General features: G+C 67.2%; 45 protein-coding genes and 1 riboswitch (1 of these 46 running past the window's edge). Of the genes, 28 read left to right on the top strand and 17 right to left on the bottom strand.

All coding sequences use genetic code 11. The annotated features are described in order from the left end of the window. Positions 1-158: 158 nt before the first annotated feature. Genes BW38_RS07720 through BW38_RS07710 form a run of 3 tightly spaced genes read right to left on the bottom strand, consistent with a single transcriptional unit; the run spans position 159 to position 3,675 of the window. On the bottom strand, positions 159-1,070 hold the full coding sequence (locus BW38_RS07720; RefSeq protein WP_025878765.1) for a BPSS1780 family membrane protein: 912 nt from the start codon (positions 1,068-1,070) through the stop codon (positions 159-161). A 51-nt stretch (positions 1,071-1,121) separates the two neighbouring features. Further along, positions 1,122-1,868: a glutamine amidotransferase gene (locus BW38_RS07715; protein WP_025878766.1), complete on the bottom strand. Its 747-nt coding sequence runs from the start codon at positions 1,866-1,868 to the stop codon at positions 1,122-1,124. Further along, positions 1,840-3,675 (bottom strand): GspE/PulE family protein, encoded by a 1,836-nt coding sequence (locus tag BW38_RS07710; protein ID WP_032976767.1) that lies wholly within the window; start codon positions 3,673-3,675, stop codon positions 1,840-1,842. The genes BW38_RS07715 and BW38_RS07710 overlap by 29 nt, the downstream gene beginning before the upstream one ends. Before the next feature lie 83 nt (positions 3,676-3,758). Here BW38_RS07710 and glyQ point away from each other — a divergent pair, with 83 nt between their 5' ends. From glyQ to BW38_RS07690, 4 genes are all read left to right on the top strand, one after another. Then, a complete protein-coding gene (glyQ, locus tag BW38_RS07705) occupies positions 3,759-4,670 on the top strand; it encodes a glycine--tRNA ligase subunit alpha (RefSeq protein ID WP_025878768.1) in 912 nt (303 codons plus the stop codon). Positions 4,671-4,758: 88 nt separating this feature from the next. Next, the gene (gene glyS / locus BW38_RS07700) at positions 4,759-6,834 is read left to right on the top strand and encodes a glycine--tRNA ligase subunit beta (protein ID WP_032976768.1); all 2,076 of its coding nucleotides are present in this window, start codon (positions 4,759-4,761) and stop codon (positions 6,832-6,834) included. Between the two features lie 253 nt (positions 6,835-7,087). Continuing rightward, the gene (locus BW38_RS07695; protein ID WP_081794577.1) at positions 7,088-8,884 is read left to right on the top strand and encodes an autotransporter assembly complex family protein; all 1,797 of its coding nucleotides are present in this window, start codon (positions 7,088-7,090) and stop codon (positions 8,882-8,884) included. Beyond that, on the top strand, positions 8,881-12,747 hold the full coding sequence (locus BW38_RS07690; RefSeq protein WP_032976769.1) for a translocation/assembly module TamB domain-containing protein: 3,867 nt from the start codon (positions 8,881-8,883) through the stop codon (positions 12,745-12,747). The genes BW38_RS07695 and BW38_RS07690 overlap by 4 nt, the downstream gene beginning before the upstream one ends. A 245-nt stretch (positions 12,748-12,992) precedes the next feature. Here the strand turns inward: BW38_RS07690 and BW38_RS07685 are convergent, their stop codons facing one another. Further along, entirely contained in the window at positions 12,993-13,748 is a 756-nt protein-coding gene (locus BW38_RS07685; protein ID WP_032976770.1) for a hypothetical protein, read from the bottom strand. A 264-nt stretch (positions 13,749-14,012) separates the two neighbouring features. On the opposite strand from BW38_RS07685, the gene BW38_RS07680 reads away from it, so the two are divergent. Together BW38_RS07680 and BW38_RS07675 are read left to right on the top strand one after the other, a co-directional pair. Continuing rightward, a complete protein-coding gene (locus tag BW38_RS07680; protein ID WP_032976771.1) occupies positions 14,013-16,160 on the top strand; it encodes a S46 family peptidase in 2,148 nt (715 codons plus the stop codon). Positions 16,161-16,419: 259 nt separating this feature from the next. Beyond that, positions 16,420-19,863, top strand: coding sequence for a PAS domain-containing hybrid sensor histidine kinase/response regulator (locus BW38_RS07675; RefSeq protein WP_032976772.1), 3,444 nt, complete (start codon positions 16,420-16,422; stop codon positions 19,861-19,863). Positions 19,864-19,902: 39 nt separating this feature from the next. Here BW38_RS07675 and BW38_RS07670 read toward each other — a convergent pair whose 3' ends face one another. The 3 genes from BW38_RS07670 to acs form a co-directional block, all read right to left on the bottom strand. After that, positions 19,903-20,478: a manganese efflux pump MntP family protein gene (locus BW38_RS07670; RefSeq protein ID WP_032976929.1), complete on the bottom strand. Its 576-nt coding sequence runs from the start codon at positions 20,476-20,478 to the stop codon at positions 19,903-19,905. An 89-nt stretch (positions 20,479-20,567) separates the two neighbouring features. Beyond that, positions 20,568-20,657, bottom strand: a riboswitch (yybP-ykoY riboswitch). Positions 20,658-20,945: 288 nt separating this feature from the next. Then, positions 20,946-21,611 (bottom strand): response regulator transcription factor, encoded by a 666-nt coding sequence (locus tag BW38_RS07665; RefSeq protein WP_006477308.1) that lies wholly within the window; start codon positions 21,609-21,611, stop codon positions 20,946-20,948. Positions 21,612-21,692: 81 nt separating this feature from the next. Next, a complete protein-coding gene (gene acs / locus BW38_RS07660; RefSeq protein ID WP_025878776.1) occupies positions 21,693-23,636 on the bottom strand; it encodes an acetate--CoA ligase in 1,944 nt (647 codons plus the stop codon). 245 nt (positions 23,637-23,881) lie between these two features. Here acs and BW38_RS07655 point away from each other — a divergent pair, with 245 nt between their 5' ends. From BW38_RS07655 to xth, 4 genes are all read left to right on the top strand, one after another. Beyond that, positions 23,882-25,303, top strand: a complete 1,422-nt coding sequence (locus BW38_RS07655) for a DcaP family trimeric outer membrane transporter (protein WP_025878777.1) — start codon at positions 23,882-23,884, stop codon at positions 25,301-25,303. A gap of 113 nt (positions 25,304-25,416) precedes the next feature. Further along, positions 25,417-27,072, top strand: a complete 1,656-nt coding sequence (locus tag BW38_RS07650; RefSeq protein ID WP_025878778.1) for an MFS transporter — start codon at positions 25,417-25,419, stop codon at positions 27,070-27,072. Positions 27,073-27,270: 198 nt separating this feature from the next. Next, the gene (locus tag BW38_RS07645) at positions 27,271-28,680 is read left to right on the top strand and encodes a coniferyl aldehyde dehydrogenase (protein ID WP_032976773.1); all 1,410 of its coding nucleotides are present in this window, start codon (positions 27,271-27,273) and stop codon (positions 28,678-28,680) included. A 268-nt stretch (positions 28,681-28,948) separates the two neighbouring features. Then, positions 28,949-29,716: an exodeoxyribonuclease III gene (gene xth / locus BW38_RS07640; RefSeq protein WP_032976774.1), complete on the top strand. Its 768-nt coding sequence runs from the start codon at positions 28,949-28,951 to the stop codon at positions 29,714-29,716. A gap of 72 nt (positions 29,717-29,788) precedes the next feature. Here xth and BW38_RS07635 read toward each other — a convergent pair whose 3' ends face one another. After that, positions 29,789-30,040, bottom strand: a complete 252-nt coding sequence (locus tag BW38_RS07635; RefSeq protein WP_025878785.1) for a GlsB/YeaQ/YmgE family stress response membrane protein — start codon at positions 30,038-30,040, stop codon at positions 29,789-29,791. An 84-nt stretch (positions 30,041-30,124) separates the two neighbouring features. Here BW38_RS07635 and BW38_RS07630 point away from each other — a divergent pair, with 84 nt between their 5' ends. From BW38_RS07630 to BW38_RS07590, 9 genes are all read left to right on the top strand, one after another. Next, positions 30,125-30,724 carry a 4'-phosphopantetheinyl transferase superfamily protein gene (locus BW38_RS07630; protein WP_032976775.1) on the top strand — a complete coding sequence of 200 codons (600 nt, stop codon included), beginning with the start codon at positions 30,125-30,127 and terminating at the stop codon, positions 30,722-30,724. Between the two features lie 39 nt (positions 30,725-30,763). Then, positions 30,764-31,402: a 16S rRNA (guanine(527)-N(7))-methyltransferase RsmG gene (gene rsmG, locus BW38_RS07625; protein WP_025878787.1), complete on the top strand. Its 639-nt coding sequence runs from the start codon at positions 30,764-30,766 to the stop codon at positions 31,400-31,402. Between the two features lie 112 nt (positions 31,403-31,514). Beyond that, positions 31,515-32,312: a ParA family protein gene (locus tag BW38_RS07620; RefSeq protein WP_032976776.1), complete on the top strand. Its 798-nt coding sequence runs from the start codon at positions 31,515-31,517 to the stop codon at positions 32,310-32,312. Beyond that, positions 32,312-33,235, top strand: a complete 924-nt coding sequence (locus BW38_RS07615) for a ParB/RepB/Spo0J family partition protein (protein ID WP_025878789.1) — start codon at positions 32,312-32,314, stop codon at positions 33,233-33,235. The genes BW38_RS07620 and BW38_RS07615 overlap by 1 nt, the downstream gene beginning before the upstream one ends. Before the next feature lie 142 nt (positions 33,236-33,377). Next, on the top strand, positions 33,378-34,103 hold the full coding sequence (locus BW38_RS07610) for a suppressor of fused domain protein (protein ID WP_032976777.1): 726 nt from the start codon (positions 33,378-33,380) through the stop codon (positions 34,101-34,103). A 64-nt stretch (positions 34,104-34,167) separates the two neighbouring features. Continuing rightward, positions 34,168-35,133 (top strand): NAD-dependent epimerase/dehydratase family protein, encoded by a 966-nt coding sequence (locus BW38_RS07605; RefSeq protein WP_025878791.1) that lies wholly within the window; start codon positions 34,168-34,170, stop codon positions 35,131-35,133. Positions 35,134-35,223: 90 nt separating this feature from the next. Next, positions 35,224-35,946 carry a glycosyltransferase family 2 protein gene (locus tag BW38_RS07600; RefSeq protein WP_025878792.1) on the top strand — a complete coding sequence of 241 codons (723 nt, stop codon included), beginning with the start codon at positions 35,224-35,226 and terminating at the stop codon, positions 35,944-35,946. Then, complete coding sequence (locus BW38_RS07595) at positions 35,946-36,293, top strand: lipid-A-disaccharide synthase N-terminal domain-containing protein (protein ID WP_025878793.1); 348 nt, start codon at positions 35,946-35,948, stop codon at positions 36,291-36,293. Before BW38_RS07600 ends, BW38_RS07595 begins: the two co-directional genes overlap by 1 nt. 245 nt (positions 36,294-36,538) lie before the next feature. Then, positions 36,539-38,311 carry a DUF885 family protein gene (locus tag BW38_RS07590; RefSeq protein ID WP_032976778.1) on the top strand — a complete coding sequence of 591 codons (1,773 nt, stop codon included), beginning with the start codon at positions 36,539-36,541 and terminating at the stop codon, positions 38,309-38,311. Positions 38,312-38,433: 122 nt separating this feature from the next. On the opposite strand, the gene BW38_RS07585 is transcribed toward BW38_RS07590, so the two are convergent. The 5 genes from BW38_RS07585 to BW38_RS07565 all read right to left on the bottom strand — a co-directional run bounded on the left by BW38_RS07585 (position 38,434) and on the right by BW38_RS07565 (position 45,144). Then, entirely contained in the window at positions 38,434-41,643 is a 3,210-nt protein-coding gene (locus BW38_RS07585; protein WP_032976779.1) for a CusA/CzcA family heavy metal efflux RND transporter, read from the bottom strand. A 9-nt stretch (positions 41,644-41,652) separates the two neighbouring features. Next, positions 41,653-42,852: an efflux RND transporter periplasmic adaptor subunit gene (locus tag BW38_RS07580; RefSeq protein WP_032976780.1), complete on the bottom strand. Its 1,200-nt coding sequence runs from the start codon at positions 42,850-42,852 to the stop codon at positions 41,653-41,655. Continuing rightward, on the bottom strand, positions 42,849-44,102 hold the full coding sequence (locus BW38_RS07575; protein WP_025878070.1) for a TolC family protein: 1,254 nt from the start codon (positions 44,100-44,102) through the stop codon (positions 42,849-42,851). Before BW38_RS07575 ends, BW38_RS07580 begins: the two co-directional genes overlap by 4 nt. A gap of 56 nt (positions 44,103-44,158) precedes the next feature. After that, complete coding sequence (locus tag BW38_RS07570; protein ID WP_032976781.1) at positions 44,159-44,503, bottom strand: hypothetical protein; 345 nt, start codon at positions 44,501-44,503, stop codon at positions 44,159-44,161. Positions 44,504-44,745: 242 nt separating this feature from the next. After that, positions 44,746-45,144 carry a RidA family protein gene (locus BW38_RS07565; RefSeq protein ID WP_032976782.1) on the bottom strand — a complete coding sequence of 133 codons (399 nt, stop codon included), beginning with the start codon at positions 45,142-45,144 and terminating at the stop codon, positions 44,746-44,748. 109 nt (positions 45,145-45,253) lie between these two features. Between BW38_RS07565 and BW38_RS07560 the strand changes: the two genes are divergently transcribed. Then, positions 45,254-46,147: a LysR family transcriptional regulator gene (locus BW38_RS07560; protein ID WP_032976783.1), complete on the top strand. Its 894-nt coding sequence runs from the start codon at positions 45,254-45,256 to the stop codon at positions 46,145-46,147. Here the strand turns inward: BW38_RS07560 and BW38_RS07555 are convergent. Next, positions 46,116-47,348, bottom strand: coding sequence for a glycosyltransferase (locus tag BW38_RS07555; RefSeq protein ID WP_032976784.1), 1,233 nt, complete (start codon positions 47,346-47,348; stop codon positions 46,116-46,118). The two genes, BW38_RS07560 and BW38_RS07555, sit on opposite strands and share 32 nt — an antisense overlap. 203 nt (positions 47,349-47,551) lie before the next feature. Between BW38_RS07555 and dnaQ the strand changes: the two genes are divergently transcribed. The 7 genes from dnaQ to BW38_RS07520 all read left to right on the top strand — a co-directional run bounded on the left by dnaQ (position 47,552) and on the right by BW38_RS07520 (position 54,413). Continuing rightward, positions 47,552-48,061: a DNA polymerase III subunit epsilon gene (gene dnaQ / locus BW38_RS07550; protein ID WP_025878062.1), complete on the top strand. Its 510-nt coding sequence runs from the start codon at positions 47,552-47,554 to the stop codon at positions 48,059-48,061. A 240-nt stretch (positions 48,062-48,301) separates the two neighbouring features. Next, positions 48,302-48,538: a 50S ribosomal protein L28 gene (rpmB, locus tag BW38_RS07545; protein ID WP_005411638.1), complete on the top strand. Its 237-nt coding sequence runs from the start codon at positions 48,302-48,304 to the stop codon at positions 48,536-48,538. 10 nt (positions 48,539-48,548) lie between these two features. Next, the gene (rpmG, locus tag BW38_RS07540) at positions 48,549-48,716 is read left to right on the top strand and encodes a 50S ribosomal protein L33 (RefSeq protein WP_170272460.1); all 168 of its coding nucleotides are present in this window, start codon (positions 48,549-48,551) and stop codon (positions 48,714-48,716) included. Positions 48,717-48,922: 206 nt separating this feature from the next. Then, positions 48,923-50,341, top strand: a complete 1,419-nt coding sequence (gene cls / locus BW38_RS07535; RefSeq protein WP_032976786.1) for a cardiolipin synthase — start codon at positions 48,923-48,925, stop codon at positions 50,339-50,341. Positions 50,342-50,365: 24 nt separating this feature from the next. Continuing rightward, positions 50,366-51,787, top strand: a complete 1,422-nt coding sequence (locus tag BW38_RS07530; protein ID WP_032976787.1) for an FAD/NAD(P)-binding protein — start codon at positions 50,366-50,368, stop codon at positions 51,785-51,787. Between the two features lie 9 nt (positions 51,788-51,796). Beyond that, a complete protein-coding gene (gene uvrD, locus BW38_RS07525; protein ID WP_032976788.1) occupies positions 51,797-53,989 on the top strand; it encodes a DNA helicase II in 2,193 nt (730 codons plus the stop codon). Between the two features lie 97 nt (positions 53,990-54,086). Beyond that, complete coding sequence (locus tag BW38_RS07520; RefSeq protein WP_032976789.1) at positions 54,087-54,413, top strand: low molecular weight protein tyrosine phosphatase family protein; 327 nt, start codon at positions 54,087-54,089, stop codon at positions 54,411-54,413. A 91-nt stretch (positions 54,414-54,504) separates the two neighbouring features. On the opposite strand, the gene BW38_RS07515 is transcribed toward BW38_RS07520, so the two are convergent. Next, the gene (locus BW38_RS07515) at positions 54,505-55,134 is read right to left on the bottom strand and encodes a hypothetical protein (RefSeq protein ID WP_032976790.1); all 630 of its coding nucleotides are present in this window, start codon (positions 55,132-55,134) and stop codon (positions 54,505-54,507) included. Positions 55,135-55,275: 141 nt separating this feature from the next. Between BW38_RS07515 and BW38_RS07510 the strand changes: the two genes are divergently transcribed. Beyond that, the gene (locus BW38_RS07510) at positions 55,276-55,830 is read left to right on the top strand and encodes a hypothetical protein (RefSeq protein ID WP_025878052.1); all 555 of its coding nucleotides are present in this window, start codon (positions 55,276-55,278) and stop codon (positions 55,828-55,830) included. A gap of 89 nt (positions 55,831-55,919) precedes the next feature. Here the strand turns inward: BW38_RS07510 and BW38_RS22025 are convergent, their stop codons facing one another. Both BW38_RS22025 and rtcR read right to left on the bottom strand, forming a co-directional pair. Then, positions 55,920-56,078: a hypothetical protein gene (locus BW38_RS22025; protein WP_200867510.1), complete on the bottom strand. Its 159-nt coding sequence runs from the start codon at positions 56,076-56,078 to the stop codon at positions 55,920-55,922. A 78-nt stretch (positions 56,079-56,156) separates the two neighbouring features. Next, a protein-coding gene (rtcR, locus tag BW38_RS07505; protein ID WP_025878051.1) for an RNA repair transcriptional activator RtcR crosses the window boundary here: on the bottom strand, positions 56,157-57,671 show its 3' portion. 78 nt of this gene lie beyond the right edge of the window; the window shows 1,515 of its 1,593 coding nt (coding positions 79-1,593); the start codon falls outside the window, past its right edge — the gene reads right to left on this strand; the stop codon is at positions 56,157-56,159.

Raw genomic sequence — 57,671 nt, forward strand, 5'->3', positions numbered from 1 at the left:
GTACGAACTGGGCATCCACGCCGCGCGCTGGCTGGTGCCGTCTTCGGTGGTCAAGAAGCCTGCGGCCTGATCCCCGGTAGCGCCGGGCCATGCCCGGCGTTCGTGGGGAGGTGACATCCATCCGCCGGGCATGGCCCGGCGCTACCGTTGAGCGCCGCTCAAGCGTGGAAGACGTCGTTGGCAGGCGGCGACTGCGGCACCGGCGGTGCGCCGCGGCTGCCGCGATGCACGAACATCTGCTTCCAGGCCGCATAGACCGCGCCGACATACAGCGGCATCAGCACCGTGGTGAACACCAACTGCGCGATGAAGGCCGCCGCCAGCGGGCCGCCCAGCAGCATGCCGAGCTGGACCACGATCACGAACAGCACATAGACGCAGAACGCGGCGATCAGGCCGAGCACGGTGAACACGGCGGTGGCGCCGATGTTCTCGATGCAGCCCTGCAGGCTCAGGCGCAGCGCGTGCATGCCGCTCTGGCGGTCGAACACCACCAGTGCCGGCTGGGTGAACATCGCCAGGGTCAGCGCCACGGCGGTGCAGAACACCAGCAGCATCCACAGCGCGATGCGCTGCGCGGGCAGGTTGGCGACCAGTTCGGCGGCGGTTTCAGGACTGATCTGCTGCCCGCTGCGGCCGAGTTCCTGCATCTTGGTCATGGTGTCGCTGAAGGCGGTGAAGCCCTCGCGGCCGATCATCAGGTACAGCAGCGCGCCCAGCAGCAGCACGGCCAGCACCTGGATCGCCAGCGGCACCAGCAGGTGGCTGACACGACGGTCGCGGATCGGCTGCAGCAGATGGGTGGCCAGGCCGGGACGACCCTGGTCGATCTCACCCATGGCGTACAGCATGCCGCCGAACATCACCGGTGAAATCACCAGCGTCATCATCTGCAGGGCCAGGCCGGCGGTACCGGGCAGCATCGTTCCCAGCAGGGTGACCACCCAGTTCACCAGCAGCCAGGTCAGGCCGATCCGGGCCAGCTGCAGCGGCGCACGCCGATACAGCGAGAACGTATCCAGCAACCACTGGGCGCCCGCCGAGGCTGGCAGCTTGCGAATCTCTTTCATGGACATCCGGGGAGGGACAGGAGGGGCCGGGCGGTGTGCCCGTGCCGCCGATTATCCCTGTTTTGCCACCGGCTGGGCTGAAGACAGCCGGGCCTGGCGGACAAAGCGCCGCAACAGCTGGCGCGCCAGCGGCGCGGCGCTGACCGCGCGCTCGATGCTGCGCGCGCAACCGCCATGACGGCCGATGCAGTCGGCGCGTGCGCGCACGTAGCCACGCATGTGGTGGGTGGCGAATTCCGGATGGAACTGCACGCCCCAGGCCTGGCGGCCCCAGCGGAAGGCATGGCAGCCATCCAGCGGCGAGCGCGCCAGCACGGCGGCGCCTTCGGGTACGCGCAGCACGGTCTGCAGATGGGTGGCGTGGGCCGCGAAGTGGCTCGGCAGGCCCTGGAACAACGGGTCCTGCGCGGCCTGCGGGTCCAGTGCCAGCTCAATCGTTCCCGATTCGCGCCCGGCGGGGTTGTAGGCCACTTCGCCGCCCAGCGCGTGGGCCAGCAGCTGGTGGCCGTAGCAGATGCCGAACACCGGCACGTCGTCATGCGCGGTCTGCCGCAGCCAGGCGGCACTGCGTTCGCTCCATTCGGCGTGGTCGGTGACGAAGGCGGCCGAGCCGGTTACCAGCACGCCGGCGAACTGGCGTGGATCGGGCAGGTCGGCGCCGTGCTCGACGTCGACCACGACGGTCTCGTGTTCTTCCAGGCCGGCGGCGACCCGGATCCAGTGCGGAAAGCGCCCGTAGCGGCGCAACGACGGCACGGGGCGGCCGGTTTCAAGGATCAGGAAGGGCGCTGGATTCATCCGGGGGAGGTAGTACGGACAGGACTTCCTCGATTGTAGTCAGCCCCTGTGCCACCTTTTCAAGCCCGGCCTGGCGCAGGGTTCGCACTCCTTCAGCACGCGCGGCACGGTTGAAACCGGCCAGATCCATGTCCGCACGGATCAGCCCGCGCAGGCGCGAGCCCAATGGCAGCAGCTCATACAGCCCGATGCGGCCGAGGAATCCGGTGCGCCGGCACTCCAGGCAACCGACCGGCCGACAGGGCGTGGCGGCATCTGGATATGCAGCTTCGCTATCAGCCAGCACTGCCCAATCGGCCCGGCCGAGGGTGTGCGGCTGCTTGCAGTGCGGGCACAGGGTGCGCACCAGGCGCTGGGCGAGGATGCCGTTGACGGTGGATGACAGCAGGTAATGCGGTACGCCCAGATCGAGCAGGCGGGTGATGGCCGAGGGCGCGTCGTTGGTGTGCAGGGTGGACAGCACCAGGTGGCCGGTCAGCGAGGCCTGCACCGCCATCTGCGCGGTTTCCAGGTCGCGGATTTCGCCGATCATGATGATGTCCGGGTCCTGCCGCAGCAGGGTGCGCACACCGCTGGCGAAATCCAGGTCGATGTTGGTCTGCACCTGCATCTGGTTGAATTCCGGCGCGATCATCTCGATCGGGTCTTCCACCGTGCATACGTTGACGTCCGGCGTGGCCAGCCGCTTCAGGGTGGAATACAGGGTGGTGGTCTTGCCCGAACCGGTCGGGCCGGTGACCAGCACGATGCCGTGCGGGCGCTCGACCAGGGCGGTCCAGCCGGCCGCTTCCTGCGGGCTGAAGCCGAGCTGGTCGATGCTCTTGAAGGCCGCTTCCGGGTCGAAGATGCGCATCACGCATTTCTCGCCGAAGGCGGTCGGCATGGTCGACAGGCGCATTTCCACTTCACGGCCGCCGGGCGAGCGGGTCTTGATGCGACCATCCTGCGGGCGCCGGCGCTCGGCCAGGTCCATGCGTCCGAGCACCTTGATACGGCTGACCACGGCGGTCATCACCGCCGGTGGCACTTCGAACACCTTGTGCAGCACGCCGTCGATGCGGAAGCGCATGCGGCCCATTTCGCGGCGGGGCTCCAGGTGGATGTCCGAGGCGCGCTGCTCGTAGGCGTACTGCAGCAGCCAGTCGACGATGTGCACGATGTGCTGGTCGTCGGCATTGACGTCGCCGGTGCGGCCCAGTTCCACCAGCTGCTCGAAGCTGGGCAGGGTGGTGTTGGCCTCACCCCGTACGTCGCCACGGGCACCGCGCACCGAGCGGGTGACGCCGAAGAACTCCATGGTGTAGCGGTGCAGGTCCAGCGGATTGACCACCGCCAGTTCGATGCGCAGGCGGGTCAGGTGCTGCAGGTCGCGCAGCCATTCCTGTGCCAGCGGCTCGCTGGTGGCCACCAGTACGCGTTCGCCATCCACCGCCAGCGGCAGGAAGCGATGGCGGCGCGCGTAGGCGTGCGATGCCACGGCCGTGACCGAGGCGACGTCGACCCGGGTCGGATCGATGCGCAGGTAGCGGCTGCCGGTGCGCTGGGCCAGCCACTCGGTGAGGCGTTCCAGATTGAGGTCGCCGCCGTCGCTGGCGGCCAGCTTGAGGTTGGACAGCAGCACCAGTGGATGCACTTCACTGGCATTGCGGGCGCCCTGTGCGGAAAAACGGATGCGCTCGCGCTCGTGCGCAGCCACCACGCCGTCGGCCAGCAGGGCCGCCGCAACCTGTTCGAACTGCAGGCGACCGGGCGGCAACGGTGCCGCGCCAGGCTCGCCGGGCGTGCCCGTGGGCAGCCGATGTTCCATCCACCTGCTCCTTCCGGGTACGGAATGCCCCGCAGGTCGGCCGTTATACTAGCGCACCCCTTTGCCGGCCAAGACTCGTCCGCATGTCCGCGACCCCGACCGTTCCGATCACCTTCCAGGGCCTGATCCAGACCCTGAACCAGTTCTGGGCCCAGCAGGGCTGCGTGCTCATCCAGCCGCTCGACCTGGAGGTGGGCGCCGGTACCTTCCACCCGGCCACCTTCCTGCGTGCGATCGGTCCGGAAACCTGGAACGCGGCCTACGTGCAGCCGTCGCGGCGCCCGACCGATGGCCGCTACGGCGAGAACCCGAACCGCCTGCAGCGCTACTACCAGTACCAGGTGGCGATGAAGCCGGCACCGGATAACATCCAGCAGCTGTACCTGGATTCGCTGAAGGCGGTGGGCATCGATCCGCTGGTGCACGACCTGCGTTTTGTCGAGGACAACTGGGAATCGCCGACCCTGGGCGCCTGGGGCCTGGGCTGGGAAGTCTGGCTCAACGGCATGGAGGTGACCCAGTTCACCTACTTCCAGCAGGCCGGTGGCCTGGAGTGCCGGCCGGTGCTGGGCGAGATCACCTACGGTCTCGAGCGCCTGTGCATGTACCTGCAGAACTGCGACAACGTCTACGACCTGGTCTGGACCTACGGCCCGGATGGGCAGCCGGTGACCTACGGCGACGTCTACCACCAGAATGAGGTGGAGCAGAGCACCTACAACTTCGAATACGCCGACGTGGAAGAAATGTTCCACCGCTTCGATGCCTGCGAGCGCGAAGCGCAGAAGCTGGTGGAAGTGAACCTGCCGCTGCCGGCCTACGAACAGGTGATGAAGGCCAGCCACACCTTCAACCTGCTCGATGCGCGCCGCGCGATCAGCGTGACCGAACGCCAGCGCTACATCCTGCGCGTGCGCGCGCTGGCCCAGGCGGTGGCCAAGGCCTACTACGAGCAGCGCGAGAAGCTGGGCTTCCCGGGCGCGAAGAAGGCCTGACGGCCCGTTCTCCCATCACGCGTTTCACCTACTACCCCAGGGGCGCCGGCCGCGTCGCGCGCTGCGCCCCCACCACAGGATCGAACCGATGAGCCACTTGTCTCCCCTGCTGATTGAACTGGGCACCGAAGAGCTGCCGGTCAAGGCACTGCCGGGCCTGGCCCAGGCCTTCTTCGACGGTGTTGTCGACGGCCTGCGCAAGCGCGGTGTGGAACTGGAGCTGGGCGATGCACGCCCGCTGTCGACCCCGCGCCGCCTGGCCGTGCTGCTGCCGGGCGTTGGCCTGGAGCAGCCGGAACAGCACAGCGAAGTGCTGGGCCCGTACCTGAACATCGCGCTGGACGCCGAAGGCCAGCCGACCAAGGCGCTGCAGGGGTTCGCGGCCAAGGCCGGGATCGACTGGACCGCGCTGGAAAAGACCACCGACAACAAGGGTGAGCGCTTCGTGCACCGTGCGGTGACCCCGGGCGCGCGCACTGCTGCGCTGCTGCCGGAGATCCTGCGCGAGGCCATCGCCGGCATGCCCATTCCCAAGCCGATGCGCTGGGGCGGCCACAGCTGGGGCTTCGCGCGCCCGGTGCACTGGCTGGTGCTGCTGCACGGCGGTGACGTGGTCGAGGCCGAACTGTTCGGCCTGAAGGCCGACCGCATGAGCCGCGGCCACCGCTTCCTGCACGACAAGACCGTGTGGCTGACCCAGCCGCAGGACTATGTGGAATCGCTGCGCGCCGCCTTCGTGCTGGTTGACCCGGCAGAGCGCCGCCAGCGCATCGTCGCCGAGGTGGAAGCCGCTGCAGCCACCGCCGGTGGCAGCGCACGCATCACCGAGGACAACCTGGAGCAGGTGGTGAACCTGGTCGAGTGGCCGTCGGCGGTGCTGTGCAGCTTCGAGCGCGCGTTCCTGGCGGTGCCGCAGGAAGCGCTGATCGAGACGATGGAGATCAACCAGAAGTTCTTCCCGGTGCTGGATGACGGCGGCAAGCTGACCGAGAAGTTCATCGGCATCGCCAACATCGAGTCCAAGGACGTGGCCGAAGTGGCCAAGGGCTACGAGCGGGTGATCCGTCCGCGCTTCGCCGATGCCAAGTTCTTCTTCGACGAAGACCTGAAGCAGGGCCTGCAGGCGATGGGCGAGGGCCTGAAGACGGTGACCTACCAGGCCAAGCTGGGCAGCGTGGCCGACAAGGTCGCGCGCGTGGTGGCGCTGGCCGAGGTGATTGCGCCGCAGGTCGGCGCCGATCCGCTGCTGGCCAAGCGAGCCGCGCAGTTGGCCAAGAACGACCTGCAGTCGCGCATGGTCAATGAGTTCCCGGAACTGCAGGGCATCGCCGGCCGCCACTACGCGGCGGCCGGTGGCGAATCGCCGGAGGTGGCGCTGGCCATCGACGAGGCCTACCAGCCGCGCTTCGGTGGTGATGACATCGCGCTGTCGCCGCTGGGCAAGGTGCTGGCGATCGCCGAGCGCGTGGATACCCTGGCCGGTGGTTTCGCTGCGGGCCTGAAGCCGACCGGCAACAAGGACCCGTTCGCCCTGCGCCGCAACGCGCTGGGCTTGGCCCGCACGATCATCGAAAGCGGCTTCGAGCTGGACCTGCGCGCGCTGCTGGCCAGCGCCAACGCCGGGCTGGCCGCGCGCAACGTGCAGGCCGACGTGGCTGAGCTGTACGACTTCATCCTCGACCGCCTGAAGGGCTATTACAGCGACAAGGGCGTGCCGGCCAGCCACTTCAACGCGGTGGCCGAGCTGAAGCCGGCCTCGCTGTACGACTTCGACCGCCGCCTGGACGCAATCGGGATCTTCGCGGCGCTGCCGGAAGCCGAGGCGCTGGCCGCGGCCAACAAGCGCATCCGCAACATCCTGCGCAAGGCCGAAGGCGATATTCCGGGCCAGATCGATGCGGCCCTGCTGCAGGAAGATGCCGAGCGCGCGCTGGCCGAAGCCGTGACTGCCGCCATCGACGATACCGGCGCCAGCCTGCACCAGAAGGACTATGTGGCCGTGTTGGCGCGCCTGGCCCGCCTGCGTCCGCAGGTCGATGCGTTCTTCGACGGGGTGATGGTCAATGCCGAGGATCCGGCACTGCGCGGCAACCGCCTGGCGCTGCTGACGATGCTGGGCGAGCGCCTGGGCAAGGTCGCGGCGATCGAGCACCTGTCCAGCTGATCGCCCACGATGGGTAGCGCCGGGCCATGCCCGGCGGCTTTTCTGCAGGCCGCGCTGCGCGCTCGCCATGAATCAGACCGTATCCACGCATGGCGTGGATCTACTGGGTAGCCGGCCGCTGGCCGGCAGCGACGCGATGCCGATATTTCCGCATGCGGCCGCGATGATCGCCACAAAGGCGCGTATTTTGACCGCCACTTAACAACCGATCCGGATTGACGTGATGCATTTCGCATCGTCACCTCCGGTCGGTATGCTGTGCCGCATGCAGCCAACGAAATACGCCCTGCCGCTGATGGTCCTCTCGCTTTGCGCCACTTCCGTGGCCCATGCGCGCGGCACCATCGACAAGGTGGACATCAAGGGATTGGACAAGGGCGACGACGCCGCGATCATCGAGAACATCCAGGAATCGCTGTCGTTGTTCGACACGATCGGCAAGGAGCAGGGCGAGTCGCGCCTGGAATACCTGCTGTCACAGGCCGAGCGGCAGACCCGCCAGGCGCTGGAACCGTTCGGGTACTACAACCCGGTGATCAAGGTCGAGGCGCCACGCCAGGACGAGCACGTCACCGTGCTGATCCATGTCGACAAGGGCCAGCCGGTGCTGGTGCGCCGCGAGCATATCGACATCACCGGTCCGGCGATGTACGACCAGTACCTGCAGGACGACCTGGCCGCGTTCAAGCCGCGCAAGGGCCAGCGCTTCGAACACACCCAGTACGAAGCCAGCAAGATCACCGTGACCCGGCGCCTGGCCGAGCGCGGCTACTTCGACGCCGACTACACCCAGCGCCAGGTGCAGATCACCCGCGCGGACAACGCTGCCGACATCGACCTGACCTGGGACAGCGGCCGCCGCTACAACATGGGCCCGGTGACCTTCGAGCAGAACTATTTCGACGACAAGCTGTTCGACCCGCTGGTGTACTGGGACCAGGGCAGCTACTTCCACGAAGGCAAGCTGGACCGCCTGCGCGAGTCGCTGACCAAGCTCGATTACTTCAGCGTGATCGACATCCAGCCGCGCCCGGACCAGGCCGATGAGAACGGCGAGGTGCCGGTTGATGTGAAGCTGACGCGGGCCAAGCGCAGCATCTATTCCTACGGCCTGAGCTACGGCAGCGAAAGTGGCGCCGGTGTGCGTGGTGGCCTTGAACGGCGCTACCTGAACAGCCGCGGCCACAAGATGAACACCCAGCTGGACTATGCGCAGAAGCGCAAGAGCCTGATCACCAGCTACCGCATTCCGGCGTTCAACTGGCTGGATGGCTGGTACACCTTCGCCGCCAGTGCCTATGACGAGCAGACCGACTACATCGATCTGCGCAACTTCAAGCTGATCGCCAGCCGCAGCGGCGAGATCAACGAGAACTGGACCGCCATCGCCTCGATCAACGCGCTGCGCGAGCGCTGGCGCTATGCCTCGGGCACCGAGTTCACCGATGCGGTCTACAACACGTCCACGCTGGTCTACCCGCAGATCGTGGCCGACTACGTGAAGGTGGACGACGAGCTGTTCCCGCGCAGCGGCATCAGTGGCACCGCGACGGTGCGTGCCGGCGTCGAAGGCGTCGGATCGGACACCAGCTTCGTGCAGGCCAATGCCGTGCTGCGCTGGTACATCCCGGTGGGGCCGACCAATCGCCTGATCCTGCGCGGCGAAGGCGGCACCACCTGGACCAGCGACCTGGTGGCGATGCCGCCCAGCCTGCGCTACTTCGCCGGTGGCGACCGCAGCATCCGCGGCTATGCCTACCGTGAGGTCGGCCCGCGCACGCCGAAGCCGGACAAGTACGCGCTTGGTGCCAAGCACCTGGTGGTCGGCTCGGCCGAGTACGAGCATTACTTCAATGGCGGTCCGTGGGGTGCAGCGGTGTTCGTCGACACCGGCAGCGCCTTCGATACCAACATCGACCTGCACACCGGCGTCGGCTTCGGCGTGCGCTGGAAATCGCCGGTGGGCCCGGTGCGGGTCGATATCGCTCACGGTCTGAACAACCCTGATTCGCAGTTCCAGCTGTACCTCAACATCGGAGCGGACCTGTGAGCACGCCCGCACCGACTCCGTCGCCGAACACGCCGCCGCGGCGCGTGCGCTTCTACCGTCGTCGCCGCTTCTGGGCATGGTCCGGCGCGGGCGTGGTCGGCCTGGTGCTGGTCGCCCTGTTGGCCGTGTACTGGCTGCTGCAGACGGTGGCCGGCCGCGATGTGCTGCTGGCGCAGGTGGTGGCGCGCCTGCCGGTGGGTGCCAGCTTTACCTGGGACAAGGTCGATGGCCCGGTGGCCGGACCGCTGACCCTGTACAACGTCGACTTCCGTTACGACGACATCCATTTCCACGCCGAGCGCGCGCACCTGGAGCCGGACCTGCGCCCGCTGCTGGGCCGCAAGCTGCTGCTGGACAAGCTGGAGCTGACCAACGCTACGCTCAACCTGGCCAAGAGCGATGAGCCGTTCAAGCTGCCGTCGTGGCCCGATTCGCTGCCGCAGATCGAAATGCCGCTGGCGATCCAGGCCGATGTGATCGCCATCGACAGTTTCCGCATCAGCCAGGCCAACGAGCCGGTGATCGACATCAGCCGCGTGCGCGGTGGCATCGAGATCGCCAATGGCGAGTTCCAGGCGCGCAAGCTGGTGGTGGACAGCGACATGGGCAATTTCACTGCCCAGGGCCGCTACATCCCGGCCAAGGACTACGACACCGACGTCACCGTCACTGCCGTGCTGCCGGCACCGCGCGGGCGTACCGCGGCCACGGTCGGCCTGGTCGCGCGCGGTGACCTGGCGCATATGGAAGTGGCGCTGGCCGGCCGCGCGCCGAAGCCGCTGCACGCGATGCTGGTGTTCGATGGCCGCACCGATCCGACCTGGAACGCGACCGTACGCAGCGACGAGCTGGACCTGGCGCTGTTGTCGCCGGCATTGGCCAGCTCGGCCATCGCGCCGCTGGCATTGGACTTCACCGCCTCCGGCAAGGGCGGCAACGCCAACCTGCATGGCCGGGTGAAGCAGGGTGAGCAGGAACTGGAGCTGGCGCCCTCGGTGGTTTCGCTGCAGGACCAGGTGCTGAAGGTCTCGCCGCTGGTGGTCAAGGGCCTGGGCGGCGAAGCACGCCTGGAAGGTACCGCCGATTTCAGCCAGGAAGACCAGCAGAAGCTGAACTTCTCGGTGATCGCGCATGACCTGACCTGGGTGCCGGCACCGGACCCGAACACCGCCGGCAGTTCGCCGGTGCCGGTGACGCTGAAGGAAGCGCGCTTTGGACTGGCCGGTACCTTGAAGGCGTGGGCGGCGATCGGCCGTGCCGATGTCGAGCGCGAAAAGCAGAAGGCGCAGCTGCGCTTCGATGTGCGTGGCAACGATCAGGCTGCGGAGATCCGCGAACTGCAGGCGCAGACCCCGGGTGGCCAGCTGCAGGTGGAAGGCAAGGTGGCCTGGGCACCGCAGCTGGACTGGGATGCCAAGGCCACGCTGAAGGATTTCGACCCGGGTTACTTCGCACCGGGCTGGGATGGCCGTCTGTCCGGCAATCTCGCGTCCAAGGGACGCCAGTTGCCGCCGCCGGCCAACGCGCCGCCGGGCACTGCGGGCACGCTGGAGGCCACGGTGGACCTGCCGTCGCTGAAGGGCATCCTGCGCCAGCGCAATGTGGATGCCCAAGGCAAGTTCGCCCTGCAGGGTGAACAGGGCCAGGGTGAATTGAAACTGGCCGTCGGCAGCAGCCGGGTGACCGCCTCGGGCAAGGTCGGCGACCGCCTGGACATCGATGCGCGCTTCGAGCCGCTGCAGCTGAGCGATCTGCTGCCCGGCGCCGATGGTGGCCTGCGTGGCCAGGTGCAGGTGAAAGGCCCGCGCGATGCACCGGACATCACCGCCGATCTGGTCGGCAACAATCTCAACTGGGACGGTTACGGCGCTGAAAGCCTGAGCATCAAGGGCCGCCTGCCGTGGCGTGGCGACAGTGGCACGCTGGCGATACAGGGCCAGCAGGTCAATGCCGGCATGCTGCTGGAACGCTTGAACATCGATGCGCAGGGCAGTGTCTCCAACCTGCGCCTGGCCGCACAGACACGCAACGAACTGGGCGCGATCGAGCTGCAGGGCAGCGTGCGCCAGCAAGGTGAACAATGGCGTGGCGAACTGGCCACGCTGCGCATCGCACCGGTGAAGGGCGATGCGTGGGCACTGCGTGCGCCCGCGGCATTCGCCATCAACGGCAGCAACTACACGCTGGGCGAAACCTGCCTGAGCGCTGCGACCGGTGGCGCCCTGTGCGCACATGCCAACTGGCCGCGCGAAGGCCTGGTGGTGCGCGGCGATGCGTTGCCGCTGGCGCTGGTGCAGCCGTGGTTGCCGCCACAGTCCGGTCGGCGCATCTACCTGCGTGGTGAACTCAACCTGGACGCGCAGATCCGTCCGCGTGGCAACGCATGGGAAGGGCATGTGGAAGTGCGTTCGGCCGAAGGTGGCGTACGCCTGGGCGAGAACCGCAACACCGGCGTCGGCGATGCCAACCGTGGCGAGCTGGTGCGTTATGACCAGTTCTCGCTGAAGCTGGACATGACCCCGGCCAGCATCAAGGGCTACCTGGGCATGGGCTTCCAGGGCAACGGCTTCGTCGATGCGAAGATGCAGACCGGTTGGGAACCGAGTGCGCCGCTCAACGGCGAGCTCTACCTCAACATGTCGCGCCTGTACTGGCTGGAACTGTTCTCGCCGGATGTGGTGCGCCCGACCGGCCTGATCGAAGGCCACGTGAGCCTGCGTGGCACGCGCGGCCAACCGTCGCTGGGCGGTGATGCACAGCTGAGCAACTTCAAGGGCGAGTTCCCGGCGCTGGGCCTGACCTTCGACCAGGGCAAGGGCAGCTTCGTCGCCCAGCCCGATGGGTCGGCCAAGATCACCGCGCAGGCCAATTCGGGCAAGGGCACGCTGTATGTCGACGGCGGCCTGTCCTGGTTCGGCGATGCACAGCCGCTGCAGCTGAAGATCCACGGCGAGAATGTGCTGCTGTCCAACACCAGCGAGCTGCGCATCATCGCCAATCCCAACCTGGACTTCACCCTGGCCAAGGCCGCGATGGAGCTGCGCGGAACGGTGCACGTGCCCGAGGCCGACATCGATCTGGAGCGCCTGGACCGTGGCACCTCGGTGTCCGAGGACGTGGTGGTGCTGGACCCGGCCGATCCGGAAGAGTCGCGCACCTCGCCGCTGGATATGGAGCTGGCCGTCAGCCTGGGCGACAAGGTCAAGATGAGCGGTTTCGGCCTGAAGGGCGCGCTGACCGGCAAGATGCAGGTCTGGGCCAAGCCCGGCCGCGAGATGACCGCCAACGGTGGCCTGGAAGTCAGTGGCCGCTACAAGGCCTATGGCCAGGACCTGACCATCACCCGCGGCAACCTCAACTGGAACTACAACGCGGTGTCCGACCCGCGCATCAATATCCGCGCCGAGCGCCGGATCGGTGATGTCACCGCCGGCATCGACGTGACCGGGCGCGCGCAGCAACCGCGCGCCGATGTCTGGTCCGATCCGGCGATGTCGCAGTCCGAAGCACTGGGTTACCTGGTGCTGGGGCGCAGCCTGACCGGTGCCAGCAGCGACCAGACCCAGCAGGTGAACGCCGCATCGGCCGCGCTGTCGGCGGGCAGCGGGCTGCTGGCTTCGCAGCTGGGTGCCAAGCTGGGCCTGGACGATGCCGGCGTCAGCCAGTCGCGCGCGCTGGGCGGCTCGGTGATCGGTGTGGGCAAGTACATTTCGCCCAAGCTGTACGTGGGCTACGGCGTATCGCTGGTCGGTGCCGGTTCGGTGATCACGCTGAAGTACCTGCTGCGCCGCGGCTTCGACGTGGAAGTGGAATCGAGCACGGTGGAAAACCGTGGCTCGTTGAACTGGCGGCGGGAGAAGTAGAGCCACGCCATGCGTGGCTGCGGTGGCGCCGAGCCCGGCGCTGCCGTAATCCACGGTTGGGCCAGCGCGGACGGCCGCACTGGACATGCAGGCTTTTCATCCAGCAGGCCTGCACCAGTGCCTGCGCGATCATAGCGACTGCGTCCACCAGCCCCGGTCTTGGTGCGTCCTGCCTCATCGGAGCGAAGCGTTGCAAGAAGCACTGGTGGATGATGCCGAGTACAGTGCCGCTGTCGATCAATCGCTCACGTACTGGCGGGTGCCTGCAATACCAAGCGATCTCCCCTTGTATCGCTGGGGCTGGTGATAGAAGCCCTGTGGGCTATCGCCAAGGCGCCCAGCAGAGTGCACGCCAACAGCAGCGCCACGACAACACGCTGCCACAGGGGCAGTCGGCGGCGCGGCGCTGAATGCAGCCGATTACCGGCCGCTGCCGCCCAGAACAGGACTTGCTTGCGCTGCAACGGCGGCGGCGGAACCACGAACCACATGATCGGCTCGCCGACCAGGTAGTGCAGAGTGTCGCGCATCTCGCGTCGCGTGTGCGCTGACCGCGCCTGCCACCGTGCACGTAGTGGTCGCCAGCGCCCACTCAACCGAGCCACGCGCACGCGGGCCTGTGCTACGGAAACCGGTGCATCATCGCGATGCATGTAGCGCGCAAGAGCAACCTCGTTACCTCGCAACAGCAACCAGCGCACGTGCATGCTGTGGCCAAGGGCGGCCATGTCGTAGCACTCGCGGATATTGCCCCGGTCATACCACTGGAAGCGGTCGGCCAGCTGCTCGAAGTTCGCCTGCGGAAACGGCGTGGTGCCATTCATCAGCCGCTGCCAGGTTGCCAGCTTCACTGCGCTGGCATCCGCGGGTGCCTGCAGTTCCGGGGACTGCTGCAGCCAGGCTGCGAAATCTGCCGGATCGTGCTGCTGCCCGTGGCGGACGATGCGGTCGGCAAGCGCTTCGGCGGCAGATGGCCCCGTCACTGCGGCTTCATCATTCATGCGTCGTGATTTCCTTGCGGCTTGCCACGCAGTATTTCCGCTGCCGAGCTGTGCGTAGCGGGCCTGTTCACAGAACTGCCCCATCGGCGCGTTTCACGCCGATCAGCGAATGCGTGGTGCCCAGATCGATTCCTGCGATCATCGGTCCTTCCCTAGTATCCGTGCCTGATTCTAGCCAGCATCGGTGCCCCCAACCATCGGCCGTTGCCCCATCCGGCCCCAGCAGCTATGGTCCCGGGCTGTTCTGTCGTACCGGATTGCCTCATGTCGCCACGCAAAGCCCTCCCCACCGCCCTGGCCCTGGGCCTGACCCTCGCCGCTGGCGCCCACGCCGATGAAGGCATGTGGATGCCGACCCAGCTGCCGGAGCTGGCCAAGCCGCTGCAGGCGGCTGGCTTCAAGGGCAACCCGGCCGATCTGGCCAACGTGACCGCGCCGCCGCTGAGTGCGGTCGTGCGTGCCGGCGGTGGCACCGGTTCGTTCGTGTCGGCCGATGGCCTGCTGCTGACCAACCACCACGTGGCGATGGGCGTGATCCAGTACAACAGCTCGCCCGAGCACAACTTCATCAACGATGGCTTCATCGCCAAGGGTCGCGCCGACGAGCGTCCGGCCAATCCGGACTTCCGCGTGCTGGTGACCGTCGGCTTCGACAAGGTGACCGACCAGGTGCTGGCACAGGCCAAGGGCAAGACCGGCCGCGCGTACTTCGACGCGGTGGATGCAGCCAGCAAGCAGATCGTGGCCGAGTGCGAGAAGGACGGCAGCGTGCGCTGCTCGGTGGCCAACATGTATTACGGCACCGACTTCTACCGCATCGCCCAGCTTGAGCTGAGCGATGTGCGCCTGGTCTATGCGCCGCCGCGCGCGATCGGCAACTACGGCGATGAGATCGACAACTTCATGTGGCCGCGCCACACCGGCGACTTCACCCTGCTGCGTGCCTACGTGGGCAAGGACGGCAAGCCGGCCGCCTACAGCAAGGACAACGTGCCCTACCAGGCACCGGCGCACCTGCAGATGTCGGTGGAAGGCCCGAAGGAGGGCGACTACGCGATGCTGGCCGGTTACCCGGGCATCACCTACCGCCATCGCACCGCCGCCGAGTTCGCTGGCCAGATCGATACCGTGCTGCCGCGCCGGGTGTCGGTGTTCCAGCAGATGATCGACACCATCGAAGCGGCCAGTGCCAAGGATGCGCAGGCACGTACCCGTTATGCCTCGCAGCTGCAGTCGCTGAAGAACAACCGCAAGCGTGCTGCCGGTGAGCTGGAAGGGCTGCTGCGCAGCGATGCCAAGGCCCAGCGTGCGGCCGACGAGCAGGCGATGCTGGCCGCCACCGACCGCAGGTACCAGGGCGACATCAAGGCGCTGCTGGCCAACCTGTCGCAGGGCGCGGCGGTGGGCGAGCGCGACCTGCTGCTGGAACAGATGGCCAGCCAGAGCCAGCTGCTGCGCTCGGCGTTGCTGCTGGAACGCCTGCGCATTGAATCGGCCAAGCCGGATGCGCAGCGCGAGACCGGCTACCAGCAGCGCGACCAGGCGATGATCGAGGGCGTGCTGAAGCAGGTGCAGCGCCGCTATGCACCCGAGGTCGAGAAGGCGCTGCTGACCACCCTGTTGACGCGCTACCAGCAGCTGCCGGATGCGCAGCGCGTGGCCGAGTTCGACACGGCCTTCGGCCGTACCCCGGCACAGCTGGCGCAGGCGCTGGACACGCTGTATGCCGGCACCCAGCTGGGTGACGAAGCGCAGCGCCTGTCCCGCTTCGCCGCTGCCCGCGAAGGCAAGGCGCTGGCCGCCGATCCGCTGATTGCCGTGGCCGGCCCGCTGGTGGCCGCGCAGCTGCGCATCGAAAACGAGAGCAAGACCCGCGAAGGCGAACAGCTGCGCCTGCGCCCGGCCTACATGCAGGCGTTGTTCGCCTGGCGTGCCAAGCAGGGCCGTGCGGTGTACCCGGATGCCAACCGCACCCTCCGCATCAGCTACGGCAAGGTGGAAGCGCTGCACCCGCGTGATGGCGTGACCTATTCGCCGGTGACCACCGTGGGCGGCATCGTCGAAAAGAACACCAACGCCTATCCGTTCGATGCCCCCAAGCCGCTGCTGGCCGCGATTGCCAAGGGCGACTTCGGCAGCACCGCCGATCCCGCGCTGAAGACCCAGACGGTCAACTTCCTGACCAACCTGGACACCACCGGCGGCAACTCCGGCTCGCCGGTGCTCAACGCCAAGGGCGAACTGATCGGCCTGAACTTCGACAGCAACTGGGAGTCGGTCAGTGCCAGCTGGTGGTTCGACCCCCGCTACAAGCGCGCCGTGCACGTGGACATGCGCTACCTGCGCTGGCTGCTGGCCAAGGTCTACCCGGCACCTGAACTGCTGAAGGAAATGGGCGTTCCGGCGGAATAACGCCGGTTCCCGGTAGGCGCCCACGATCTCCCGGCAGGTGCCCACCGTCTTCCGGTAGGTCCCCACTGTCTTCCGGCAGGTGCCCACCGTTTCCTGGTAGGTGCCCACCTTTCCCTCTGGTGGGTGCCCACCGTTGGTGGGCACGGACGCCTCTGCCACGACCAACGGTCATGACCCACCTTTGCGCCCCCCCGTCGTGACCTACCATCACGATCAACGGTCGTGATCTACTGGCCCCTCCTCCGACGGAAACACGCGCTTGGTCTCCAGCTGGATCCTGCTGCTGGTCTCGGTTGCCTACGCTGCGCTGCTGTTCGGCGTGGCGTGGTGGGGCGACCGTCGGCCGATGTACCCGGACCGACCGTGGCTGCGGCCGGTCGTCTACAGCCTGGCGCTGGCGGTGTACTGCTCGTCGTGGACCTTCTACGGCGCAGTCGGTACCGCCGTGCGCAACGGTGTGGGCTACCTGCCGATCTACATCGGTCCGTTGCTGCTGCTGCTGTTCGGCTGGCGCATCATCGAGCGCCTGGCGCTGATCGCGCGCAGCCAGAACGTGGTCTCCATCGCTGATTTCATTTCCTCGCGCTTCGGCCGCTCGCGGCGGCTGGCGGCGCTGGTGGCGATCATCGCGCTGATCGGCATCATTCCCTACCTCGCCCTGCAGTACAAAGCGGTGGCGATGAGCCTGCAGGTACTGACCGGCAACACCGGCCCGACCGGGTTCTTCAGCGATCCGGCCCTGTACGTGGCGTTGCTGATGGCGCTGTTCGCCACCCTGTTCGGTACCCGCCAGGTGGACGCCACCGAACACCACCACGGCATGATGCTGGCCATCGCGCTGGAGTCGGTGATCAAGCTGGTGGCGATGGTGGCGGTGGGCGTGTTCGCCTATGTCTGGCTCAGCGATCGCAACGAGGCGGTGGTGGAGTCGGTGCATACGCTGTTCACCGGGCTTCCGCCGGTGGGGTTCATTTCGCAGACGCTGCTCAGTTTCCTGGCCATCATCTGCCTGCCGCGCCAGTTCCATGTGGCGGTGGTGGAGTGCGGGGATGTGCGCGACGTGCGCCGCGCGCGCTGGATGTTCGGCGGCTACCTGGTGCTGATCTCGGCGATGGTGCTGCCGATCGCCACGGCCGGCATCAGCCTGTTCGGGACCGGAAGCGGCGTGGCCGACGACTCGATGGTGCTGGCGTTGCCGCTGGCCGAGGGCCGCAACGCGCTGGCACTGATCGCCTATATCGGCGGGTTCTCTGCCGCCACCGGCATGGTCATCGTGTCCTCGATCGCGTTGGCGACGATGGTCAGCAACGATCTGGTGATGCCGGTGCTGCTGCGTCGCAGTGGCGACCACCAGGAAGCGGCCGATGTCGCCTCGCGGGTGCTGTGGATCCGCCGGCTGGCGATCCTGCTGCTGGCACTGATGGCCTACAGCTACTACCGCAGCAGCAGCAACGACAGCACGCTGGCCTCGTACGGACTGATGGCGTTCGCCGCGGTGGCGCAGTTCGCGCCGGGCCTGATCGGTGGCCTGTACTGGCGCGGCGCCAGCCGTCGTGGCGTCGAGACCGGCATGCTGCTCGGCTTCGCCACCTGGCTGTACACCCTGCTGCTGCCGGCGATGACAATGGCCGGCTGGATGGATGCAGGCTGGGTGCAGCATGGTCCGTTCGGCATCGATTGGCTGCGGCCACAACAGCTGTTCGGCATGACCGGCTGGGACCCGCTGACCCACGGCACGTTCTGGTCGCTGCTGGTCAACGCGGCGACGATGATGCTGGTATCGGCGCGTTGGCGTCCGGGCGTGGATGAGCGCCTGCGCGCTGCGCCCTTCCTCGATCCCTATGCCGAGCGGCCTTCAGTGGCCGGTGGTTGGCCGGGCCACGTGCACGTGGGCGACCTGCTGGCACTGGCCTCGCGCGTGGTCGGCGAGCGCCATGCGCGGCGCTCGTTCTTCGAACAGGCGCAGTCGCTGGGGCGCGAGCTGCAGTCCTCGGCACCGGCGGACCGGCCGTGGGTGCAGTTCACCGAGCGCCTGCTGGCCGCATCGATCGGGGCGGCGTCCGCGCGCCTGCTGCTGACCAGCCTGCTGCGTGGCTCCGGCATGGACCTGGGCGAAGTGGTGGCGGTGCTGGACGAAGCCGGGCAGGAACTGCGCTTCAACCGCGAGATCCTGTCGACCACCCTGGAAAACATCAGCGCCGGCGTCAGCGTGGTCGACCCGGACATGCGCCTGACCGCGTGGAACCGGCGCTACCAGGACATGTTCGGCTATCCCGACGGCATGCTCTACGTGGGCCGCCCGGTGGCGGATCTGATCCGCTACAACGCCGAGCGTGGCGAGCTGGGCGAGGGCGACATCGAAGTGCAGATCAACCGCCGCATCGGCTATATGCGCGCCGGTTCGCCGCACGTGTTCGAGCGCACCCGCAGCGATGGCAAGGTGATCGAAATGCGTGGCCAGGCACTGCCCGGCGGCGGCTACGTCACCAGCTACAACGACATCACCGACTACAAGCACGCCGAACGGGCGCTGCTGGAAGCCAACGAAACACTGGAACAGCGCGTGGCCGAGCGCTCGCATGTTGCGGAAGTCGCACAGCAATCGAAGACCCGCTTCCTGGCGGCGATCAGCCATGACGTGCTGCAGCCGTTGAATGCGGCGCGACTGTTCGCTTCGGCGCTGCGCGACAGCGACCATGTCAGTGACGAGCAGCGGCACCTGGCCGAACGCGTGGATGCGTCGCTGCGTGCGGCCGAAGAGCTGCTGGATGGGCTGCTGGACGTGTCGCGGCTGGATGCTGGTGGCCTGCATCCGGTGATCGGCGAATTCGATGTCAGTGCGTTGATGCGTGAGCTGGCCGCGCAGTACACGCCGGTTGCGGCCGGGCGTGGGCTGCGGCTGGATCTGTTCGCGCGTACCACCTGGGTGCGCAGTGATCGCCGCCTGCTGCGCCGCGTGCTGCAGAACTTCCTGGCCAATGCGCTGCGCTACACGCGGCAGGGGCGCATCGTGCTGGCCGTGCGCCAGCGCGGCGACGAAGTGGAGCTGCAGGTGTGGGATACCGGCCCCGGCATTCCCGAACACCACATGCGACAGATCTTCGATGAGTTCCACCGCTACCAGCAGCCGTTCGACTGGGGCGAGCAGGGCCTGGGGCTGGGCCTGTCGATCTGCCAGCGCATCTCGCGCCTGCTTGACCATCGCTTGAATGCCCGCAGCCGGGTTGGCAGTGGATCGATGTTCTCGATCATCCTGCCGCGGGTAGCGCCGTTGCCGGGATATACCGAAGCGCTCACCGTGGCGCAGGCCGCACCGCCGATCCGCAGCGATTCGCTGGCCGGCCTGCGCGTGCTGTGCGTGGACAACGACGAGGAGATCCTCGATGGCATGCGCGCGCTGCTGGGGCGCTGGCAGGTGCAGGTGATCACCGCATCGACGGTGGACCAGGCGTTGCAGAAGATCGCCGAGCGTCCGCAGGTGATGCTGGTGGACTACCACCTGCACGATCGCATGGATGGCCTGGATGCACTGGTGGCACTGCGCGAAGCGGCGGGCTATCCATTGCCCGGCGCGCTGCTTACCGCCGATGGCCGCGATGAACTGAAGCGGATGGCACGCGAGCGCGGCTATCGCCTGTTGACCAAGCCGATCAAGCCAGCCTCGCTGCGTGCGTTCCTGGGCGCGTTGCGCGACGCCCGGTAGCGCCGGCCGCTGGCCGGCAACCTCGCAATCGCCGGCAGGTTACGCCACGCCGTGCAGATGTTCGTACAGGATCGTCGCACCGATGATCACCAGGATCACGCCACCGATGATTTCGGCGCGCTTGCCGACCATGCTGCCGAGTGCGCGGCCAAGCATGATGCCGGCGGTGACCATGGTCAGCGTGCACAGGCCGATGACCGCCGCCATCACGCCGATATGCACGTCCATGAAGGCCAGGCCGATGCCCACCGCCATCGCGTCGATGCTGGTGGCGAAGCCGGTCAGTGCCAGCTTCCAGAAGCCGTGGTGCTGCGACGGATCTTCATCGTCCTCGCCGCTGTCAGGGCGCAGGCCGTTGTAGATCATGTGGATTCCCAGTGCGCCGAGCAGGCCGAAGGCAATCCAGTGGTCGAAGGCTTCGACGTACTGCAGGGCGGCACGACCGAGCAGCCAGCCGATGATGGGCGTGATCGCCTCGATGACGCCGAAGATGATGCCGGCGCGCAGCGCATCACGGAACACCGGCCTGCGCATGGCGGCACCCTTGCCGATCGCCGCGGCGAAGGCATCGGTGGACATGGCAAAGCCGATCAGGAGGATCGAAACAGGAGACATGGGCGGCAGCAGAAGGTCGGGCAAGGACGGACGCACGGCTCGCGCTCGCGCCCAACCTGATGTTGCGCGCGCGGGCCGCTGGTCTCGCCAACCATCATGGTTGTCCACGCCACGGCGCACTGGCCGAGTATGTTGACGTGGACGATTCCTGCGTAGGAATCCGGCTACTCCCCAAGGGGACGCGAAGCTTAGCACCGCGATCCGCGCGTGGCGCATCTCCCGCGAAACGCGCAGGCACGGCTGGTTTGTATAGCGATGGCTATACCACGGGCGATACGGTAGCGCCGGGCCATGCCCGGCGAGCGTAGCGGGTAGTGCCGGCCGCTGGCCGGCACGCGCAACGGCGAGAGCGTGCCAAGCAAGCTTGGCCCCTACCAGAGCAGTTTCCGGTAGCGCCGGGCCATGCCCGGCGAGCGCAGCGGTGATACAGGTACAGGCGATTGCCGGCCAGCGGCCGGCACGAAACCTCAGTCTTCTTCCGGCGGCAGCACGATGGCGTCGTCGTCGATCGCCAGCTTGCCGGCCATCAGCACCGCTTGGGTGCGGTTGGTCACGCCCAGCTTGCGCAGGATCGCGGTCACGTGAGCCTTGATCGTCGCTTCGGAGACATTGAGGTCGTAGGCGATCTGCTTGTTCAAGCGGCCGGCGCCCAACATCTGCAGCACGCGGAACTGCTGCGGGGTCAGCTCGCGCAGGCGCTGACCGACTTCGCGTTCTTCGCTGCCGGTGGGCGGCACGTTGTGTGCTTCCGGCGGCGCCCAGGTCTCGCCATCGAGGATGGTGCCGAGTGCATGGCCGATGGTGTCCGAATCGGCGGATTTCGGAATGAAACCTAGCGCACCATGGTCGAGTGCACGCCGCATCACCGTGGCTTCTTCGCGTGCGGAAACCACCACCACCGGCAGGTGCGGATGCAGCGAGCGCATGTGCACCAGTGCGTTGAAACCCTGTGCGCCGGGCATGTTGAGATCCATCAGGACCAGGTCGGCGTCGTTGTGCTGGTCGGCCAGCGCATACAGCGCCTCCACGCTGTCGGCCTCGAACAGTTGAACGCCCGGAATGACCCGTTGCACGGCACCCCGCAGGGCTTCGCGGAACAACGGATGGTCATCGGCAATCAGGAGGGTGGTCATGGTCGGGGGGAACCGTGGGGGGAAAGCAGATGGGGTCAGAGCCCTTTCCTTGTGGAAAGGGATCCGACCCCGGGTCGTACGTCAGCGCACCTTGCGCTCGTCCACCAGCGACGCCACGACCGATGGATCGGCCAGGGTCGAGGTGTCGCCGAGCTGGTCCGGTGCGTTCTCGGCGATCTTGCGCAGGATGCGGCGCATGATCTTGCCCGAACGGGTCTTCGGCAGGCCCGGCGCCCACTGCAGGTGGTCGGGCGTGGCGATCGGCCCGATCTCCTTGCGCACCCAGGCGACCAGCTCCTTCTGCAGCTCGTCGCTGGGCGCCTCCTCGGCCACCAGGGTGACGTAGGCATAGATGCCCTGGCCCTTCACGTCGTGCGGGAAGCCGACCACGGCGGCTTCGGCCACCTTCGGGTGCGAGACCAGCGCGCTTTCCACTTCGGCGGTGCCGATGCGGTGGCCGGACACGTTGATCACATCGTCCACGCGGCCGGTGATCCAGTAGTAGCCGTCTTCGTCGCGGCGGCAGCCGTCACCGGTGAAGTAGCTGCCCGGGTAAGTGCGGAAGTAGGTGTCGATGAAGCGCTGGTGGTCGCCGTACACCGTGCGCATCTGGCCCGGCCAGGAGTCACGGATGATCAGGTTGCCTTCGGTCGGGCCGTCCTTGATCTCGCCATCGGCATTGACCAGGGCCGGCTGCACGCCGAAGAAGGGCAGGGTGGCCGAACCCGGTTTCAGATCCATCGCACCGGCCAGCGGCGAGATCAGGATGCCGCCGGTCTCGGTCTGCCACCAGGTATCGACGATCGGGCAACGGCTGTCGCCGACCACTTCGTAGTACCAGCGCCAGGCTTCCGGATTGATCGGTTCGCCGACGCTGCCAAGCAGGCGCAGCGAAGCGCGCGAGGTCTTCTTCACCGGCTCCTCGCCTTCGCGCATCAGCGCACGGATGGCGGTGGGGGCGGTGTAGAAGATCGACACCTTGTGCTTGTCGATCACGTTCCAGAAGCGCGAGGTGTCCGGGTAGTTCGGCACGCCTTCGAACATCAGCGAGGTCGCGCCGTTGGCCAGCGGGCCGTACACGATGTAGCTGTGGCCGGTGACCCAGCCGACGTCGGCGGTGCACCAGTAGATGTCGTCCTCGCGCAGGTCGAACACCGCTTCATGGGTGTAGGCCGCGTACAGCAGGTAGCCGGCGGTGGTGTGCAGCACGCCCTTCGGCTTGCCGGTGGAACCGGAGGTGTAGAGGATGAACAGCGGATCCTCGGCGTTCATCGGTTCCGGCTCGCAGCTGGCCGGCTGGCTGTCGACCACATCATGGAACCAGCGGTCGCGCGGGGCCTGCATGTCCACCGCACCGCCGGTGTGGCGCACCACCAGCACGGTTTCCACGGTATTGGTGCCGGGCAGCTTCAGCGCCGCATCGACGTTGGCCTTCAGCGGAATCTTCCGGCCACCGCGCAGGCCTTCGTCGGCGGTGATGATCAGCTTGCTCTGGCAGTCGCTGACACGGTCGGCGATCGAATTCGGGGCGAAGCCACCGAACACCACCGAGTGGATCGCACCGATGCGCGCGCAGGCCAGCATGGCCACGGCAGCGTCGACGATCATCGGCAGGTAGATGGTGACCCGGTCGCCCTTCTTGACGCCCAGGTTGCGCAGCGCGTTGCCGAGACGGCAGGTGCGCTCGTACAGCTCGCGATAGGTCACGTGCTGGGCCGGCGCGTCCGGGCTGTCCGGCTCGAACAGCAGGGCAGTCTTGTCGCCGCGCTTTTCCAGCTGGCGGTCCAGGCAGTTCACGCTGGCGTTGAGCTCGCCATCTTCGAACCACTTGATGTGGAAGTCGGACAGGTCGTAGCTGACGTTCTTGATCTTCGTCGGCTTGCGCGACCAGTCCAGCCGCTCGGCGGCCTTGCCCCAGAACGCATCCGGATCGGACACCGAGGCCTGGTACTGCTGTTCATAGGTGTTCTTGTCGATACGCGCCTTGGCGGCGAACTGCGGATCGACAGGGTAGAGATCAGCCATGGCACCCTCACTTGCACGTTGACTTTGTGTGTGCAGCCGCAGCATTGCAGCAGCCGTTCCCCCTCAGTTTGCCCCATCCACCCCCGGTCGCGTCACCACTTCGGTTAGACCTTGGTCGAAAGTCGGGCCCCTGCAGGCCCGGGTTCGACCAATGGCCAATAGCCGGTGCGTGCAAACGCCCCGCAGTCTCGGCTCGACCGTGCCCCACGCGCGGCATCACCTTGCCACTTGGGAGAGAGGGCAACATGAGCCACCGTACGTTGAAAGCCGTGCGCACACCTTTGGCGGCCTGCCTGTTGGTCGCCCTGGTCGCACCGGGCATGGCGTTCGCCGAGACCGCCAAAGAGAAGGCACTGGAGTCACGCGTCGCCGAGCTGGAGCGGCAGGTGCAGGCCCTGCTGGCGTCGCAGCAGCAGCAACAGACCCAGATCGTGCAGACCCAGCAGGCGGTCACCGACGTCCGCACGCTGCAGGCCGAACAGAAGCCGGCGGTGCCTGCGGGCAAGCAGCCGATCCAGGTCACCACCATCACCCCCGGCGCGGCGCCGGGCACCACGGTCAAGATCGGCGGTTTCATCAAGGCTGATTTCCTGGCCACCCAGACCAGCGATGGCCAGCTGGCCGACGATGCCACCGGCCGCTCGCTGTACCTGCCCGGACAGACCCCGGTGGAAGGCGCCGGCGGCAGCGGCAAGCGCTCGGACGTGGACTACAACGCCCACGCCAAGTTCTCGCGCTTCAACCTGGGCATCGACAACGTCAGCGAGTCGGGCAACAAGGCCGGCGCGTTCTTCGAGATGGATTTCTTCGGCAACTCGCTGGGCAACCAGACCGCCACCAACACCTATGGCGTGACCCTGCGCCATGCGTACATGTACTGGAACAACTGGATGGCCGGCCAGACCTGGTCGAACTTCATGGATGCGGCGTCGTTGCCGGAAGCGGTCGACTTCGTCGGTCCCACCGATGGCGTGATCTTCGTGCGCCAGGCGCAGGTCCGCTACACCCAGGGCGGCTTCAGCGTCGCGCTGGAGAATCCGGAAACGACCACCCTCACCGGTACGCGCAATCCGGTCACCGGCGCCTGGACCAATGCCAGCGCCAACTCCGATCGCGGCAGCCTGCCGGACCTGACCCTGCGTTATGGCTGGAAGGGTGACTGGGGCACGTTCGGTGTTGGCGGTATCGTCCGTCAGCTGAAGGTCGACAACCAGGCCACCGGCGCAAAGGCCGACAAGGTGGCCGGTGGCCTGACCCTGGGCGGCAAGTGGGTGATGGGTGACAGCGATTCGCTGCACTACCAGTTCACCGGTGGCGAGGGCATCGCCCGTTACATCGGCCTGGGCATTACTGCGGATTCGGCCTATGACGTGGCTCGTGACGAGCTCAACCCGACCGGTGTGATCGCCGGCTATGTCGGTTGGCGCCATGCGTTCTCGCCGAAGCTGCGCACCAACCTGATCTATGCGCGCAGCGACTACGACAACGACAGCATCCTCGGCCCGCTGGTGACCAAGAGCGTGCAGAGCATCCGCGGCAACATCTTCTACTCGCCGCTGCCCAAGGTCGATGTCGGTGCCGAGCTGATGTACGGCAAGCGCGAGATAGAGAACGGCAACAAGGGCGATATCACCCGTCTGCAGTTCACTACGAAGTACAGCTTCTAAAGGAGTGCCGACCAAGGTCGGCACCTACCAAGAATGAGTGCCGACCAATGGTGTCGGCACCTACCTAGACTGCGTGCCGACCGAGGTCGGCACCTACAGAGGGAAAGCTTCCCATGTCCACAACACCTGCACCGGCGAAAGCCCAACTAACCCAGGGACACAAGAAGGTCATCTTCGCGTCCAGCCTGGGCACCGTTTTCGAGTGGTACGACTTCTTCCTGTATGGCTCGCTTGCGGCGATCATCGCCAAGCAGTTCTTCAGTGGCGTCAATGAAACCACGGGCATGATCTTTGCCCTGCTGGCCTTCGCGGCCGGCTTCTTCGTGCGCCCGTTCGGTGCGGCCTTCTTCGGCAGCCTCGGCGACCGCATCGGCCGCAAGTACACCTTCCTGGTCACCATCCTGATCATGGGCATCTCGACCTTCCTGGTCGGTGTGCTGCCCAACTACGCCTCGATCGGCTTCGCCGCGCCGGTGATCCTGATCATCCTGCGCCTGGCCCAGGGCCTGGCCATGGGCGGCGAGTACGGTGGTGCGGCGACCTACGTGGCCGAACACGCGCCGGACGACAAGCGTGGCCTGTACACCAGCTTCATCCAGTGCACGGCCACCCTCGGCCTGTTCATGTCGCTGCTGATCATCCTCGCCTGCCGCTACTTCCTCGGCAACGAAGCGTTCGAAGCCTGGGGCTGGCGCATTCCGTTCCTGGTCTCGATCGTGCTGCTGGGCGTGTCGGTGTGGATCCGCCTGCAGCTGAGCGAGTCGCCGCTGTTCCAGCAGATGAAGTCGGAGGGCAAGGGTTCCAAGACGCCGTTCCGTGACAGCCTGAAGGGCGGCAACCTGAAGCTGATGCTGCTGGTGCTGCTCGGCGCCGCAGCGGGCCAGGCGGTGGTCTGGTATGGCGGCCAGTTCTACGCGCTGTTCTTCCTCAGCAGCATGCTGAAGGTCGACGCCACCACCTCCTACCTGCTGATCGCCGCCGCGCTGGCGCTGGGCGTGCCGTTCTTCATCTTCTTCGGCTGGCTGTCCGACCGTATCGGCCGCAAGAAGATCATCCTGGCCGGCTGCCTGTTGGCCGCCATCACCTACATCCCGATCTTCAAGGGCCTGACCCACTTCGCCAACCCGGCCATCGAAGAAGCCCGCAGCAGTTCGCCGGCGCTGGTCGTGGCCGACCCGACCACCTGCTCCTTCCAGTTCGATCCGGTGGGCCTGCGCAAGTTCACCAGCTCCTGCGACGTCGCCACCGCCGCGCTGACCAAGGCCGGTGTGCCGTATGACGTGCAGCCGGCCGCTGCAGGTTCGCTGGCGATGGTCAACGTGGGCAGCGCCAGCGTCACCTCGTACGAGGCCGCCGGCCTGACCAAGGAAGAAGGAAAGGCCAAGGCCGATGCATTCGGTGCCGAGCTGAAGACTGCGCTGACCGGTGCCGGCTATCCCGCCAAGGCCGATGGTTCGCGCATCAACTACGCAGGCACGATCCTGATGCTGTGGCTGCTGGTGCTGTACGTGACCATGGTCTACGGCCCGATCGCCGCCTACCTGGTCGAACTGTTCCCGACCCGCATCCGCTACACCTCGATGTCGTTGCCGTACCACATCGGCAACGGCTGGTTCGGTGGCTTCCTGCCGGCGATCTCCTTCGCGCTGGTGGCCGGTACCGGCAACCTGTACTACGGGTTGTGGTACCCGATCATCATCGCGCTGATGTCGGTGGTGATTGGCGGCCTGTTCCTGCGCGAGACGAAGAACGTGGACATCACCAAGTAAGAATGATGTTCATCGAATGAAGGAGAGGCCGTGGTGCAGACCACGGCCTTTCTGTTTGTGGGGGCGCTTATCCGGCCCGCACCCTGGTAGTGCCGGCCGCTGGCCGGCAACTGCACGATGTCTGCCGGAGATCCATGAGGCTGCCGGCCAGCGGCCGGCACTACCATTACATTGCACAGCACGCCGTATAGTCGGCCCATGACCACCACCGCCCCAGTCGACCTCCCCGCCATCCTGCACACCCTGCGCAGCGCCTGGCAGGCCCAGCGTCCTTCGCTGGACCAGCGCGAAGCCGACCTGCGTCGCCTGCGCGCGGCGTTGAAGGACCGCATGGACGAAATGGCTGCGGCCATCGCCGAGGACTTCGGCCATCGTGCCCACGTGGAATCAAAGCTGGCCGACGGCATGAGCGTGCTGTCAGCCATCGACCACCTGCGTCGCCACCTGCGGCGCTGGTCGAAGCCGCAGCGGGTGGGCGCCGGCTGGCGACTATGGCCGGCGCGCGCGCAGCTGCGGCCGATGCCGCTGGGTGTGGTCGGGGTGATCTCGCCGTGGAATTATCCGGTCACGCTGGCGTTGGTGCCGCTGGCCACCGCGATCGCCGCTGGCAACCATGTGCTGTTGAAGCCTTCGGAGCACACCTCGCGCACCAGCGCGTTCCTGGCCGATCTGCTGGCCAGCGTGTTCCCGCCCGAACGCGTAGCGGTGGTGCAGGGTGGGGCGGACGTGGCTGCGGCGGTGTCTTCGCTACCGCTGGACCACCTCGTGTTTACCGGTTCCACCGCGGTCGGCCGCAAGGTGATGGCGGCGGCGGCCGAGCATCTGGTGCCGCTGACGCTGGAACTGGGCGGCAAGTCGCCGGCGATCGTCTGCCGTGATTTCCCGTTGGACAAAGCCGCCGCGCGGTTGGCCACCGGCAAGTGGTTCAACGCCGGCCAGACCTGCATCGCGCCGGATTACGTGCTGATCGACAGCGTGCGCCAGCGTGAGTTCGTGCAGGCGCTGCAGCAGCAGGTGCGTGAGCGCTATGGCGATTTCAGCGATGCCGCCGACTACACGCGGATCATCAATGAGGGCCAGTACCGTCGCCTGCAGGGCTATCTGGTGCAGGCCCGCGAACGCGGGGTGCCGGTGATTCCGCTGGCGCAGGTGGATGAGGCGCGCGCCGATCGCGAGCGGCTGCTGGTGCCGACCGTGGTGCTGGACCCGCCGGATGACCTGGACCTGATGCGCGATGAGATCTTCGGCCCGATCCTGCCGGTGCGCGCCTATCCGGACCTAGATGCGGCGCTGGCCGACATCGTGGCCCGCGACCGGCCACTGGCGCTGTATCCCTTCAGCCATGACACGGCCACGGTGGAGCGCATTCTCGGCCAGGTGCTGGCCGGCGGGGTCACGGTCAACGATACGCTGCTGCACTTCGCCGCCGATGGCTTGCCGTTTGGTGGGGTGGGCGCCAGTGGCATGGGTGCGTACCACGGGCGGGCCGGGTTTGATGCGATGAGCAAGCTGTTGCCGGTGCTGTGGCAGTCGCGCTGGGCGGCCAGTGATCGCCTGCGGCCGCCGTATTCGAAGATTGCGGGGCTGTTGAAACTGCTGCTGCGGTGAATCCAGGAAGGGCGTGAATCCAGTGGTAGTGCCGGCCGCTGGCCGGCAGGTGCAGGGTCTTGCCGGAAGGGTCATCGGGTTGCCGGCCAGCGGCCGGCACTACCGGTATGGGCCAACCCGTGCGGCCGGTTCCGGTAGGGGCCAACCTTGGTTGGCGCGCGTGAACCCCAAGCGCCGACCAAGGTCGGCCTCTACGAAGGCAACAGCGGGAAGCAAAGCGCCGACCAAGGTCGGCCTCTACCCAAGCCCACCCGGGTAGAATGCCCGCATGAAAATCGCCTCGTGGAACGTCAATTCGCTCAATGTCCGCCTGCCGCACCTGGAGCAGTGGCTCAAGGACTTCGGCCCGGACATCGTCGGCATCCAGGAAACCAAGCTGGAGGACCACAAGTTCCCCGACTCGGCGCTGGTCGCCGCCGGTTACCGCAGCGTGTTCGCCGGGCAGAAGACCTACAACGGCGTGGCGCTGGTGTCGCGCGAGCCGGCGCAGGACGTGCAGATCGGCATTCCCGGCTTCGAGGACGAGCAGAAGCGGGTCATCGCCGGCACCTTCGGCGACCTGCGGGTGATCAACCTGTACGTGGTCAACGGCCAGGACGTGGGCACCGATAAGTACGAGTACAAGCTGCGCTGGCTGGAGGCGGTGCACGCGTGGATCGCCGAAGAACTGCAGCGGCATCCGAAGCTGATCGTGATGGGCGACTTCAACATCGCCCCCGATGCGCGCGACGTGCATGACCCGGAGGTGTGGAACGACAACCACATCCTGACCTCCACTGCCGAGCGCGGCGCACTGAATAAGCTGCTGCAGCTGGGCCTGCACGATGGCTTCCGCCTGCACAACGATGAGGCCGGCACCTTCAGCTGGTGGGACTACCGCGCAGCGGGTTTCCGCCGCAACCTTGGTCTGCGCATCGACCTCACCCTGGTCTCCGATGCGCTGAAGGGCACTGCGGTGGCCTCGGGCATCGACCGCGAGCCGCGCACCTGGGAACGTCCCAGTGATCATGCGCCGGCGTGGGTGGAATTGGGTTGAACGAACGGGGCCCGGCGATTGCCGGGCCCGTTGCGATGCATCTGCCGGCCAGCGGCCGGCACTACCGCCGCGTCAGCGTATGCTCTTGCGGGTGAACAGGTTGACGATGGCCAGAAGAATCACCGCGCCGATCAGCGAGAACAGGAACGTGCGCAGGGTGATCGCTTCATTGATGCCGCCGCCGAACAGCCAGCCGGAAATCAGTGCGCCGACGATGCCCACCACGATGTTGAGGATGATGCCCTGCTGGCCATCGCGCTTCATGATGATGCTTGCCAGCCAGCCGACGATGCCGCCGACGATCAGCCAGATGATGATGCCCATGATCGACTCTCCGGTGGATAACCGCGTCCAGTTGACGCGCAATGCCGTGAACCCGCTGTGCAATCCTGTGACGGGCGCGTGCGGATGAGCCTGCCAGCCACCCTTGAGGGCCCCTGGCGGTTTGGTCCGGTTACCGTCTGGCGCTGCCCGCACGTCCCCGGCCAGCGCGGTGAGCCGCAGGCCCGGCAGGTGCTGGCACAGGCCTTGGGCGGCGAGCCGGATGCGCTGCCGCTGGTGCGCGACGACAAGGGCCGGCCGGAACTGAGCGGCGCGCTCGCCCACTACGGCACCGGCTGGAGCCACAGCGGCGAGGTGCTGCTGGTAGCGCTGGGCGAGGGCGTGCGGCTGGGCGTGGACCTGGAACTGCTGCGGCCGCGCCCGCGCATGCTGGAAATCATCCAGCGCTTCTTCCATCCCGACGAAGTGGCGTGGCTGCAAGGCTTGGACGAGGCCGACCGCGAACATTGGTTCTTCCGCGTCTGGTGTGCCAAGGAAGCGATGCTGAAGGCGCACGGGCAGGGCATTTCCTTCGGCCTGCACCGCCTGCAGCTGGCCCCGGCCGACGATGGCGCCCTGCACCTGCGCTGGTGTGACCCGGAGCTGGGCGAGGCCGCGCGCTGGCACCTGCACGAATGGCAGGCCAGCGGACAATTCCGCGCCGCATTGGCCTGGTATCCGCAGTGAATCGGCGAATCAACGGCGAAAACCGGCGATAATGCCGGCATGAGCGAACACGATCTTCCCGCCGGCGTAGCGAACACGCTGCAGCAGGGCCTGGCCAGCATGGGCCTGGCCGCCGAGCTGGCCCCGCCGCTGCTGCGCTACCTGGCGCTGCTGCACCGCTGGAACGGCACCTACAACCTCACCGCCATCCGCGATCCGCAGGAAATGGTCACCCGCCATCTGCTCGATTCGCTGGCGATGCAGCCGTTCGTGGCCGATGGCAGCCTGGCCGACCTCGGTACCGGCCCCGGGTTGCCGGGCATCCCGCTGGCGATCGCCTGCCCGGGCCTGCAGGTCACCCTGGTGGAAAGCAACGGCAAGAAGGCCCGCTTCATGCGCGAGGCCGTGCGCCAGCTGGGCCTGGGCAATGCCCGCGTGGCCGAATCGCGCGCCGAAGCGCTGGCCGAGCCGGGCAGCTACGACCAGCTGACCGCGCGCGCGATGGACACCCTGGCCGGCATCGTCCGCGTCGGTGGCCACCTGCTGCGCCCCGGCGGCGTGTTGCTGGCCATGAAAGGCGTCTACCCGCATGAGGAGATCGCAGCGCTGCCGGCCGGTTGGCAGGTGCGCGAGGTGGTCCCGCTGAGCGTGCCCGGCCTGGCCGGTGAACGCCATCTGGTCACCGTCACAGGTCCCTGAACCCCGCCGCCCGCCCCTTGTGGAACAAGCGGTTGGCGATCCACGATTTCCGCACGGGCCCGGTTGTACGCATAATGACCGGTCCCAGCACACGTCGACGAGGCACACCCGCATGGCCCGCATCATCGCCATCGCCAACCAGAAGGGTGGCGTCGGCAAGACCACGACCGCCGTCAACCTGGCCGCTTCCCTGGCCAACGCACCCAAGCGCGTGCTGTTGGTCGACCTGGATTCCCAGGGCAACGCGACCATGGGCAGTGGCGTGGACAAGCGCGAGCTGGTCTCCTCCACCTACGACCTGCTGCTGGGCGAGTCCAGCGCCGCCGACGTGCGCGTGCAGACCGCCGAAGGCTACGACCTGCTGCCGGGCAACATCGACCTGACCGCGGCCGAGATCCAGCTGATGGCGCAGAGCGAGCGCGAGCAGCGCCTGAAGCGCGCGCTGGCACCGATCCGCGATGAGTACGACTACATCCTGATCGACTGCCCGCCGGCGCTCTCGCTGCTGACCCTCAACGCACTGGCCGCCGCCGATTCGGTGATCGTGCCGATGCAGTGCGAGTACTACGCACTGGAAGGCCTGAGCGCGCTGGTGGAAACCATCGAAGCGCTGCGTGCCAACCTCAACCCGGCGCTGGAGATCGAAGGCGTGCTGCGCACCATGTTCGACGTGCGCAACAACCTGGCCAATGCCGTGTCGGCCGAGCTCACCGAGCACTTCGGCGACCGGGTGTTCCGCACCATCGTGCCGCGCAACGTGCGCCTGGCCGAGGCGCCCAGCCATGGCCAGAGCATCGTCGGCTACGATCGTGCTTCGCGCGGCGGCGTGGCCTACCTCGGCCTGGCCGGCGAGATCATCCGTCGCAACAACGAACGCAACAAGGCCAGCAAGGCCGTGGAGACCGTCTGATGACCAGCAGCAAGCCTGCAGCCAAGAAGCGAGGCCTCGGCCGCGGCCTGGACGCACTGCTCGGTCCGAAGGGCGCGGTCAGCCAGGTGCAGGCCAGTACGGCGGTGATCGAGCCGCTGCCCGGTGAAGTGCTGCGCAAGCTGCCGGTAGGCCAGCTGCAGCCGGGCAAGTACCAGCCGCGTCGCGAGATGGACCAGGGCAAGCTGTCCGAACTGGCCGACTCGATCAAGTCGCAGGGCGTGATCCAGCCGATCCTGGTGCGTCAGCTGCCGGCAGGCAACTTCGAGATCGTCGCCGGTGAACGTCGCTGGCGCGCCTCGCAGCTGGCCGGCCTGGACGAAGTGCCGGTGGTGGTGCGCGAGCTGGAAGACCGCACCGTCATCGCGATGGCGCTGATCGAGAACATCCAGCGCGAAGACCTCAACCCGCTGGAAGAAGCCGAAGCGCTGCAGCGCCTCATCAGCGAATTCACCCTGACCCATGCCGAGGCCGCCGAGGCCGTCGGTCGCTCGCGCGCGGCGGTGTCCAACCTGCTGCGCCTGCTGGAGCTGCCGATCGCCATCCGCCTGCTGCTGGAAACGCGTCGGCTGGAGATGGGGCACGCCCGCGCGCTGCTGACGCTGGCCCCGGAACTGGCCAGCAAGCTGGCCCAGGAAGCGGCCGACGAAGGCTGGTCGGTGCGCGAGGTCGAGCGCCGCGCGCAGGCGTTTGCCGCCGGCAAGGTGCCGAGCAACCGCCCGCAGCCGGTGGCCAAGGTGCAGCAGGCCGATATCGCCTCGCTGGAGACCGAGCTGTCCGAAGTGCTGGGTACCTCGGTTGCCATCAATCATGGCCGCGGCGGCAAGGGCAAGCTGATCATCCATTACGCCAACCTGGACACGCTCGATGGCGTGCTGGAGCGGCTGCGCACGCGCCAGGGCTGACCCCGGCGCATCTTCATGGGCGCACGGCCCGTTCCTGCCGTATGCCGTCGATTGCAGGGAACGCACCGCCGCGCGTGCCGGAGGCCGCGTCGTCCACCGCAGGTGGGCCGCTCCGCCCCGTGGCTCATCCAGGGAGCAGGACATGACCATTGAAGTAGACGACGTCAGCCCGGGCGGCAGCCCGATCCTCGTGCACAGCCGCGAGAAGGACTTCACCCCGGCCCAGGGGGAGTCGCACATCGAGGAGATCAGCGCGCACATCGAGCGCCATCTTGGCCCGATCTCCGGGGTCTTCCATGAAATCATCTCCGATATCGTGCACATCGACGTGCATGTGGTGCCCGCCACCGACGAGTGCCCGTACCTGCGGCTGGTGACCTCGGGCATGAGCGATCTGCCGATGGCCGTGCCCGACGAGGTGGACGCCCCCCGGCACATGGAACTGATGGTGACCCTGCCAGCGGATTGGCCGATCACCCAGGATGCCTTCGAGGATGAGCGCAACTATTGGCCGGTGCGCCTGCTGAAGACCCTGGCGCGGCTGCCGCACGAGTACGACACCTGGCTGGGCTTCGGCCACACCATTCCCAACGGCCATCCGTCCGAGCCCTATGCACCGGGCGTGGGGTTCGATGGCGCCATCGTGCTTCCGCCGGTCACGACCCCGGACGACTTCGGCACGCTGGCACTGGAAGACGGCACCACCATCGAGTTCATGGCGATCGTGCCGCTGTACCCGGAAGAGATGGACCTGAAGCTGAAAAAGGATTCGGAAACCCTGCTGGATCGCTTCGATGCGAAGAACATCCAGGATGTCATCCAGCCGGGGCGCACCAATGTGGCCAAGAAGCGTTTCGGCCTGTTCTAGGCCCTGCGCGTACCATCAGACGCCATCACTACTGAATTGACCGTTGAATTCCAGGCTCACCGCAATGACCATCCTGCTCACCGGCGCAGCCGGCTTCATCGGTGCCTACACCGCTCGTGCCCTGCTTGATGCGGGCCAGTCGGTGGTCGGCCTGGACAACTTCAACGATTACTACGACCCACAGATCAAGCGCGACCGCGTGGCCGCACTGTGCCCGACGCTGGACCTGCGCACGCTGGACCTGACCGACCGCGACGGCCTGGCCGCGCTGTTCGAGGAAGTACAGCCGACCGCGGTGATCCACCTGGCTGCGCAGGCCGGTGTGCGCTATTCGCTGGAAAACCCGCACGCCTACGTCGACAGCAACCTGGTCGGCTTCGTCAACATGCTCGAGCTGTGCCGCCACCGTGGCGTGCAGCATCTGGTGTATGCGTCCAGCAGTTCGGTGTACGGCGATTCGGCCACGCCGCCGTTTTCCGAAGACCAGCGCGTGGACCAGCCGCGCTCGCTGTACGCCGCCACCAAGGCCGCCAATGAACTGATGGCCTACACCTACGCACAGCTGTATGGCCTGCGTGCCACGGGCCTGCGCTTCTTCACCGTGTATGGCCCGTGGGGCCGGCCGGACATGGCGCCGCTGCTGTTCTCGCGCGCGGTGCTGGCCGGTCGTTCGATCGATGTGTTCAACGAAGGCCGCATGCAGCGCGATTTCACACATGTCTCCGACATCGTGGCCGGTATTCTCGGCGCCCTCGCGCATCCGGCTGATGGTCCGGTGCCGCACCGGGTGTTCAACCTCGGCAACCACACGCCGGTCGAGCTGGAGCGCTTCATCGGCGTGATCGAGCAGGCCGCCGGTCGCCCCGCGCAGAAGGTCTACAAGCCGATGCAGCCGGGTGACATGGTGCGCACGATGGCCGATACCCGGCGCGCACATGACGCATTTGGCTACGAACCGGTCATGCCGATCGAACAGGGCCTGCCGCCGGTGGTGCAGTGGTGTCGCGAGTATTTTGCTGATCGCGCCTGAAAACCGATCCTCACGCCGCCGGATTCATCTTCGGATAACCTCGGCTTCGGAAAATGCGCGGTCTTTGTCCCTCCTTGGCCGAGTCCCCCCATGAGCCAACCCGAGCTGTCCGTCGTTGTCCCCGTATTCAACGAGCGCGACAACGTCGCGCCCCTGGTGGCCGAAATCACCGCTGCACTGCGCGGACGGCTGCCGTTCGAGATCGTCTACATCGACGATCATTCGCGCGATGACACCCTGGCCGTGCTGCAGGGCCTGAAGGCCACCACGCCGGAGCTGCGCGTGCTGCACCACGTCTCGCAGAGCGGGCAGAGCACCGCGGTACGTACCGGCGTCAAGCACGCGCGTGCGCCGTGGATCGCCACCCTCGACGGTGATGGCCAGAACGATCCGGCCGACATCCCCAAGCTGCTGGACGCCCGTGATGCGGCCGATGCCCAGGTGAAGCTGTTCGCCGGCTGGCGCGTCAACCGCCAGGACAGCGGCAGCAAGCGCTGGGCCAGCAAGTGGGCCAATGCCATCCGCGCGCGCATGCTGCGCGATGACACCCCCGATACCGGCTGCGGCATCAAGCTGTTCGAGCGCAACGCCTTCCTCGATCTGCCGTACTTCGACCACATGCATCGCTACCTGCCGGCGCTGATGCAGCGTGCCGGCTGGAAGACCACCAGCGTGCCGGTCAACCATCGCCACCGTACGGCCGGCGTGTCCAAGTACAACAACCTGGGCCGCGCGCTGGTCGGCATCCGTGACCTGCGTGGCGTGGCCTGGCTGATCACCCGCAGCAAGCGCACTGCGGTGGAGGAGCGTTGATGGATCTGGAGCTGCACTGGCTGGACCAGCCGCTGACCTGGTTGTACTGGACCGGCCTGCATGTGACCGGCTGGAAGCTGATCGGCTACACAGGCGCGTTGATGTTCGGTGGCCGTTGGCTGGTCCAGTTCGTCGCCTCCAAGCGCGCCGGCAAGCCGGTGATCCCGCGCCTGTTCTGGTACATGAGCGTGGTCGGCAGCCTGATGACGCTGAGCTACTTCCTGTTCTCGGCCAAGCAGGACTCGGTGGGCGTGCTGCAGAACCTGTTCCCGGCGTTCACCGCGTTGTACAGCCTGCAGCTGGACATCAAGCATCGCGGCTGGAAGCGGGACAAGGCCAGTCACTGACGCCCTGGTAGACGCCGACCTTGGTCGGCGCTGGTTTTCTCCGGGTGCCAACCAAGGTTGGCAGCTACCAGAGTGGCCACGCAGGCGCCGCCGTGCCCGGGTGATGCCGACCTTGGTTGGCCCGATGCGTCCGCGGCAGGAGCATCCACGCATGGCGTGGATCTACTGAGGCAGGACCTTCGTCCCATGCCATGCGCGGTGAGGGGTGCCATGATCGGGGTCTGCCTTCCCGGGAACCTGTGCTTGTGAAAACCCGTCTTGCCGTAGCCCTGCTGATCGCCCTGTCTGCCCCTGCCGTGGCCCTGGCCGCACCACCCACCGCCGTCGCGCCGGCCAGCGTGGCTACCGAGTCGCCCGCCGATGCCGCCTTCCGCGCGCTGTACGAGAAGGAATGGAAGTGGCGCCAGCAAGGCGGCGGCGAGGCCAGCGAGGACGAAGACGCGCCGGCCAATGCCACCCGCATGCCCGACGTCGGCCCGGCCGCGCAGCAGGCACGCCTGGAGGTATGGGACGAGACCCTGGCCGCGCTTAAGAAGATCGACCCGAAGACCCTTTCGCCCGACAACCAGGTCAACTACGCGATCTACCGCGACCAGGTGTTCAACCTGGCCGAAGAAGTGCGCCTGCGCGGCTACGAGATGCCGTTCAACGCCGATTCCTCGTTCTGGTCCAACCTGTCCTTCATGGCCCGGCGCGAGATGAAGACCGTGCAGGACTACCAGAACTACATCGCGCGCCTGAATGATGTGCCGCGCTACTTCGACCAGCAGACCGGGAACATGCGTGCCGGCCTGAAGCGCGGCTTCAGCGTGCCGCGTGCGGTGCTCGATGGCCGCGAGGTGTCCATCGCCACTGTCGCCGAACTGAAGGACCCGACCGAATCGCCGTTGTACGCGCCGTTCAAGAAGCTGCCCAACACCGTCCCGGCTGCCGAGCAGGCCAAGCTGCAGGCACAGGCCCGCGCGGCGATCAGCGGCAAGGTGGTGCCGGCGTTCCAGCAACTGCGCACTTTCTTCGTCAACGAATACGTGCCACAGGCGCGCACCACCCTGGCCGCCGAAGCGATGCCTGACGGCAAGGCGTACTACAAGCAGCAGATCCACGAATACACCACGCTGGACCTGTCGCCGGACGAGATCCACCGCATCGGCCTGGATGAAGTGGCACGCATCCAGAAGGAAATGAACGACATCATCAAGCAGGTGAAGTTCAAGGGCAGCTTTGCCGAGTTCCTGACCTTCCTGCGTACCGACCCGCAGTTCTACGCCAAGACGCCGGAAGAACTGCTGTCGCGCGCCGCATGGATCTCCAAGCGCGCCGATGGCCAGCTCGGCAAGTACATGACATTGCCGCGCGCGCGCTTCACCATCGTGCCGGTGCCGCCGGACATCGCGCCGTTCTGGACCGCCGGCCGTGGTGGCATGGGCACCTACTGGCTCAACACCTACAACCTGCCGTCGCGCCCGCTGTACAACCTGCCGGCGTTGACCCTGCACGAATCCGATCCGGGCCATGCACTGCAGGGTGCCATCGCTGCCGAGCAGAAGAACCTGCCGGAGTTCCGCCGCAATGCCTACATCTCCGCCTATGGCGAAGGTTGGGCGCTGTACTGCGAGAAGCTGGGCGTGGAAATGGGCATCTACGAAACCCCGTACGAGGATTTCGGTCGCCTGACCTACGAGATGTGGCGCGCCACGCGCCTGGTGATCGACACTGGCGTGCACAGCAAGGGCTGGAGCCGCGAGCAGGCGCTGGCTTACCTGCGTGACCACACGGCGCTGAGTGAGCACGAAGTGACCACCGAAGTGGATCGCTACATTTCCTGGCCGGGGCAGGCGTTGAGCTACAAGCTCGGCGAGATCGCCATCGTGCGCCTGCGTGCGCAGGCCGAGAAGGAGCTGGGCGACAAGTTCGACGTCAAGGGCTTCCACGACACGCTGCTGAAGCAGGGTTCGGTGCCGTTGCCGGTGCTGGAGCAGCAGATCCAGGCGTACATTGCCGAGCGCAAGAAGGCCTGATCGCCGCGCCGCCGGGCATGGCCCGGCGCTACCGGAACGTGCGGTAGTAGCGCCGGGCCATGCCCGGCGAGCGCGAAGCGCGGTAGACGGGGTCGGATCACAGGATCCGACCCCGTGATCTTTCAGCCCGCCGTCCGCACCTTGGCCACGCGCGCGGCGAAGGTCGGCAGTACCAGCAGGGTCAGCACCGTGGCGGTGATCAGGCCACCGATCACCACCGTCGCCAGCGGCTTCTGCACTTCCGCACCGGAACCACTGGCGATCGCCATCGGAATGAAGCCGACGATGGCCACCAGTGCGGTGGTCAGCACCGCGCGGATACGGCTGGATGCACCGTTGATTGCGGCCATCATCGGCACGTCACCGGCGTCCAGACGCTCGCGGATCGCCTGCATCAGCACCAGGCCGTTGAGCGTGGCCACGCCGGACACGGCGATGAAGCCCACCGCGGCCGACACCGAGAACGGCATGCCGCGCAGCAGCAGGGCGAGGATGCCGCCGACCAGCGCCAGCGGTACGCAGCTGAACACCAGCACCGCTTCCTTGCCGCTGCGCAGGGCCATGAACAGCAGGCTGCCGATCAGCAGGAATACCACTGGCACCACCGTGGCCAAGCGCTTTTCCGCGCGCTGCAGGTTCTCGAACTGGCCACCCCAGGTCAGGTACGCACCGGGCGGCAGTGCCACGTCGGCCACGGCGGCCTGTGCTTGGCCAACGAATCCGCCGAGGTCGCGGCCGCGCACATTGGCCTGCACCACCACCCGGCGGCTGCCATTGTTGCGGCTGATCTGGTTCGGCCCTTCGCTGACGCTGATGCGTGCCACCGAGGACAGCGGAATCACCACGCCGGCCGGCGTGGCGATCGGCAGCGAGGCCAGCTGATCCGGGTCGTTGCGTGCGCTGTCATCCAGACGCACCACCACATCGAAGCGACGGTCGCCCTCGAAGATCTTGCCGGCTGCCGTGCCGCCGATGCCCGTGGACAGCGCATCGCTGACGTCGGCGGCGGTCAGCCCGTACTGCGCTGCCGCTACATGGTCGATCTTGACGTTGAGCGTGGGCAGGCCGGAAATCTGCTCCACCCGCACATCGGCCGCGCCCTCCACCGCGCGCAGCTTCAGCGCCACCTGGTCGGCCACCTTCTGCAGCTGGCTGAAGTCATCGCCGAAGATCATCACTGCCAGGTCGGTGCGTACGCCGGAAATCAGCTCGTTGAAGCGCAGCTCGATCGGCTGGCTGAACTCGAAGCTGTTGCCCAGCTGCTGGCCGGCCAGTTCTTCGAAGCGGGCCACCAGCGCCTCCTTGCCCAGCTTCGGATCGGGCCAGTCCGCACGCGGCTTGAGCACGATCACGCTGTCGGAAATGTTGGTCGGCATCGGGTCGATTGCCGCTTCGGCGGTGCCGGTACGCGAGAACACCGTTTCCACTTCCGGTTGCTGGGCGATGGCCTTCTCCAGTGCCAGCTGCATCGCCAGCGACTGCTCCAGCGAAGTAGACGGGACGCGCAGTGCCTGCATCGCCACGTTGCCTTCATCCAGGGTAGGCATGAACTCGCGGCCGAGCAGGCCGAACGAACCAATGCCCACCAGCAGCATCAACGCTGCACCGGCGATCACTGCGCGCGGCCGCGCGACGGCCTGGCGGATGATCGGCTCGATGCGTCCACGCAGCACGCGGATCAGCTTCGTTTCGTGCTGGCCATCATCACTGTGTGCCTCGCCTTCCTTCGGCTTCGGCTCGCGCACCATCAGCGCGGCCATCGCCGGCACGAAGGTGAAGGAGAAGATGAAGGCACCCACCAGGGCCAGCATGAACGTGGCGGCCATCGGGTGGAACGTCTTGCCCTCCACACCTTCCAGGGTGAGGATCGGTGCGAACACCAGCAGGATGATCAGCTGGCCGAACGCTGCCGGGCGTGCCATCTTTCGCGCCGAATCGGCGGCTACGCGCAGGCGTTCCATCGCGGTCAACGCGCGGCCCAGTTCGGCACGACGCTGGCCCAGCATCAGCAGCGTCGACTCGATCACGATCACCGCGCCGTCCACCAGGATGCCGAAGTCCAGCGCACCCAGGCTCATCAGGTTGCCACTGATGCCGAAGCGGTTCATGCCGATCACCGCGAACAGGAACGACAGCGGGATCACCAGTGCGGTGATCGTCGCCGCGCGCAGGTTGCCGAGCAGCAGGAACAGCACCACCACCACCAGCAGCGCGCCCTCGGTGAGGTTCTTGGCCACGGTCTTGATGGTGGAATTGACCAGCACGCTGCGGTCCAGCACCGGCGCGGCCACGATGTCCGCCGGCAGCGAGGCATTCACCTGCTGCAGCCGTGTGGCGGCCGCCTGGGCCACGGTGCGGCTGTTGCCGCCGGCGATCATCAGCGCGGTACCGAGCACGGCTTCATGGCCGTTGCGGCTGGCCGCACCCAGGCGGGGTGCGCGGCTGAGGCCGACATCGGCCACATCGGCCACCCGCACCACCACGCCGTTGCGGGTGGCTACCGGCGCCTGTGCCAGATCGTCGGTGGTCAGTGCCAGACCGTCGGCACGCACCACCAGGCCTTCGCCGGCGCGCTGCACGAAGCCGGCACCGGCCTGTACGTTGGAGCGCTGCAGGGCCGTCACCAGATCAGCCAGGCCCAGGCCATGCGCGGCCAACCGCGCGCTGTCCGGATGCACGCCGTATTCCTTCACGTAGCCACCGACGGTGTCCACGCCCGCCAGCCCGGGGCTGGAGCGCATCTGCGGCGCGATGATCCAGTCCTGCACGGTGCGCAGGTAGGTGGCACGTTCTTCCGGCGTGCGCAGCAGGTTGCCTTCCGGCGTGCGGTAGACCTCGCCGGCCTGCCAGCCGGCTTCACCGGGCTTGGCCAGCTTCGCAGGGTCGAACGCGGTGAAGTCCACCGTCCACATCAACACCTCGCCGAGGCCGGTGGTGACCGGCGACAGCATCGGCGAGGCACCCTCGGGCAGCGCTTCGGCGGCCTCGCGCATGCGTTCGGCCACCTGCTGGCGGGCGAAGTAGATATCGGTGGCATCGGTGAAGATCGCGGTGACCTGCGAGAAACCATTGCGCGACAGCGAACGGGTGGTGGTCAGGCCGGGGATGCCGGCCAGCGCGGTTTCCAGCGGATAGGTCACCTGTCGCTCGATCTGCTCGGGCGTCAGTGCCGGTGCCACGGTGTTGATCTGCACCTGGCGGTTGGTGATGTCCGGTACCGCATCGATCGGCAGCTTGCCGAGCTGGAACAGGCCCACGGCGGCAACGAGTGCAGCCAGGGCCACGACCAGCCAGCGGTGGCGTACCGCGGTTTCAATGATGAGCTTGAACATGGAAGGTCCTCAGTGCCCGTGCTCGGCTTCGCCCTTGGCCAGTTCGGCCTTGAGCAGGAACGCGTTGGCGCCGACGATGCGTTCGTCGCCGTTCAAGCCGCCGAGAATCTCGATGCGGTCACCGGCACGTCGGCCGGCCAGTACCGGCTGCACCTTGAAGCCGCCCTGGACGGCGACGAATACCGCGCTGCTGCCGCCGACGTTCTGTACCGCATCAGCCGGCACGCTCAACGCGCCGTCCTTGCCGTCGGTGACCACCACCGCCGACACCGGCGAACCGGCCGGCGGCAATGCGGCATCCACCGGCATGGCACGGATCACCGCCACGCCACCCTGCTGGCGCACATCGGCGGCCGAACCGGTGACGGTGGCACTGAAGCTGCCGCCCGGCACGGTCACTTCCAGCGTCATGCCCGGCGTGACCTGCGCGGCCAGCGCCGGTGGCGCGGTGAACACCAGCTCGTTCATCGACGGATCGGCGACGTCGGCCACCGGGCTGCCGGCCGCCACCACGCCGCCGGGCGTGACCTGCACGTTGCCGACGATGCCGGCCACCGGGCTGGTGATGCGCACGCGGCCGCTGCTGTCGGGCGAACCGTTGGCGGCGGCCTGTGCCTGCGCGGCGGCGACCTGCGCCTGCGCCGCCAGCGAGCGCGCGCGTGAGGTTTCCAGTTCCTGGCGAGCGACCACGCCGTGTTCGACCAGCGCCTTGTCGCGGCCGTGGGCCAGGCGCGCCGCCTCTGCCTCCGCGGCGGCGGCAACCGCATTGGCGCGGAACACCGCCGCCTCGCCACTGACCACGATCGCCAGCGTCTGGTTCTGCTTCACTGCCGTGCCCGGTGCGACCAGCACGCGCTCCACGCGACCGGTCACGGTGGAAGCGACCGAGGCACGTGCACCGATCGACGGTTCCACCCGGCCGGACAGCCGCGTCGAACCACCGCCGCCGCGGCCGACGGCCACCACGTCGATGCCGGATGCCTTGATCTGCTCTGGCGTCAGCTGCACCACGCCTTCATCGGCATCTGCCGCGTTGCCGGTTTCGGCCTTGGCGTCGGTGCTGTCGGCGGCGTGGCCATGGCCATCGTCAGCCGTTGCCTTGCCGGCGGGCTCCGAGACTGCCGGGGCCTGTGTGTTACCAGAACAACCGGCCAGCAATGCAGTCAGCAACAAGCCGCCAACCAGCGGGAAAGAACGGGACAGGTTCATCGGGCCTCCACAAAGGGTGCGCGCCCTTCGAGGCGGGCGAGATCGATTTCCGCGCCGACGCGCGACAGGCGCGCGTCCACGGCGGTGCCGCGGGCGGCGATGAGGGCACTGCGGGTGCTGCGCAGTTCCAGCTGCGAAATGCGCCCGGCGTCGAAGCCGATGCGCGCCAGCCGATAGGCTTCCTCGGCGGCGACCACACTTTCGTCGGCGGCGCGGGTGCGGCTGCCGGCGGCCTTCAGGCCCGCTACCGCCGACAAGCGTTCGGCTTCGCTGTCGCGCCGCTGCTGGTCCAAGCGCGCTTCGGCCGCGCGCTGTTCGGCACTGGCGGCGCGGATGCCACCACGATTGCGGTCGAACAACGGGATCGAGAGACTGACGCCGAGCGTGTAGGCCTGTTCGCGGTCCTCGCGGAAACGCGTCTGCGCGGCGGTAACGCTGAGGTCGGGCAGGGCGCGCTTGCGCTCGACGTCGACCAGACGACCGGCCGCATCAACTTCGGCTTCGGCCACACGCACGGCCAGAGCCACATCGATGGCGCCACGCGGTGCTGGCGGTGCGCGATCGAGCAGACTGTTGTCGATGGTCTGCACCGGTGCATCCAGCAGGGCCGCACCGGCCAGGCGGGCCAGCGCGGCGTCGCGGAAGGCCTGCGCCTCATCCAGCGCGGCGCTGGCATTGGCCACTTCACTCTGTGCCTGCACGGCACGCAACTGCGGCTCGCGGCCATGCTTGACCATGGCGGTGACCGCCGCCGCATCGTCCCGGGTGAGGCTCAGCGCTTCTTCGGCCAGCGTGTAGCGACGCAGGGCGCTTTCCGCCTGTGCGTAGATCGCCGCCAACTGGCTGGCGACATCGCTGCGGCTCTGCGAACCCCGCAGGGCAGCGGCCTGTGCCTCGGCGCGGGCGGCGCGGACGCGCGCGCCGCGCTGGCCCCAGACCTCCAGAGGCTGGGACAGGGTAAGCACGGTGTCGGCCCGGCCCATGCCGCCGTAGGAGCCTGTGCCCCAAGCGTTTTCGGCGGACCAGGAAAGGGACGGATTGGGCAGCGCCCGGGCCTGGTCGGCGCGGGCGTCGGCCGCCTCGGCCAATGCCGCGCCGACGCGGGCGCCGGGCAGCTGGTCCAGGCGTTCAAGCAGGGTGTCGTACGAAGGTGCGGCTTGTGCGGCGACCTGTGCGGCGGGGATCAGGCCCAGCAGCACGGCGACGACCAGCCCGGCCGCGCGCGGCGACCGACGTGTCAGGATCGACATAGGGGGATTCCGGTTGTGAGTGAAACGGGAGCCCGCGATTGCGGGACGCGCTCAACTCACGCCCGGGGAGGACGTGCCAGTTCGTCCTGGGCGACCGCATAGGTCGCCGCATCGCCTGCATTCGTCCAGCGCGCCGGTTGCGGCGTGCCAAAGGCGGCGAAGGTGCTCGCCGGCAGGCTCAGGTTGGAGTGGTGGCAGTGGTTGTGGCTGCAGGCAGCGGCGTGCTTGCCGTCGTTGTCAGTGTCACCGTCGGCATCTTCGGCACCGGCTTCCACATGCACCACGGTGCTGTCGTGCGGTTCCACCGCACACGCCAGCACATCAGCCACCGGCACGACCACGAATGCCGCCATCAGCAGCATCAGCAGGGTCGAACGAAGGTGGCGGGCGATCCGGCGCATGGAGGGGAGGCTAGCAAGCGGTTTTCGGTGGATACAATATCAATGGCCACCTCGGGAATTCGTCGGAACCTCCCGTTCAGGTGCGGGGTACGCCACTGGATGCCGCCTTCCGCTCTGGTAGGTGCCGAGCTTGGTCGGCACGCCTTTCGACGCCCAGCCTGCGATCCCAGGTAGTGCCGGCCGCTGGCCGGCAACCTCATGAGCGCAGGCAATCGCCCGCCGTTGCCGGCCAGCGGCCGGCACTACCTGTCCGCAGGCAGCTTGGCGATCACCTTGATCTCGAACTGGAACCCATACAGCCAGGTCACGCCGATGCCGGTCAGGGTCGGGTGCGGCGCTTGGCCCCAGTACTCGGGCACGATCGCCCAGGCCTTTTCGAAGTTGGTTTCCGGGTCGACCAGGAACACGGTGACGTCGATCACGTCATCGAACGTGCAGCCGGCCGCGGCCAGCACCGCGTTGAGATTGTCGAAAGCGCGGCGTACCTGCGCTTCGAAGTCCGGTTCGGGCGAGCCATCCTCGCGGCTGCCGACCTGGCCGGAAACGAACAGGAAGCCATTGGATCGAATCGCCGGCGAATAGCGGTTGCGCTCGTACAGCGCCTGCCGGCCGGCGGGAAAGACAACATCACGGTGGGACATGGGACGGATTCCAGAGGGAGCGGACCATCCTCCCCGCTGTCGCTGTCTGGATAAACCGTGATGATCGGTCTAGATTGATTGCATATTCCAAACAATCACAGCCACGGCCATGGACCGTTTCGAAGCGATGCGCGCGTTCGCCCGGGTGGTGGAGACCGGCAGCTTCACCCGCGCCGCGCACACCCTGCAGCTCAGCCGCACCACGGTCACCCAGCTGGTGCAGCAGCTGGAAGCGCATCTGCGGTTGCGGCTGCTCAACCGCACCACGCGCCGGGTCAGCGTCACTGCCGATGGCGCGGTGTATTACCCGCGCATCGCTCGCCTGCTGGCCGAGCTGGAAGAGGTTGAAGGGGGGCTGGGCGAGGCCGCCGCACAACCGCGCGGGCGCCTGCGCGTCGACGTGCCGGGGCCGTATGCGCGCCTGCGGCTGGTGCCGGCATTGCCGGATTTCCAGGCGCGCTATCCGGAGATCCAGCTGGACATCGGCGTCAGCGACCGCGAGGTCGATGTCATCGCCGACAACGTCGATTGCGTGATCCGTGGTGGCGCGCCTGCCGATCCCGCGCTGGTGGCACGACCGCTGGCGCGCCTGCCGATCGGCTTCCACGCCAGCCCGGGCTATGTGCAGCGGTTCGGTGTGCCGGAACACCCGCGCGCGCTGGAAGGGCCGGACCACCACACGGTCGGTTTTCTCAGCCCACGCAGTGGCCGCGCCCGCGTGTTCACCGCGCAGCGTGGCGCCGAGCGCGTCGAGGTGCAGGGGCGCTATTCAATCGGCTTCGATGATGGCAACGCCTATCTGGCCGCTGGCCTGGCCGGCCTCGGCGTGGTCGCGCTGCCCAGCTACATGGCCGAACCGCATGTGGCGCGCGGCGAGCTGCTGCCCGTGCTGCACGATTGGCAGCTGCCGCCGATGCCGATGCACGTGATGTTCCCGCCGAACCGGCACATGAGCCAGCGGCTGCGGGTGTTCATTGATTGGGTGGTGGAGACGTTGGGCTGAGCCACCGCTCGAGTGCGGCCACGCCGCATGCCACTCCATCCTCGTTCGCCATTGCAGCGCCCAGCGCGACCGCACGTGCGCGTGTATCGGCATGCTCGGCGAACGCCAGCGCATCGGCCAACACCTTCGGCTGCAACCGCTTGGGTGACAGTGGCGCCGGTGCCACGCCCAGGTGCTGCAGTCGATCGGCCCAGAAGAACTGGTCGGCGGCGAACGGCATCACCATCGACGGTATGCCGGCGCGGCATGCCGAATGCGTGGTGCCGCTGACGCCGTGGTGGATCGCCAGTGCGCAGCGCGGCAACAACGCTTCATGCGGGGTCGGGCCGATCACCCGTACCGAGTCGGGCAGCGTCATGTCGGGCACGCCGACCCAACCGGGAAACAGCAGCACGCGGCGTGGCGCCAGCGCCGACAACAGCGCCGGCAGCAGACGTTCGCGCTCGAAGCCGGTCATGCTGCCGAAGCCCAGATAGACCGGCGGCGGTCCTGCATCGAGGAAAGCCTGCAGTTCGCACGACGGTTGCCACGGCGCAGCAGGGGCCGGCCATTGGCCGCACACGAGGTGGTCGGCCGGCCAGTCCGAAGGCGGTGGCAGCAGCTGTGGCGAGATGCCGTACAGCATCGGCAGGCCAGCCCAGAGGGAACGTCGTGGCAACTGCCCGGCGTGCTGGCGGGCCGCGTTGATCGGGCCGCGGAACTGACGCCAGATCAGGCCGTTGACCAGGCCATAACTGGCCCGGTTCAACCAGCCCGGCGAGCGTCCGGGTGGCAGGAAGGGGGAACGGAACGCGCGCGTCGGCGTCAGCGGGATCATGCCGGCGCCGATCACCGGAAGATCGCGACGCTCGCCGACGCTCATGCCGACGAACGCAGCCAGGCCACCGGTCAGGATCGCATCGCAGCCGTCGGCTGCAGCATCGGCCTGGCGCATCCAGCCGGCGACGTGTTGCAGTGCCATCCGTGCCAGCCCGGTGCTGGCGGCGGCAACGCCATTGCCGCGTGAGACCAGCGCCACCACTTCGTCGTGGATGTCGCCTTCCAGCGCGGCGTGCGGGACGCCCAGGGCCTTCGCGCTGTCGAGGGTGCCGCCGTCGGCCAGCAGCATGACCTCGTGACCGGCCGCGATCAGCCCATGGCAGAGCATGGCCAGCGGGCGCGTATCGCCTTCGGTGCCGTAGGTGAGGGCCAGCAGTCGCATTGGAGCCTCCGCAGTGAATCACCAGTATGCCGACATCGCTGTGTTCATCCGCGCTCCTGCCGACGCACCGCGTGGGACAATCCCGCCTCATCTGCCCCCGCCGCACGGGGCGCGCGCAACAGGATCCAGCACCGCATGACCGCACTGCCATCCCTACCGTCCCTTGTCTGCCGCATGCCGGCCGCTGCATACCGGCGTGCGCCGTGAGCCGCGTCGTCGCACTGGACACCGAAACCACCGGTATCTCGCATCGCCTGGGCCATCGGGTGATTGAAATCGGGGCGGTGGAACTGGTCGATGGACAACTCAGCGGCCGCCAGTTCCACACCTACCTGCAGCCGCAGCGGAAGGTGGACTGGGGCGCGCAGCGCGTGCACGGCATCAGCGATGCCATGCTGGTGGGCAAGCCGCTGTTTGCGAGCAAGGCCGCCGAACTGCTGGAGTTCCTGCGTGGCAGCGAGATGGTCGCGCACAACGCCACCTTCGACGTCGGTTTCCTCGACAACGAGCTGCGCCTGGCGGGGCTGGCCGGTGGGCTGGCCCAGCACTGCCGCGTGACCTGCAGCCTGAAGCTGGCCCGCAGCCGTTGGCCGGGCATGCCCAACAAGCTCGACGATGTGCTGCAGCGCCTGCGTATTCCCGGCACCCGCGGCCTGCATGGCGCGCTGAAGGATGCCCACCTGCTGGCCCAGGTGGTGCCGCACCTGCGCTGAGGGCAGGGCGCCGCCACCGCGTTCAGGCGTGGCCTGTGGGTAAGTTGCGCAAGGTCTTGATTGCGTGCATAATGCGCGGCTCGCTGTGTCCGGTTTCGTGCCGGGCGGCGCCCCCGGGAGCACGTCCCCGGCCGCCCAACGCCAGCGTAACCCTTTGATTCTCTTGACGTGTGGTGGGCAACCACCGAGGCCGCCGTCCCCCGGGCTACGGGGAGACACAACTTACTATCGAGGTGCGCCATGTCCCGCGTATGCCAGGTTTCCGGCAAGCGAGTGCAGACGGGTAACAACGTCTCGCACGCCAACAACAAGACCCGTCGTCGTTTCCTGCCGAATCTGCACGAGCGCCGCTTCTGGGTTGCCAGCGAGAACCGCTGGGTGAAGCTTCGTGTTTCCGCGCATGCACTGCGCACCATCGACAAGAACGGTATCGATTCCGTTCTGGCTGAGCTGCGTGCGCGCGGCGAAAAGGTCTGAGGAGTAGACGATCATGGCAGGCAAGCGCGATAAGGTCCGTATGATTTCGACCGCTGGTACCGGTCACTTCTACACGACCGACAAGAACAAGAAGAACACCCCGGGGAAGATGGAATTCTCCAAGTACGATCCGGTCGTGCGCAAGCACGTCCCGTACAAGGAAGGCAAGATCAAGTAATCCGCAAGGATTGCGGGTCGCTTCCGAAAAAACCCGCCCTCGTGGCGGGTTTTTTTGTGCCCCCCGCCCCCGGTAGGTGTCGACCTTGGTCGACACGATCCGACCCCCTAGGTGCCGACCGTTGGTCGGCACGCTGTCCCCAGCGCTGCTCGACTCTGCACACCCCGCTGGGCAGAATGGCCCCACACCTCCCAACGGGCGACGCGATGCTGTTCGAGTGGCTGCTGGGCTCGTACCTGCTGTTGATCGACTGGCTGATCCGGCTGGTGGCGCTGTGCTGGATCCCCACCCGCACTACGCCGGGCGCGGCGCGCAGCTGGCTGCTGCTGGTCGGCTTCGTGCCGCTGCTGGGCCTGCCGCTCTATCTGCTGTTTGGGCATCCGTGGCTGTCGCGCGAGCGCATCCGCCGGCAGGCCGAGGCCTCGCAGGTCATCCGTGAAGAACAGGCGCTGCAGCGCCGCCTGCGCTGGACGCCCAAGCCCGATTCGGCCAGCGCCGAAGTGGTGCCGCTGGTGCAGCGCCAGGGCGATTTCATGCCGGTGCACGGCAACGCGATCGACCTGCTGACCGACTATGACGAATCACTGCACACCCTGATCGCCGACATCGACCAGGCCCAGGACCGGGTGCACCTGCTGTACTACCTGATGTTCGATGACACGGTGGGCGAGGCCATCGTCGAAGCCCTGCAGCGTGCCGCAGCGCGCGGCGTGCAGTGCCGCGTGCTGCTGGATGCGGTCGGCGCCAAGCGGGGCCTGCGCGCATACAGCAAGCGGCTGCGGTCACGTGACATCGAAGTGCGCGCGATGCTGCCCGGCGGCCTGCGCTGGCGCCGCAGCGGGCGCATGGACCTGCGCAACCATCGCAAGATCGCAGTGATCGACAACGAAGTGGGCTATGTCGGTTCGCAGAACCTGGCGCGCCCTGAATTCGTTGCCGGCCACCCCAACCGCGAGCTGGTGGCGCGCGTGCGCGGGCCTGCGGTGGCGCACCTTGAAGCGGTGTTCGCCAGCGACTGGTACATCGAAACCGGGCAGCGCCTGGAGGTCATCGCCGACGTGCCAGTGTGCAGCGAGGACATCGCCACCCAGCTGCTGCCCAGTGGCCCGGCCTACCCGTACAGCAACGCGCGCGATGCGGTGGCCGCGCTGATCCATCTTGCCCGGCGCCGGCTGGTGATGGTCACGCCCTACTTCGTGCCCGACGAAGCAACGCTGAGTGCACTGCGCATCGCCGCGCTGTCCGGCGTGCAGGTGCAGCTGATCCTGTCGGCCAGCAACAACCAGCGGCTGACCTCGTGGGCGCAGGAGGCCTACTACGATGAGCTGCTGCGCTGCGGGGTGCAGATCGCGCTGTACGAGCCGCAGTTCCTGCATGCCAAGCACATGAGCGTGGATGAGGACATCGCCGTGCTCGGGTCGATCAACATGGATATCCGCTCGTTCGCGCTGAATGCCGAAATCGGCCTGATCTGCTACGACCGCCAACTGGTCACGCAGTTGTGTGCCATCGAGGACGACTATCTGCGCCAGTCGCGCCTGCTGGACCTGGAGCAGTGGCGCAAGCGTCCCGCGTGGCTGCGCAGCCGCGAGGGCATCGCGCGCCTGGCCGATGCCTTGATGTAGGCCAGCGCCAGCCGGGCAGGGCCGATGGCCTACAATCGGCGCATGACTGATTCACCGCGTAGTGGCGAACTGGACCTGGCGATCATCGGTGGTGGTGCGGCCGGGGTGCTGGTGGCGATCCAGGTGTTGCGCCAGGCCCAGGCACCGCTGGCACTGGCCATTTTCGAACCTGCCTCGCAGCTGGCACAGGGCATTGCCTATGCCACGCCGTGGCCGGAGCACCTGCTGAACGTGCCGGCGGCGAAGATGAGCGCCTTTGCCGACCAGCCCGGCGACTTCCTCGATTTCCTGCAGGCCGCCAACGCGTACCCGGGCGAGGCGCGCGAAGTGCTGGGCGAACGCTATGTGTGTCGCCACTACTTCGCTGCCTACCTGCAGCAGCGCCTGCGCGAGGCCGAAGCGGCCAGTGCGGCGCGATTGCAGATCGTAGCCCAGCCGGTGTTGGCGTTGCATCCGGATGACCACGGTTACCAGCTGCAGCTGGGCGATGGCCAAGCATTGCATGCAGCGCAGGTGGTGATCGCCACCGGCAACAGCATGCGGCCGCTGCCGGTGGACGGCGCCGATGCGTTGCCCGCCGATGACGTGGTCGAGGCCTGGGATTACGACGGCGTACGCACGCTGGCCAGTGACCATGCCCTGGCCATCGTCGGCTCCGGGCTGAGCATGGCCGACACCGTGCTGGCATTGGTGGCCGGCGGCCATAGCGGACCGCTGCACGTGATCTCGCGCCACGGCCTGCTGCCGTTGCCGCACGCCCACGGCGGCCTGCCGGCGTTCGACCCGCAGGAGCTGCTGCCGATGACCCTGCGCCAGCGCCTGCGCGTACTGCGCCAGCACGCGCGCAAGGCACAGGTCGACGGCATGCCCTGGCAGGGCGTGATGGATCGCATCCGCCCGCACGGCCAAGCGCTGTGGCAGAGCATGGACGCCGCCGACCAGCGCCGCTTCCTGCGCCACGTGGTGCGCTACTGGGACGTGCACCGCCATCGCATTGCTGAACCGGTGGCCGAGCAGTTGCAGGCGCTGCAGGCCAGCGGCCAGCTGCGCGTTCACCGCGCCCGCCTGCAGCGCGTGTGGCGCGACGGTGATGCCCTGCGGCTGTCGGGCCGCGAGGCGGGCGGCGGCAACCTGCAGTGGACGATCGCTGCGGTGGTCAATGCCACCGGTGTGGAGACCCGCGCCTCGGCACTGCGCAATCCCTTGCTGCAGCAGCTGCAGGCCGATGGCCTGGCCCGCTCCGGGCCGCATGGGCTGGGCCTGGACAGCAGCGTGCCGGGCGACCGGTTGTGTGCAGCGGGTGGCCAGCCACAGGCGCGCCTGGGGGTACTCGGCAGCCTGCGCATCGGCAGCCTGTGGGAAAGCCTGGCGGTGCCTGAACTGCGTCAGCAGGCGCAGGCACTTGCCACGCAGGTGGTCGCAGGAGCTGCGACGTCGATGCCGTAAAATGGAGGCATGGATGTCTCCCACTTGCTTGATGGCCTGAACCCGGCCCAGCGCGAAGCCGTCTCCGCTCCCCTCGGTCACCACCTGGTGCTGGCCGGTGCCGGGTCGGGCAAGACGCGCGTACTCACCCACCGCATTGCCTGGCTGCATGAAGTCGAAGGCGTGCCGACCCACGGCATTTTCGCGGTGACCTTCACCAACAAGGCCGCCGGCGAGATGCGCCATCGCATCGACGCGCAGCTGCCGCATGGCAGCCGCGGCATGTGGATCGGCACCTTCCACGGCCTGGCCAACCGCCTGCTGCGCCTGCACTGGCAGGATGCCAAGCTGCCTGAAGGCTTCCAGGTGATGGATTCGGACGACCAGCTGCGCCTGGTCAAGCGCGTGGTGCAGGCGCTGGAGCTGGATGACGGCAAGTACCCGCCCAAGCAGATTGCCTGGTGGATCAACGCGCAGAAGGATGAGGGCCGCCGCCCGCAGCACATCCAGCCCGAGCCGAACGATGCGTGGCTGGAAACCATGCGCCAGGCCTACGCCGAGTACCAGGCGCGGTGTGACCGTGCCGGCCTGGTCGATTTCGCCGAGCTGCTGCTGCGCGCGCACGAACTGCTGCGCGACAATCCGCCGTTGCTGTCGCACTACCGCGCGCGGTTCCGCGAGATCCTGGTGGACGAATTCCAGGATACCAATGCCATCCAGTACGCCTTCGTGCGGGTACTGGCCGGGCACGAGGGCCACGTGTTCGTGGTCGGTGATGACGACCAGGCCATCTACGGCTGGCGCGGTGCCAAGGTCGAGAACGTGCAGGGCTTCCTGCGCGATTTCCCGGGCGCGCAGACCATCCGCCTGGAGCAGAACTACCGTTCCACCGCCAACATCCTCAGTGCCGCCAACGCGGTGATCGCGCACAACCCGGACCGCATCGGCAAGCAGCTGTGGACCGACAGTGGTGACGGCGAGCCGATCGACCTGTACGCGGCGTACAACGAGATGGACGAGGCGCGCTACATCGTCGAGCGCGCACGGCAGTGGGTGCGCGACGGCGGCAGCTACACCGAAGTGGCCGTGCTCTACCGCAGCAACGCGCAGTCGCGCGCGCTGGAAGAAGCGCTGCTGAGCGAACAGGTGCCGTACCGCGTGTATGGCGGCATGCGCTTCTTCGAGCGCGCCGAAGTGAAGGATGCGCTGGCCTACCTGCGCCTGCTGTCCAACCGCAACGACGACGCTGCATTCGAGCGCGCGGTGAATACGCCCACGCGTGGCATCGGTGACCGCACGCTGGACGAAGTGCGCCGCGAAGCGCGCGCCCAGGGCATCTCGCTGTGGGAAGCCACCATGCTGGTGACCCAGGGCAGCGCACTGGCGGCGCGTGCCCGCAACGCGCTGGCCGGCTTCCTGGTGCTGGTCAACGAACTGCAGGCGCAGACCCTGCAGATGACCCTGGCCGAGCGCGTGGACCATGTGCTGGTGCGCTCGCAGCTGCGCGAGCACTGGAGCAAGGAAAGCCGCAACGCGCTGGATTCGGAATCGCGCACCGACAACCTCGACGAACTGGTGTCGGTGGCCTCGCGCTTCGTGCGCCGTGCCGACGACATCGAGGAAGTGGGCGAGGACATGGACGAGCTGGTCGCGTTCCTGGCCTACGCCGCGCTGGAGGCCGGTGAGGGCCAGGCGCAGGCCGGCGAGGAAGGCGTGCAGCTGATGACGCTGCACTCGGCCAAGGGCCTGGAATTCCCGCTGGTGTTCCTGGCCGGCGTGGAAGAGGGGCTGTTCCCCAGTGCACGGTCGCTGGAGGAAAGCGGGCGGCTGGAAGAAGAGCGTCGGCTGGCCTACGTCGGCATCACCCGCGCGCGGCAGAAGCTGGTGCTCAGCTACGCCGAATCGCGGCGCATCCACGGCCAGGACAACTACAGCCTGCCTTCGCGTTTCCTGCGCGAGATCCCGCGCGAGCTGCTGCACGAAGTGCGGCCGAAGGTGCAGGTCTCGCGGCCGGCGTCGATGGGCGCAAGCCGGGTGATGGGACACGCCGCCATCGAAACGCCGCCGATCAAGCTGGGTGCGCTGGTCAACCATCCCAAGTTCGGCGAAGGCATGGTGACCGACTACGAAGGCAACGGTGCCCACGCACGCGTGCAGATCGAGTTCGCCGACGCCGGCAGCAAGTGGCTGGTGATGGCGTATGCCAACCTGACGGTGATCTGATCACCGCCGGGGTCGGATCCCTCCCGTAGGAGGGCTCTGACCCCGACGCGATGGAATGCAGCCGAGCACGGGCTCGGCTCTACAAAGGCGAGTGCTCATGACCCGCAACGTGCTCTTCCTCTGCAGCCAGAACCGCCTGCGCAGCCCGACGGCCGAGCAGGTGTTCGCCGATTGGCCGGGCGTCGAAACCGCCTCGGCCGGGTTGCTTGCCGACGCCGAGGAAGTGCTCAGCCCCGAGCTGCTGCAATGGGCCGATCTGGTGTTCGTGATGGAGCGGGCGCACCGCAACCGCCTCTCCAGCCGCTACAAAACGTGGCTGAAGGGCAAGCGCGTGATCTGCTTGGATATCCCGGACGACTACGAGTACATGGACCCGCTGCTGGTGGAGCTGCTGAAACGGAAAGTGTCGCCGTTCCTGCGCTGAGCGCGGCGTTGTAGCACCGAGCCATGCTCGGCCTCTTCCGACGTGGAAAGGCAGCCGAGCGCGGGCTCGGCTGTACAGGGAAAACAGATCTTCAGTCCTGCGCCTTGGAGGTGGTCGCCGCATCCTGAGCGGACATGTTCTGTTTGAAATTCGCCGTGAAATCGGTGACTGCACGTTCCAGGGCCTTCTCCCAGTTCTCCGGCGAAACAACCTGAAATACATTGGTGCCGTGGCCCTTGGCTATGAAGGACCGGGTCCGGTCTCCCTCGCGCGTGGCCACCTCGACGGACACATCGGCAACCATCTGCTGCGCCCACCCTGCGACACGCCAGAAGTTGAAGGGCGCCCTGACCACAAACTCGTTCATCGACGCCTCCAGGCGAAGGCATTGCGCATCGCAGTGGTCGACGGTGCGATAGCCCATGTTGCGCAGTGCCTGAATGATGATTTCGCGGGTCTTTTCGGATGCCGTGGCCGATTCCAGTGCGAGATTGATGCCGTTGCCGTTACGGATCTCTCCGCCCACATTTCTGGCCCTTTCCGATGCAGGGACGAGGGAAAGGAATTCCGATGAGCGATTGTCACGCACGGGGGCGACGACAACCGGTGTGCCCTGCTCCGGGTTCACCCGGATGTCCGGCACGTTCACGCGCACCACTTCGGTGCGGATGCCACAGCCGGTGAGCAACAGCAGCAGTGCCAACGTAATGATCGACTTCATGTATTCCCCCTGTTGGAATGGTGTCCTTGCGCCGCGCATTATCGCCTGCATATCGCCTGAAAGGACGGGGCGCCGACGCCGCAGAGCAGCCGGGCATGGCACGGCTCTACAATGGCGGCCACATCTCCCAGGAACGCGCTCATGACCGAACCCACGCTGCATGTCACCGTGAAGTTGAACGCCAGGCTGCAGCCCGAGCATCGCCATGAGCTGTTCGAGGATCCGCTGGACGCGCTGTTGCAGGCGGCCGAGCTGGGCGGGATCACCGGAGGCGGTACTGCGATGTCCGACGAGGGCGAAGTCGAGTACGGCGATATCGAAGTGGCACTGGTCGATGCCGCGGGCGTGCCGAAGCTGGTCGACCTGCTGGAGCAGCTGGGGGCACCGAAGGGTTCGCAGGTGCAGGGCGCAGGCGAGGCCGACCGCAGCTTCGGCGTAACCGAAGGCCTGGGCATCTATCTGGATGGCCTGACCCTGCCGGACGAGGTGTACGAGCAGTGCGATTCGAACCACGTGTTCGAGCAGCTGTCCGAGCGCATCGATGGCCTGGGCGAGATCTGCAGCTGGTGGCAGGGCCCGAGCGAGACCGCGCTGTACATGTACGGCCAGTCGTTCGAGGCGATGCGTGATGCGATCGCTGAATTCGTCGGCAGCTACCCGCTGTGCCAGAACGCACGCGTGGTGCAGATCGCCTGAAGCTGCGGTTTCGAGTGGAGCGGGCCGGCTGCTCCAGGTGCCGGGATAGCGGCGGCTGCCGGCCAGCGGCCGGCACTACCGGAGCGGGGTCAGCGTGCTGGCTGGGCGGCCGCAGCCTGCTGAGCGTTGTCGGCCTTGGCCAGTGATTTGCCGAACTGGTAGCCACCCACGAGCAGGACGAAGGCAGCGACACAGGCCAGCACGATGATCAGGCCGGTTCTGGAAGTCGAGCGGGGGCGGTCCTGCATGGGAAATCTCCGTTCAGGTAGGGGGTCGCAGCCGGAGCATGCGCCGTGACCGGTGCACGCGCAAGCCGGGCCGTCGCGCTACCGGGCCGGCCCCCGCACCTGCTCCCAGTCCAGCCCGAACTTCGCCAGGTACTTGCGCAGGCGGTCGGCGTCGTTGGTGCTGGCGCGCTGCGTGCGCGAGACCGCAAACAGCTCGCGCCCGGCGGCGGACAGCGACTTCGAGCGTGCACAGACCCGCACCACTTCTTCCAGCTGCACGCGGTCGAAACGGTCCAGCGCGTCCACGGCCTCGCCCAGCAGCGCATCCAGCGGAGACGGCGCATCGCCGCCGCGCCACTGTGCCCGCAGGCGCGCGATCTCGTCCTCCACGCCCTCGATCTGGATGCGCCCGGCGCTGGCCAACGTGGCCAGGCGCATGATCGACGCGCCCAGGTCGCGGAAGTTGCCACGCCACGCCGCTTCCGGGCTGGTGGCGAATGCGAGATAGCGCGTGCGCGCCTCGGTGTTGAAGCGCACCCGCGCATGCTGGTCCAGCGACCAGCGCTCCAGCTCGAACTCGATGTTCGGCTCGATGTCTTCCATGCGCTGCGCCAGCCCGGGCAGGTGGTACGTCCACAGGTTGAGGCGCGCCAGCAGGTCTTCGCGGAAGCGGCCTTCCAGCACCGACTGCTGCAGATCGCGGTTGGTGCCGGCGATCAGCTGGAAATCGCTCTCCACTTCGCGGTCACTGCCGACCGGCAGGAAGCGCTTCTCTTCCAGCGCCCGCAGCAGCATCGCCTGTTCGTCCTGGCCGAGTTCGCCGATCTCGTCCAGGAACAGCAGCCCTTGGTGCGCTGAGCGCAGCAGGCCGGCACGGTCGCTGGAAGCGCCGGTATAGGCGCCTTTGGTGTGACCGAACAGGGTGCTCATCGCACCGTCGCCGCGCAGCGTGGCGCAGTTCACTTCGACGAAGCGACCGGGCAGCTGGTGCTTGAGCTTCTTCAGCTCGAACACGCGCTTGGCCAACTGGCTCTTGCCGGCGCCGGTTGGTCCCATCAGCAGCATCGGCGCACGTGAGCGGGTGGCCACCGTCTCGATCTGCTCGATCATCCGGTTGAAGGCGGCGTTGCGGGTGGCGATGCCGCCCTTCAGCAGGTCGCGATCCAGCAGCTGCTGCTGGGCGAAGCGCTGGGCGATGTGGTCGTAGCGCGACAGGTCCAGGTCGATGATCGCGTACGTGCCGGCGGCACCGTCCTGCTTGCGCGGTGGCGAGGTCTGCAGCAGTCGTCCGGGGAAATGACGGCTCTCGGTCAACAGGAACCAGCAGATCTGCGCCACGTGCGTGCCGGTGGTGATGTGGACGTAGTAGTCCTCCTCCTCCGGCTGGAACGGGTAGCGCGCGAGAAAGTCGTGCAGGGAGGCGTAGACCCCCTCGAATTCCCATGGATCGGCCAGGTAGGTGTCGTGACGCTGCACGCTGATGCCCGGCGCGGCCTGCGCCAGGTCCTCGCAGACCACGCGCGCCAGCTTGCTGTAGCGGCGCTCATCCAGCAGCAGCTCGATGCGGTCGGGCAGGAAATCCTCATGCATGCCCAGCGAAACGGTCGGGCGCCA

The organism is Stenotrophomonas sp. RIT309, from assembly GCF_000632045.1.
Lineage (GTDB): Bacteria > Pseudomonadota > Gammaproteobacteria > Xanthomonadales > Xanthomonadaceae > Stenotrophomonas > Stenotrophomonas indicatrix.

Bases quoted from the DNA above. Each gene is read 5' to 3' on its own strand.
- BW38_RS07650 (WP_025878778.1), top strand. From the start codon at position 25,417: ATGTCCACAACACCTGCACCGGCGAAAGCCCAACTAACCCAGGGACAC.
- BW38_RS07605 (WP_025878791.1), top strand. From the start codon at position 34,168: ATGACCATCCTGCTCACCGGCGCAGCCGGCTTCATCGGTGCCTACACC.
- BW38_RS07600 (WP_025878792.1), top strand. From the start codon at position 35,224: ATGAGCCAACCCGAGCTGTCCGTCGTTGTCCCCGTATTCAACGAGCGC.
- BW38_RS07645 (WP_032976773.1), top strand. From the start codon at position 27,271: ATGACCACCACCGCCCCAGTCGACCTCCCCGCCATCCTGCACACCCTG.
- uvrD (WP_032976788.1), top strand. From the start codon at position 51,797: ATGGATGTCTCCCACTTGCTTGATGGCCTGAACCCGGCCCAGCGCGAA.
- BW38_RS07680 (WP_032976771.1), top strand. From the start codon at position 14,013: ATGTCGCCACGCAAAGCCCTCCCCACCGCCCTGGCCCTGGGCCTGACC.
- BW38_RS07565 (WP_032976782.1), bottom strand. From the start codon at position 45,144: ATGTCCCACCGTGATGTTGTCTTTCCCGCCGGCCGGCAGGCGCTGTAC.
- BW38_RS07575 (WP_025878070.1), bottom strand. From the start codon at position 44,102: ATGTCGATCCTGACACGTCGGTCGCCGCGCGCGGCCGGGCTGGTCGTC.
- BW38_RS07720 (WP_025878765.1), bottom strand. From the start codon at position 1,070: ATGAAAGAGATTCGCAAGCTGCCAGCCTCGGCGGGCGCCCAGTGGTTG.
- cls (WP_032976786.1), top strand. From the start codon at position 48,923: ATGCTGTTCGAGTGGCTGCTGGGCTCGTACCTGCTGTTGATCGACTGG.
- BW38_RS07570 (WP_032976781.1), bottom strand. From the start codon at position 44,503: ATGCGCCGGATCGCCCGCCACCTTCGTTCGACCCTGCTGATGCTGCTG.
- BW38_RS07515 (WP_032976790.1), bottom strand. From the start codon at position 55,134: ATGAAGTCGATCATTACGTTGGCACTGCTGCTGTTGCTCACCGGCTGT.
- acs (WP_025878776.1), bottom strand. From the start codon at position 23,636: ATGGCTGATCTCTACCCTGTCGATCCGCAGTTCGCCGCCAAGGCGCGT.
- BW38_RS07630 (WP_032976775.1), top strand. From the start codon at position 30,125: ATGAGCCTGCCAGCCACCCTTGAGGGCCCCTGGCGGTTTGGTCCGGTT.
- glyS (WP_032976768.1), top strand. From the start codon at position 4,759: ATGAGCCACTTGTCTCCCCTGCTGATTGAACTGGGCACCGAAGAGCTG.
- BW38_RS07655 (WP_025878777.1), top strand. From the start codon at position 23,882: ATGAGCCACCGTACGTTGAAAGCCGTGCGCACACCTTTGGCGGCCTGC.
- BW38_RS07685 (WP_032976770.1), bottom strand. From the start codon at position 13,748: ATGAATGATGAAGCCGCAGTGACGGGGCCATCTGCCGCCGAAGCGCTT.
- BW38_RS07715 (WP_025878766.1), bottom strand. From the start codon at position 1,868: ATGAATCCAGCGCCCTTCCTGATCCTTGAAACCGGCCGCCCCGTGCCG.
- BW38_RS07580 (WP_032976780.1), bottom strand. From the start codon at position 42,852: ATGAACCTGTCCCGTTCTTTCCCGCTGGTTGGCGGCTTGTTGCTGACT.
- BW38_RS07635 (WP_025878785.1), bottom strand. From the start codon at position 30,040: ATGGGCATCATCATCTGGCTGATCGTCGGCGGCATCGTCGGCTGGCTG.
- BW38_RS07560 (WP_032976783.1), top strand. From the start codon at position 45,254: ATGGACCGTTTCGAAGCGATGCGCGCGTTCGCCCGGGTGGTGGAGACC.
- BW38_RS07610 (WP_032976777.1), top strand. From the start codon at position 33,378: ATGACCATTGAAGTAGACGACGTCAGCCCGGGCGGCAGCCCGATCCTC.
- BW38_RS07510 (WP_025878052.1), top strand. From the start codon at position 55,276: ATGACCGAACCCACGCTGCATGTCACCGTGAAGTTGAACGCCAGGCTG.
- rpmB (WP_005411638.1), top strand. From the start codon at position 48,302: ATGTCCCGCGTATGCCAGGTTTCCGGCAAGCGAGTGCAGACGGGTAAC.
- BW38_RS07520 (WP_032976789.1), top strand. From the start codon at position 54,087: ATGACCCGCAACGTGCTCTTCCTCTGCAGCCAGAACCGCCTGCGCAGC.
- BW38_RS07555 (WP_032976784.1), bottom strand. From the start codon at position 47,348: ATGCGACTGCTGGCCCTCACCTACGGCACCGAAGGCGATACGCGCCCG.
- rsmG (WP_025878787.1), top strand. From the start codon at position 30,764: ATGAGCGAACACGATCTTCCCGCCGGCGTAGCGAACACGCTGCAGCAG.
- BW38_RS07615 (WP_025878789.1), top strand. From the start codon at position 32,312: ATGACCAGCAGCAAGCCTGCAGCCAAGAAGCGAGGCCTCGGCCGCGGC.
- BW38_RS07665 (WP_006477308.1), bottom strand. From the start codon at position 21,611: ATGACCACCCTCCTGATTGCCGATGACCATCCGTTGTTCCGCGAAGCC.
- BW38_RS07620 (WP_032976776.1), top strand. From the start codon at position 31,515: ATGGCCCGCATCATCGCCATCGCCAACCAGAAGGGTGGCGTCGGCAAG.
- BW38_RS07695 (WP_081794577.1), top strand. From the start codon at position 7,088: ATGCTGTGCCGCATGCAGCCAACGAAATACGCCCTGCCGCTGATGGTC.
- glyQ (WP_025878768.1), top strand. From the start codon at position 3,759: ATGTCCGCGACCCCGACCGTTCCGATCACCTTCCAGGGCCTGATCCAG.
- BW38_RS07530 (WP_032976787.1), top strand. From the start codon at position 50,366: ATGGCCTACAATCGGCGCATGACTGATTCACCGCGTAGTGGCGAACTG.
- BW38_RS22025 (WP_200867510.1), bottom strand. From the start codon at position 56,078: ATGCAGGACCGCCCCCGCTCGACTTCCAGAACCGGCCTGATCATCGTG.
- BW38_RS07670 (WP_032976929.1), bottom strand. From the start codon at position 20,478: ATGTCTCCTGTTTCGATCCTCCTGATCGGCTTTGCCATGTCCACCGAT.
- BW38_RS07710 (WP_032976767.1), bottom strand. From the start codon at position 3,675: ATGGAACATCGGCTGCCCACGGGCACGCCCGGCGAGCCTGGCGCGGCA.
- xth (WP_032976774.1), top strand. From the start codon at position 28,949: ATGAAAATCGCCTCGTGGAACGTCAATTCGCTCAATGTCCGCCTGCCG.
- BW38_RS07585 (WP_032976779.1), bottom strand. From the start codon at position 41,643: ATGTTCAAGCTCATCATTGAAACCGCGGTACGCCACCGCTGGCTGGTC.
- BW38_RS07595 (WP_025878793.1), top strand. From the start codon at position 35,946: ATGGATCTGGAGCTGCACTGGCTGGACCAGCCGCTGACCTGGTTGTAC.